Raw genomic sequence first — 57,671 nt, 5'->3', positions numbered from 1 at the left:
GTTCCTCGAATCAGAATTTCAAGAACAAGCTGAGCTTGTATTTAAACAACTTAACCTTAAGTTCACCAAACACACTAATGCTTGGGTTCCATTTATTTTATCATCAATCAAGATGTTAAAATCTGGAGGCAGGTTTGGGATGGTAATTCCATCTGAAATTATTCATGTAATGCATGCTCAGTCATTAAGAACATATTTGGGTGAACAGTGCTCTAAACTCGTAATTATTGATCCTCAAGAAATTTGGTTTGAAGATACATTACAAGGCGCAGTGATACTACTTGCTGAGAAAAAGATAAATCCAGAAGAAATGTCTCAAGGTGTTGGAATCACACGCGTAAAAGGTTTTGAATTCTTAAAACAAGATCCAGAAGAGTTATTTAATTCAACCATTGGAATCAATGGTGAGACAGTTTCAGGGAAGTGGACAAAAGCTCTATTAGAACCTCAAGAGCTAGAGCTAATCGACAGAATTAAAAGCCATCAAAGTGTATTTAAATTTACTGATGTTGCAGATGTTGATGTTGGTATTGTCACGGGTGCGAATAAATTCTTTTTAGTAGAAAAGTCAGTTGTTGATGAGTTTAAACTACATAACTATGCTCATCCAATGTTCGGAAAGAGTCAGCATTGCAAAGGTATAATCTATGATGACACTCAACACAAGGAAAATGAGGAAAATGGTTTACCAACGAATTTCTTATATATCGAAGATCAGTTTGATGAATTACCTAAGAATGTCCAAGATTATATAAAAACAGGTGAAGATGAGGGTTTGCATACAAGGTACAAATGCCGAATTCGCAAGCCGTGGTATAAAGTGCCTTCTGTTTATAGCAGAAGTTTAGGCATGCTAAAAAGGTCACATGATACACCAAGATTGATTTTTAATGAGACAGAAGCTTTTACAACAGATACAGCTTACAGAATAACTTCTCATGATACTGATGCATCTAAATTTGCCTGCTGCTTTTTAAACCCTCTTACCGCGATCTTTGCAGAGTTAGAGGGACGATATTATGGTGGTGGAGTTTTAGAGTTAGTACCTTCTGAAATAGAAAAATTATATATTCCTATTCCTGACAATATTGAATTTGATATTCACAATATTAACGAAAGTATCAAATCTGGTTCTATAGTCGATGTTTTGAGAACTCAAGGACACCATATTCTAGGTTCATTAGGATTTACTACTGACGATTCAGATCAACTCTTGGAGATTTGGCATAAATTGAAGTCTCGAAGACAACGTAAAGACCATTAAAATCAACATTTCAAATTTCTCAGCATTTTTTAATACTTCCTTTTTGAAAGATTAAATTATGCTGAGAAAATGTAATTACAATATTAAATTTTAATCATTTTCCTTGTTGTATATTTCAGCAATTGAAGGAATTTTGTCATCTAGATCACCTAAATCAAATAACTCGATTAGCTTTTCTTTCATTGTTAATTTTAACCTATCAAACTTTCGTTTAAGAGGTATTGCAGCTCTAGCATTTCCAGCATTTTTTTCATACTTACCAAATGTTTGATTTAACTCTTGTTGTAAGTTAGATATATCATCATGTAGTTTTTTCGAATCAGCATTATCAAAGTCGATAGTTACAATAGGCATTCGTTTTAAAACTTTTGTACCTCTAGCAACAAAACCACCTCTGAATATTTCTCCGTAAATTGAAGCGAACCATTCTAAATATTTTGATGATAACAATGCTTGAATATAAAAAATTGAATATTTGCAATTAGAAGGAACATTTACAGGACAATAGCCAGCAGTACCGCCAGAAGATATAAAAGTACTCTTTGTATCAACTGAGTATTTATATCCATTAGATAAAACGCCAACAACTAGTTTCATTGGCACATCACAATTTTCTAAACTTTGACTTCTCCCATACCTATACCACTCATTTGCAGTTGCTGGTTCAGGCTTTATATCCCTTTTATCATTATCTAATTTATCTCTAATAATATTTAAGAAACTAAATAAGTAAGGATAATTGTTCTTAAGTTCGTCATACTCAACAAGAACAACCTTCCCTTCTACTTTACGGTATGGATAGATCACAAATGCATTAGGGATTAGGTTCCGATAGGTATATAAACTATCTGCACCTCTTCCAGTTTGAAAATATGGTCGAGTTAGTTCTTTTTCTACTTGATAACCTACATCTTTATATTCAAAGAAAATGTATTGGTCATTTTCATCTGTAGGTTTATGGATATATACAGTGTTAGCACTCGTCTGAATCCCATTTTCAATGGTCTTTTCACCCAAAACATCTAATAAAGAATCAGTTTTTTCTGTCAAAATATTAAGAATATCTTGTGTATCCTTTTCCAAGATCCAAGTATCCGAGGTTAATGTTTTTGTCTCAACTACACCTAAATTAAAGTCATTTTCAGACCTAACTTTCCAATCATCTAAATCTTTAACTTCAACAAAAGAAAACTCATTTAGTTCTGCTTTTTTAGCAATGAGTAGGCATGTATACGTTGTTTTATTCTTAAATACTTGATTTGCTCCAAATGAAACAATTTCGGACACAAGTTTATTTTTAGATAAATATTCTCTTAATTTTTTACCTGCACCCACTTTCATAAACTTGGATGGAAGAATATAACCAAAGTAACCATTGTCATTGAGTAAGTTAATAGCCCTTTCTACAAACAGAAAGTATTTATCGTATTGCTTATAAGCTGAGCTATATGTCTTGTTATATATAACAAGTTCTTTAGGTGTAATTTGCTTAATACTTTCTGTTGCTAAATATGGAGGATTTCCAACAACAACATCAAACCTTAATTCATTAAAATCAAAAGGGTTTATTTCTTCCAAATGCTCTTTTTTTACTAAGTGACTTTCAATTAAGCTATTACCATAAAAGAGGTTATTCTCTAGTTTAGGTAATGCTGGAATTGAAATTGTGTTGTTATCCTCACCTTCTAAAAGCTTAAGGAGAAGACCAAACTCAGACGCTTTCACAGCATTTAAATCTTTATCAATACCATAAATACAAGAAACTAATATTTCCTGCTTTATTTCATATTTTAATTTAAACGTGCAATGTGTAATCGGTTGAAGTTTTGAACGATCATTTTCAATGTAATAATCTACTAAAATATCTTGAATTATTTGGAAAAGCTCAAGTAAGAAAGCACCTGAACCACAAGCTATATCAGCAAATTTTGATGATAAAATTTCTCTGTCGGTTTTACCTTTACAGTATTCAACAACCGTTTTTCGCAATATATCTTTAATAATATGCGTTGGCGTTGTAACAATATCTCTATCTACATTTTCAGCTTTAGGAATGATCTTAATTTCGCCATCAACATAAGATATTTTTTCACCTAAAAATATCTCATAAATACTTCCTAAAATATCAGACGAAAAAACAGAAAAAGAATAAGTGCTTTCAGGGTAATAAAGCTGCTTGATGATAGTCCAAATATATGAGTTTTTATCACTGATAAATTCATTAATATATTCAAGAGAAAATAAACCTGAATTATACTTTCGATCTGAATCATTTAATTTTGTAATTAATGATGAATAATCTTGCTGCTCAGCAAATGAAAATAAGGTTTCATACTCTTCCAAATCTCGGTCTTCGCACACCCTAAGAAATACGATGCTATTAATATATAATTGAGTTAAATCATTCAATTCTAAGTCAGAAATATCAGGCTTAATTTCTACGAAATTATGAGCCAGATTTAAACGCCAGTCATTTATCTGTTCAAGGAAAAGAGTATCAACACTAAAACGGTTAATTTTATTTTCTATTGAAGCCCATTCTTTATCAAACTCACCGTTATAGACATTTTCACGGCTTAGCAGATGATAGATTTCATCTAGTTTTTCGGCATATTCAGTGTAGTGATAAATCTTTATTCTGGAATGCTGAACAGGATCACTTTCATCAATTTTTGCTGAACAATCATAAATTGCTAAATATTCAAAATTAGATAAAACGGAAATTTTTAGTTTTGCGGTAAAGCCATATCTTCTAACTTGTTTTGCTGGTGACGGATCAGTACTTACATCAACACTAGGCTTTTTAGCTTCTAAGAAAAACTTACGCTCAGAAAACAACCTAAATGTATAATCAGGTTTCTTTGTATTAGCTCCTTTTTTGGCTTTTAGTCCTTCTTCAACAAGTACTTCACGCTCGTTTGTAGGTTTACCATTAGCGTTAGTTATATCCCAACCTAGAATGGTAAATAAAGGGTCTAAAAAATCAGTCCTTAGCTGTGTTTCGTTATATTTAGCAGAGCGATAGACATCTATATCATCCTCGTACTTCTTAACTAGTCCATTTATGTCCATCTTTTTCCTAAAATTTTCTCAAGCATATTGAAATGATATCTGAAGATAGACTATCCTGGATAGTTATTTATTCACTTAAATGACCCACATATTAAAAAACTTCTTTCGCTTTTTAGAGAGTTTTAGTCAGTTTATACGAAGCATTAAAATAGTGCGTTTTCGGAGCTATAACCTTGAAATAATTATTAGCCACGAATGTTCAGAAGCATCAAAATTTAGGCAAAAAAAAAGCCAATCCGTAGATTGACTAATTTATTTTTAAAAAAATGGTACCAGTGGTCGGACTCGACATTTATGTTCAGTTAAGAGCGTTAATTCTTAACCCGTTGAATTTAATCAACTGCTTATACTTTAATATAAGATCGGACTATATCATCACCCTATAAATAGGGGCTGTGCGCTTCGGATCACTTGATCCTACTCCCGTTAAGGATAGTCTCTGCACTTTCCTAAAATAAACGACATTTTAGGCTTAGCTCAGGATTACCATATTTATAAATAAACTTAGGCTTCCCCTGAATTCACACAATTTTTCCCAATACATTACTGTATTTTGCAGCTATGGTATTAACCGACACTTCCGAAGAAAATGGATTTTGACATATAAATCAATAACTTTCATTACTGTATGGACTATATCATCACCCTAAAATATCTAGGGGCTGGACGCTGTTTCACAAAGCTATTAACACTTTGCTAATTCCTGTTATTAAGCTATATCGCTATCGCTCAGGTAGTCTCTGAACCTTCCTACTCTGTAGGCTTGGCTGCTGATTGGCATTATCAAAAAAATGATAAGAAGCTTTCCAGCAATTCATCCAGTTATTCAATGTCAATTACTCGACAAGGGGACGCAAATTCATCCATCGTGTATACCAATTTCACCACACTGGCACATATTTTTTAAAACATTTAAGTGTAAAAATTGCTTCTCACACTTGGCATAGATTTTATACTTATCTACAAAGTTTTTAAAGACTTATGAAGTTTAAATTTCAAAAATCTTCATTCCACTTCATTCCAGATTACTTCAAAGCCTTTACAGGCTTGAAAGCCAATGAAATCAACACTTGAGACACAAAAACATACCAAACAGGTTGCATTTTGAATCCGTCGTGTCTACCAATTCCACCACTCCGGCATTATCAAATAGACTGTACTAAGCGATTTCCCCTTAGTAAGTGAACGGAATTATACCTTCGCTTTTTCTAATGGCAAGCCTTTTGAGCCTCATACTTTATCGAATGCACAAAATTCCGTCTAACGGCTAGATTAGGTGCTTTAGTGCATACCCAGTGCAGCGCAATTCGATAGATCGCTCACAAATTTAACCCTCAATCACCACAAATTTTTCAATTTGGTAGCAATTTTTGATCGAGATCAGCATCTGTCATATTGAATCGCGCTAATTTAGCCATGACATCTTTATAAACATCTGCGAAAGAGGACTTCTCAAATGGCATTTTGGTTAGATTTAATGTTCGGTAACCCCATTGGTTTAATGTCGATGATCGTCATCTTCACTACCATTGGCATAATGTCGTACCTAATGTGGTTGTTTATCTCGAAGTCAAAACCAGAATAGATAGGGCCTGTAGGCTCAGTGTTAATTCACTTTTCTAATGCAAATGGGGGCCTGATGCCCCCACTTTTTTTGCCTATTTTTTGTCAATCAGGCTGCATGTTTACGCGTGGTGACCAATGAGTGGACAAAGTGCGGCCTTGCTTTAATCAGTAACTGCATCTGCTCCTGGTTAGGCTCTCCTGGGGGCAACCTCAATACCTGACGATTAAGATAACTTCTGGCAATCATCGATATTTTATAATCGGCAGTCGGTCCTTGAATAGCATAATGCTTCTTGTTACCAAGGTACTCCAAAATATTTGTTTCCAACAGACTCTTCACCGCTGACTCGTTCTCAGGCAAGGTCAAAATTGTTTCGCCCTGCAGAAAGAATTCACGTAGTAACGCTCGCTCTGTTGGGTCCAGCAACCTCACCTTGCGCTCAATAATCTCAACTGTTCGCTTACTCTTTAAGTAATGAATCGCTTCATCAAGAAAGTAGTTAGCCACCTGCATAAGTAGATAAGCTGCGCCAATAATCAGCCCTAAACCGATAAAGTGAGCATTCTGGGTCACCACGGGCTCTAAATTCAATCCAATGATGAGTGCCTTTGGCGCAAATAACAGTGCCCCGCTGACAATCGTCAGCCAAAGCATCAAATTGAATATTATTTGCTTAGGCGTCACCTGTTTAAACCAAGCTACATTCAACTTTTCCATTTTATACCCTAGTGTCAAAAAACCTGCAGTACTTAGGCAACCTGCAAGTCTAATGCCAATGCGGAAGGCAAGATAATGACTTAACAAACATCAATTTGGGAGAAATATTTTTAATTAGAGTAAGCAGAAAATCAGATCAGGGCTATGCTTTAAATTATGTCAAATCCCTCTGTAGACAAAATGTTGCTGTCTATAAACCCTTTAGGAAAGCGAAGCCAGTAAATGCAGAAGATCACTAGCCAACTGCTTAAAAGTCCGATTGGTCGCAAACTGACTCTATCAATCATACTTTTCAGTTCATTAATTACTTTGCTAACAACGGGTTTCCAGCTCATCAATGACTACCGTAGTGATGTTAATCGAATCTCGCGCCAATTCGAGAGTATCGAGAAAGTTAACTTAGACGTGTTGGCTGCCAGTATTTGGGTTATTGACGAACGTCTGATCAATACCCAAATTGATGGACTTATTCAGCTTCCTGACATTACCTATATCGCAATTAATGATGACAGCGGCCAGGAGTGGCAGGCGGGTATGCCACAACCGGAAAACACCATCGAAAAATCATTTCAACTGACCTATCAGTCAGGCAGTGAAGATATTAATGTCGGTACACTAGTGGTACAAGCCGATCTAAAAGTGGTCTACGAAAAACTGCTCGACCGTGCAATTGTGATCTTACTTTCTAATGCTATCAAAACCTTTATTGTTGCAGGTTTTATTCTCTTCTTAGTCTGGTTTTTGGTCACTAGGCACCTACACAAACTTAGCTCCTATAGCCAAAACATCAATTTGGACGGCGAATTTGAACCCTTAGTCTTTGTCAAAAACAGCCACAAAAATGATGAGTTTTGGTTAGTGGCGGATGCCATTAACCAGATGCAGCAGCAACTGCGAAGCTCTTTCGACGACATCAAGCGTTCTAAACAAGATCTACAAGAAGCCCTTGCTGATAGAGAACGCTTATTGGAACTCGAACGTAGTTATAAAGATGAATTAGCAAGACAGGTCAAAGAACGTACCCAAGAGTTAGAACAGTCACTCTTGGTATTAAAACGCGCCCAAGAAGTGCTCGTGGAGCAAGAAAAAATGGCCGCCTTGGGTGGGTTGGTCTCGGGCGTGGCGCACGAAATTAATACCCCAATTGGTATCTGCCTCACCGCGGCAAGTAGCCAGCTCATTCATATTCAAGAGCTAATCACCCTCATCCATAGTGAAAATGCCACCCTCGAAGAGATAAACAGCATATTAGAAGAGTATCAGGAGAGCTGTGAACTGATCATTAGCAATATTACCCGCGCCAGTAGTTTGATTCAAAAGTTCAAAACCATCGCTGCCGAGCAGAGTTTAGAGGAAAAACGCAGTGTTAATTTAAAGCAGGGCTTAGTCGAGCACCATGAATCAATGAAGTTCCTCTATGGTGAACGATTGGTCGATGTGGATTATCACCTCGATCCCACCTTAACCATTCGGACGAATTTAAGTTTATTCAAACAAATAATTACTAATTTATTATCGAACGCTTATGCTCATGCGTTTAACGATCGGGAAAACGGTAAGCTGCGGATAGATGCTCAAGTGGACAATGACACAGTGACCATTAAAATCCAAGATAATGGCGAAGGGATCAGCGATGAAGCCTCACCCCATATCTTCGAGCCCTTCTACACCACAACTCGCTCTCAAGGCGGAACTGGCCTTGGTTTATCTGCCGCCTTCAATGCTGCAACCCTACTCCAAGGCAAAATACGCTATGAAAAAGAGTGTGAATTGGGCGGCGCCTGCTTTGTTATCTCTTTCCCCGCAGAAGTGCTAGCACCAACACAAGCAGACTTAGGTTTCATGACCAAGTCATCATTCAGTTAACCTCTACTTAGGGTATTACTCAATAATGACCAAACCGCGTTACTCTTATCCAATTCTGCATGGCAAATAATGAGTAATGCTGAGCTAAGCATCCCCCAAACCGTATTAGTCTGACTCTTGGTAGCGCTTCGCTGTTAGCAGCGCAATTTCAATAATTACTTCAGTGGACTTTATCATGGACTCTAAGCAGATAAATTCGTGCTTACCATGAAAGTTATGCCCACCAGTAAACAGGTTTGGGCAAGGTAAGCCCATGTAAGACAGACGACTGCCATCAGTTGCACCGCGAATCGGCTCAATAACTGGCTGTACATTGCGGTTTTGCATCGCCTGTTTAGCAATATCGATAATATGTTGATGACCATGAAACTGATCACGCATATTAAAATAGCTATCGGTTATCTCTACCGACAATTCACCACCTAGCAGATCGGCATTACAGCGCTCTACTCGTTCAGTTAACCAACGTTTTCGCTGCTCAAACAGATCGATATCGAAATCACGGATTATATAGGTCAGTTGCGCTTGCTCTGTCACGCCATGCATATCAATCAGATGGAAAAAACCGTCATAGCCCAGGCTATTCTCTGGTGTATCTCCCAGTGGCATCTTTGCGTGAAAACGTGCAGCCATACTCTGTGCGTTGATCATCACACCAAAAGCGGTGCCAGGATGACAGTTATTACCTTTCGCTGTGACTACCGCCGTTGCGCCATTGAAGTTTTCAAACTCTAAGCTACCAATACCGCCACCATCAACCGTATAAGCCCACTCAGCCCCAAAACCCGCAACATCAAAACCGTCCGCACCTCGGCCAATCTCCTCATCAGGGGTAAAACAGAGACGAATCTCGCCATGCTGCGACGCGGGGTCCTCAAGTAAGCTTGCCAATGCGGTCACAATCTCAGCAATGCCAGCCTTATCATCACCGCCTAACAAACTGGTGCCGTCTGTGGTGATAAGCGTCTGACCAACGTAGTTATTTAGCACAGGAAACTCAGTGACATTCAGCTTTTCACTGGCATTCAGGCGGATATCAGTACCAGCATAATTTTCAATAATCTGAGGGTTAACATGCGCGCCATTAAAATCAGGAGCAGTATCGAGATGAGCAATAAAACCAATAACAGGCACACCAGCAACCGTAGCGGGGACAGTTGCAGTCAGGTATCCGTTTTCAGTTAAGTTGACCTCACTGAAACCCAACTTGATCAACTCTTGCTTCAACTGATCGGCCAGTGCCATTTGCCCAAATGTGCTAGGACATTGTTGTTGCTTGGGATCTGATTGAGTATCGAACTGAATGTAACGTAAAAATCGATTTAAGATGGCCTGTTTCATATCATAATATCCGCAGAAAAAGTCGACCGAGGATAACAAGCTCATCCACATCGACTTTAGACCTACATCAATTTTTTACAATATAAGCGTGATAAATCCCGTCACATTTTATGGCAGAAATAATGCCTACTAGGCTTTAGCAGCCAATTTAGTTAATACTCGACTGGCGGCCACAAAACCAAACGTGCCGGTAACCACGGTCACCGCACCAAAACCAGACGCACAATCCATACGCATACTGCCATCGGCACTCGCCTTGGTACTACACACTGAACCGTCACCTTGCGGATACACTAACTGCTCAGTCGAAAAGACTGCTTCAATACTAAAGCGACGCTGTACATTTTTAGAAAAGTTGTACTCTCGGCGAAGGATATTCCTCACTTTAGCAAGTAAAGGATCTTGATAGGTTTTAGCGAGATCGGTGACCTGGATCTGTGTCGGATCGGTTTGCCCGCCGGCACCGCCAACCGTAACAATAGGCAGTTTCTGACGCTTGCACCATGCAATCAAAGCTGCCTTGGGTTTTACCGCATCGATACAATCAACAACGTAGTCTAAATCACCACCGGCTTTTTTACCGTTAAAGTACTCGCTGAGGTTATCTAGGGTAACGAAGTCTTCCACTTCATTGACTTGGCAATCAGGATTAATTTGACGAATACGTTCAGCCATCACTTCGACTTTCGACTCACCAATCGTCTCTTTAAGTGCATGAATTTGCCTATTAGTATTGGTTACGCAAATATCATCAAGATCGATAAGCGTTATTTTGCCAATTCCGCTACGCGCCAATGCTTCAGCAGCCCAAGTCCCTACACCACCAATACCCACCACGACAACGTGCGACTGAGCAAAACAGTGCAACGCCTTGGTTCCATATAATCGACCAATTCCGGCAAAACGATTTAAATAGGCATCAGATAATGTTGCTTGGCTCAAGGTGTGCTCCCACAGGAATAAACAAACGCGCTGATTTTATCCTAATCCATGACAAAGCGACAATGAAAAACCCTGCGACGAATGTTAATCGATACTGGGAGTTAATTAATAGGCACAACAATAATGTTAAGCCCGTTAATTTTAAGTTTAAGCTAATGTTTTCACTTGTAAAAATATATGATTAATATCACACCGGATAAACTATTTGTGATAGCGATCACAAATGGCGCAACTGAAAAACTGCAAACTTGCGGTCGGAAAATACAGATATAGATCACCCACATTTGCCTCCATTTATGTGGGTCATTTAACAACCTGAACATCATTAGCTAAAAACTAAGGCTTTGACATAAAAGCCGTAATCGCTACAGGAAGATGAAAATGAAAAAAACTGTTCTATCTGCAACTATTATTTCTGCACTGGCTGCGACCTCTTTTACTGCGCTGGCAGACGGTCCCAATTTCTACGGTCGCGCCGATCTTGCCTTCACAAATTCAGACAACGGTATTGCCACTCAAAACCAGAAAGACGGCACAGTGATTGAGAACAACTTCTCATGGTTAGGTGTTAAAGGCACTGAAAAAATCAATGATGGCTTAGAAGTGATCTATCAGATGGAGTTTGGTGTCAGCAACTTTGACAACTCAAACAATACCTTTGCCGCACGTAATACATTCCTTGGTTTAAAGACGGCAGCGGGTACTGCGCTTGTTGGTCGTAATGACACAGTATTTAAAGCCTCTGAAGGCGGTTTTGATCTATTTGGCAACACCAATTCAGATATCGACCTGTTAGCCGCAGGCCAATCTCGTAGCGCTGATGGTATTAGTTACTACTCACCAAAGATTGCCGATCTTATTACCCTGAATGCCACCTATTTAGTTGAAGATAACTACGTGAAATATGATGGCACTGAGCGAGTTGACGCTGGCAATATGTATGCCTTAAGCGCGACAATTGGTGACAAAGCCCTTAAAGCACAAAACTACTATGTTTCTGCTGCATACAACGATAGCATCGACGACGTTAAAGCTTACCGTGGTGTCGCACAAGTCAAGCTAGGCAACGTGATTGTCGGTGGTTTCTATCAAAACAGTGAACACGTTGATAGCAAGTACGCTAACCTAGAAGGCGATACCTACTTCGTTAATGCTGCTTATGTAATGGGTGACCTTAAACTTAAAGCCATGTACGGTAACGACAACTCTGGCTTAGGAAAGTATGTGAGCCGTTATGTTGGCAACGCTGATGGTGCCGGCATGGAAACTGTGTCGAATGTTGACCTACAGCAGTTCAGCGTTGGTGCTGACTACCGTATTAGCAAAAGTACCCTGTTCTATGGCCACTATACTAAGTACGATGGCGACCTTATGTTAGGTGGTTCAAAGCAAGATCTAGGCGATGACATCTTCACCGTGGGCATGCGTTTCGATTTCTAACGCCCACCTCTTTGCCAAAAAAAGCGATCGCTATGGTCGCTTTTTTTCGTTTTGTATTCGAAACAGCCACTAACGCCAATTTTGCACTTCAATCTCCCCCTCGACACTCCACAATGCGATCAATGACACAATTTGACTATATTTCACGGCATTTATTAGCAAGTTGACTACAATTTCAGCACCTACTTATTAAGTTACAGGTTAATTACGCTTTTAGTTTCGACCACCAGGTTCTAAGTAGATGAAAAGCTCCAACTTTACAACAATTGACCATTTTTTACACAAAGCATGCAGATTGTTCACAATTTCGGCCTTAAGTGAATGTGGATGGGCAAAAATTTGATCTACACCACAATCTTACTGCCATAAAACTGTAAACTTCTGGCCACCTTTGTTACAAGAATGGAAGCTTGGAGCAAACTATTAAAACTATGTTAATAACCATTAAAAAATGGAAAAAGAACTAAGTTCTTGGGAGCACAACACATGAAAAAAACTCTAATCTCTGCATCAGTTGCATCTATCATTGCACTAACATCATTCGGCGCGCTAGCCGATGGTCCAAATTTCTATGGTCGTTTAGACTTAACGGTCACTAACTCTGACACTGGCCTCACCACTCGCGAAGGTAAAGAAGGTACAGTATTAGAGAACAACTTTTCTCACTTAGGTGTTAAAGGCTCAGAAAAGATTTCTGACGGAATCGATATTATCTACCAGATGGAATTCCAAGTTGAAAACACTTCAACAAACAGTGATGTTTTCAAGGCGCGTAACACTTACCTAGGTCTTAAGAGCGCAGCTGGTACAATTCTAGTTGGTCGTAACGACACAGTATTCAAGCAAGCTGAAGGTGGTATCGATCTATTCGGTAACTCAAACGCCGATATCGACCGTCTAGTGGGTGCACAAACTCGTAGCGCTGATGGTATCTGGTACTACTCGCCAAAAATTGCTGACCTACTGACCATCAATGCAACTTACCTAATGGAAGATAACCAAGCTTCTGATGACAGCCAATATGCTGTTAGCGCAACGATTGGTGACAAGAAGCTAAAAGCACAAAACTACTATGTAGCTGGTGCTTACAACAAAGCTATCGCTGATATGGATGCTTACCGTGGTGTGGCTCAAGTTAAGCTAGGTGGATTTAAGATTGGCGGCCTGTTCCAAAACTCAGAAAGTATTAGCAAGCCAAACCTTGAAGGTAACTCATACTTCGTTAACGTAGCTTACAACCTAAATGGTGTTAACTTAAAAGCTGAATACGGTAAAGATGAAGCAGGTCTAGGTGTCTATGCTAAGCGCTCAGGCATTCAAACTGCAGATACTACAGATGTAAACATCACTTCTATCGTTGTCGGTGCGGATTACAAGGTGGCTAAATCAACTATGGTTTATGGTCACTACGCAATGTATGACGGCGATTACAAAGCTGCTGGTATCAAAACTGATTTAGAAGATGACAACGTATTCACTGTTGGTGTTCGTTACAACTTCTAATCATCTTGCCTAACGCATAGATGATAAAAAAGGCGACCTCTGGTCGCCTTTTTTGTTTATGCTTTGATTCGTCTATTTGCTAATCGTTAGCCCTTTCTTTTTAAACGGTATACCGACTCGGTCAGCCAAGGCACCTGTTTTTTTACAAATCTTGGATTAACGGCCAACACATCTTCGCAACTCAACCGCTCAACCTCAAAGTACTCACTCATGTGCGCCATGATCCAATCATCTGACACAGCAAATGGCGGACCATTAAGCGTCTCTTGTGGGTAGTCTAAGGTCACTAGCACGCCTAAGCTACTGGGTGGAATAAGTTTAGCAAGTTGCTGAACGTAACTTAAGCGCATCGCCTCTGGCCAGGCAATGAGCGCAGCTCTATCATAAAAGCCACTGATATCTGATAAGTAATCGCTTGGAAGGGTAAAAAAATCGCCTTGATAAAGTGTGACCTGCTCGGTCTGATAACAGGCGTGCTCGCCTTGAAAGGATTTAGTGACGGCAAGTTGATTGTCACTAAAGAACTGCTCTACAGCATCGGCGTTTAACTCGCAGCCAATCACTTCATGCCCTTGTTCGGCTAAGTAACACAGATCTAAGCTTTTACCGCACAGCGGCACAAAAACCTTAGCGCCTGGGTTAAGTTTTAATTGAGGCCAATTCGCAATTAATAATGCATTGACCTCATCAAGATGAAAACCTATTTGCTGTGATGCCCATTTATCATGCCAAAAGCTAGGTTGCATAGTCCACTCCGAAAATTCACTATGCACAGCACTTTAATCGCATCATCAACGAGATGCAAAGCGAACCCCTAAAATACGCTATTTAACCCGAGTTCAGATTATTTTATGTCTATAGCCTTCTGAACGCGCCTTAACCAGACACAATTTTCGCACTCACAATTTCGTCGGGACAGGTGATGAGGCGTCAGGCTAGAATCAATAAAATCAACGGCAATTAACAATTGCTGTTTTAATTCTTCCACTGACTTTTGTTCCACCGCCACCAACTCATCGTTGTGATTCATCCAGACACACTCCATCCCTTGATGGCACTGAATACAATCCATATCGGTACTGTTGAAAAAACCAGCATGAGGACAGAACTTCAACTCCATAGATTGCACAATGCGCTTTCTCGGATATTCCAACAACTCGATCAATAGGGCTTTGTCTGATTCAGTCATAATGCCCTCCTCGCTTTTATTAGTATTTTCTCTTAAATAAGAGGCTTATGTTTATATTAGCTTCAGGTTACCGTTATGTGTATGTAACAGAATTGATGTAGGTCAATATCTACTCCGAAAATATCAGTTAGGAATCACACTGTTGAAAAATCTAGCAATTGGACTCTACTGCCTGTTCTTGCTATAAAAACGTATCTCATAGACAAGATGTTAATCATGCCCAATACCATTGCTCCAAGCCCTTCACTGCAACACTTCTATATCTCTGAAGAGCAGTCTATTTACCTGTTAAAAGCCGACGATGCGCGTAAACATCGCGCCTGGATCCGCCTGTGTAAACAGCAATTGAACAAATTGGGCTACAGCGATATCGAACTGGTCGGCAAAGGCGCTTACGGTTTTGTGTTTGCCGGAGTAGATAAACAACACAATGCCCATGTGTTTAAGTTCTCAAGACTCACCTTGCCCCAACACATACAGGACAGACTGGAAGAGGAAGCCTTTATGCTCTCTCAGGTGATTCACCCCAATGTGCCACCTGTAATTAAGTTTGAACATGTCGGCAAACAGGGCATATTGGTGATGGCACGGGCGCCTGGTGAAGACTTAGATAAACTATGCTTACGACATGGCGCGCTGCCAGTCTCAATGATCATGAGTATCGCTCGCCAACTCGCCCATATCGTGCAGTATCTACATCACGGCCGCCCATTGGTACACGGTGATATTAAGCCCTCCAATTTAGTCTACGACATCCATAGCAATCACCTATCTCTGATCGATTGGGGCTCTGCAGTCTTTGCCCAGCGAGACGGTCAGGGCAAGCCTGTTAACGGTAATGTGATGGATCTAATGTCGAGCGACCAACAACACACTAATGCACGCATGGGGGATGTCTACTTTATTGGTGACGACCAGCTCAATGGCGCCCTCTCTAGCCCCCGTTTTGATGAACAAGGCGTGGCGGCAACCCTCTACGCATTAGCTTCAGGCCAAGCCAGCCGATTTGGCAGTAGAGTGATCCCAGCCACCAGCATAGGCTTGCCAATTGAGCTAGCCAGAACCTTAGATGGTATGCTCAGCGATGACCCCGATACTCGCAATCGTGCTGGCGATTATTTTCTAAAAAGTATGTCCCACAGCCATAGACTGCACCTTCCTGACATAGCCAAGCCACCGATTCAGCCAGAGATACCAGTATGGGAGTTAACCCGTGGTAAAGATGTCGAAACGGTCACCTACAGCTCACGTAAGTCATTTCTCAAGGAACATAATGGCGACGACCCCATTGAAAAAATGGACGATCTTCAACTAGAGAAATATTACCGTAACTTTATGGCAGGCATGGGCGATACCGAAAAAGGGTTTATCGCCGCCGTGGGGCGCGTGGGTCAATATTCAATAGTTGGCGGGCTTGCCATCCATTGGCAGGAGTCGGGCGTGTATATCGACTCTAACCTTGCGACCTATAACAGCGAGGAAAAAGCCGCACTCATTTTGGCCGTGAACAATATGGTGACGTTAGCGCGAGGCATCAAACGCATCGGTGTCTTTAAAGCCTGTTTCTTTAACGCTCGTGACACCTTACATCTCGAGCGTAACGATACCACAGAGCCATTTACCCCTAGCGCCGATCAGCAGTTGCCTTTTGAAGTGGGCGATGTGCCATCACTCGAAGATAAATCACGGCTACATTCCTATTTCGAAGATGGTCGAGATCCCGATGAAAACTTAGAGCTGCCCAAGGAGATCATGACGGAACTAGGTTGGATCAACCAAATCCACCATACTGGCTGCATTATCTTTGAGGTATTACCTAATCACATGAAAATTCATAGCTACTTAAGGCTACTCAACCCGAGGAAACAAGCGGCATTTCGTGCCAGTCTCGACCGAATTTTAAGTCATGTGGGAAAAATACAAGGAAAGGGCGTCTCAGGGTTTATGAAACTCCCTTATAAGAATACGCGTCGCTTTAATCACTTAGATAGACTTGAAGACAACTTCTACCCTAAAAACCCCAAAGCGATGAGTTAAATGACTATGCCTTGGGATCTTGCTTATCATCTAACTGATGTGACTCATCGCGCTTATCGGACGGGTCGGCCTTGTGTTCATAGTCACCGTCGAAGGTATTACCTTGGTCACGATCAAAAGGTGAACGGCCACCAGCATTACCATTTGGCCCAAAGGGACCAGGACCGAAGCCCGCCTGAAAACCGCCTTGGCTGCTAACCTTAAGCTGCATCCTTTTATACAGGTAACCCGCAACCGGAATCCGTGTAAAAGGTGTCAACAACAATAGGCCAATAAAGTCGGTAACAAAACCAGGTATGAGCAACATTAACCCTGCCACCGCTAGCATCATTCCCTCAACAATCTCTTGTCCAGGCGCTTCACCGCGAGCCAATTTTTGCTGCACTTGCATCAAGGTACTGATCCCTTGACTACGGACCAATGACACCCCGACAACGGCGGTAAATATCACTAAACCTACGGTGGTCCAACTGCCTAATGACTCACCAACACGGATCAGTACATTCAACTCAATTACTGGCACCAGTACAAAGACGATTAACAGAATGAAAAACACACTGACCTCACATAATGACGTTATTTCTTAATTTATTGAAAACTAAATGGGGGCTATCGGGTCTACTTTCAAGTCCAGCATCGAAAACCCAGCGACTTTATGCCGCGCTCAATCTTGGATAAGCTCACTATTTTAGCAAGTGCTTAATGCAAATCGCCATCAAAAGACGTAAAGTATGGCCAATAAAGTTAACCCGATAGATCATTAATCTTAGTCTATGCGTATTGACTTAAAATAGTTTAAAAACACTTAATTGAGACCCAAGCATACCAATGTTAGATACCTACCTACTGGTGATGACCAGCTGCCCCGATGACGCGACGGCTCGCACCATTGCCCATGACGTGGTCGACGCAAAACTGGCTGCCTGTGCACAAATATCAGCGCCAATGACATCCGTCTATCGCTGGCAGGGTAAAGTCTGTCAAGAGAGTGAAGTCTCTCTTTCATTTAAGTGTCATAAAAGCCTCTACTCGCAATTAGCAGATAAGATCATCGCCCTGCATCCTTATGATGTACCCGAATTGATTGCCACTGAAATTGTGCAAGGTTCGCCCGCTTATTTAGATTGGATAAAAGAAACCACACAACTATGAAAAAATTCCTGTTCCTTATTCTCTCTTCTGTACTCCTGTTAGCGCCAACGGTGCAAGCAGAGGGTATTTTCAGCAGCAATAAATTTGACTTCCTAAAGAATGAACCTAAGTTAATGCCGGTAGACGAAGCGTTCGTCTTCGACTTTAAGCAAGAGGGCGAGCGAGTCAAAGTCAGCTGGGTAATAGCCGAAGGCTATTACATGTATCGCGACAAACTAAAGTTTGAAGCCGATGGCGCCATATTAGGTGAAATTCAATTGCCACGCGGCAAAGCGCATACCGATGACTATTTTGGAGAGCAAGAGGTCTACTACTCCTACGTTGAAATTCCGGTTGCCATCAAAGAAGCCTCGGCAGAGGGCACACTTAACGTGACGTTTATGGGCTGCGCCGAAGGTAAGCTATGCTTCCCACCAACCAAACGCAGTGCCATTCTCAGTGAAATCGCGCCCAACGACGGCTTGCTCCCAGCAGCGACCAGCAGTGACATAGCAACAACGGCGCAAAGCAGCGCGCCGATCACTCAGCAAGATAGCCTAAGCGCAATGCTATCGGGTGACAGCCTGCTATGGACCTTAGTGATCTTTTTCGGCTTAGGCATTGGTTTAGCACTAACGCCCTGCGTGTTCCCTATGTATCCTATTTTGTCAGGCATTATTGTTGGCCAAGGAGAAAAGCTCTCAACCGCTAAAGCCTTTAGTCTATCTATGGTGTATGTCCAAGGTATGGCTATCACCTACTCACTACTGGGTTTAGTGGTGGCGTCAGCTGGGATGAAATACCAAGCGGCTTTGCAACACCCTGCTGTACTCATCGTATTAGCTATCTTATTCTTCGTTCTCAGCCTATCGATGTTTGGTTTATATGATCTCAAACTGCCCTCCAGCTGGCAGGAGAAAATGAACCGCTTCTCAAACAATCAAAAAGGCGGCAATGTAGCAGGCGTATTTTTAATGGGCGTGATTTCAGGGCTTGTGGCTTCACCATGCACCACGGCGCCATTATCTGGTGCCTTAGTCTACGTGGCACAAACTGGAGATTTAGTACAAGGTTTCCTTGCACTCTACGTACTAAGTATGGGCATGGGCTTGCCACTACTTGTCATTGGTTCCTCGGGCGGTAAGCTACTTCCAAGAGCTGGTGCATGGATGGATGTGATAAAGACCTTCTTCGGCTTCTTGCTCATCGCCGTTTCGATTGTGATGATTGGCCGCATCTGGCCGGGTTTAGTGTCTGATCTTATGTGGGCACTGTGGGGCGTCACACTAGCTGGTTACCTGATGCACCAAAACAAACAGACCGAGTTTAACTGGAAACAAACCGTTCGCTCAGTCAGTTTGCTATTACTGCTGCTGGCAAGTTTCTCTTATGGTTTCCAAGCCATGATGAGTAGCTTAGGCTTTCAATCCCATGGTGCCATGAATACAGAGCAAGGGGTCACGCACAAAAAGATTAAATCGTTAGCAGACCTAGAAAATGAAATCGCCGCGGCCACAGCCCAGGGCAAACCCGTGATGTTAGATCTGTATGCCGACTGGTGTGTAGCCTGTAAAGAGTTTGAAAACATCACCTTTAAAGATAGCGCTGTGCAGCAACGATTGTCTCAGATGGTATTCTTGCAAGCTGACGTCACCAAAAATGATGCGGTTGATGTCGCGTTACTTGAGCACTATGACGTACTCGGCCTACCCACACTGTTGATGTTTGACAGTCAGGGACAATCGCGTGACGAATTACGTGTTACTGGCTTTATGAAACCAGAGGCCTTTGCTAACCATTTAGATCTCTTACTGGCAAAGTAACCTAGCGTTATTCATAACAAGCCTCCGCAAGGGGGCTTTTTTATGGCGATGCCTCACCTACACACTGATAATTTATCTCCATGATCGATACAAATTTCATTTATAGTTAACAGAAATCTTATACAATAAGAGGTATTTAGTTCTCCCTGCCATAAAAAGGATTGTCATGGAACCCGCTATACTCATTATCACCTTAGCCTGTGGCATGCTAGTCAGTCGTGTTGGATTGCCACCCTTAATTGGCTATCTGGTAGCTGGGTTTGTCCTGTTCTTATTTGGTATCGATGAATCAAGCTTACCTCTGCTTGAGCAGCTGGCCAATCTCGGTGTAACGCTGTTGTTATTTGCTATTGGTTTAAAGCTCGATATTCGTAGCTTATTTAAGGCCGAAGTCTTAGCAGGCTCCAGCCTACACTTGATGGCATCGATGCTATTTTTTATTCCTCTGCTTAAAATCTTAGGTTTACTGGGCCTAGAGCAACTCACGGGACTAGGATTACACCAACTGGGTTTATTAGCCTTTGCCTTGAGCTTTTCCAGTACTATCTTTGCCGTAAAAATCCTTGAAGATAAGGGTGACATGCAGTCATTGTATGGTCGTGTGGCCATCGGTATTTTGATTATGCAGGATATCTTCGCCGTCGCCTTCCTGACCATATCAAAAGGAGATATCCCATCGATTTGGGCCTTAGGACTGTTATTACTGCCTTTTGCTAAACCTATTATTTATAAAGCCTTTGACCGAGTCGGCCACGGCGAACTCTTGGTGCTCTTTGGCCTGGTGATGGCGTTAGTATTAGGTGCTGGACTGTTTGAGCTTGTGGGGCTAAAACCTGACCTAGGCGCCCTGATCATCGGTATCTTACTGGCTGGCCACGCCAAATCCTCTGAGCTAGCTAAGTCGCTGTTCTATTTTAAAGAACTATTCCTCGTCGCCTTCTTTTTAACCATTGGCCTTAATGGTTTACCAAGCTTTTCAGACATCGGGCTTGCATCCTTGTTGGTGATTATTGTGCCGATCAAAGTGGTGCTATTTCTCTACCTACTCACCTACTTTAAACTGCGCTCACGCACCTCGCTATTGAGTTCTATTACCTTAGGTAATTACAGCGAGTTTGGCCTAATTGTGGCAGCAGTAGCAACAAGCAAAGGCTGGCTGCCACCACAATGGATGATCATTCTAGCCGTGGCCTTAAGTTTAAGCTTCCTCGTTGCGGCACCGTTTAACACCGCATCGAATCGGTTGTACCAAAAGTTTCAGTCTCGGCTGCAAAAGCTTGAACGTCATCCACTGCATCCTGAAGATAGACCTATTCGCGTTGGTAACCCTCGCTTCTTAATATTAGGCATGGGACGGATCGGTAGCGGTGCTTATGACGAACTCGCCAATAAGTTTGATGGTGAAATTCTCGGTATTGAGCACAAACAAGAATTGGTCGATTTCCATAAAGATGCAGGCCGTAACGTGGTTAAAGGGGATGCCTCTGACACTGACTTTTGGGAGAAGCTCGACAAGGCTCCTAACCTAGAATTGGTGCTATTAGCGATGCCACACCATATCGGTAATCAGTTCGCCGTAGAACAGTTAAAGCGGCTCGACTATAAAGGAAAGCTCAGCGCTATAGTGCAATACAGCGAAGATGCCCTCTCGTTAAAAGATTCGGGGGTCCACAGTGTATTTAACCTCTATGAGGCTGCGGGGGCGGGTTTTGTTGATCATGTAATTCAAGAGCTTGAATCAGGTCAGCAGCATGAGGCTGATATTGCTGTCGAGACACAGAACACGTAATTAACTCGACTTTATGTAGTTATCCAACAAAAACTTAAATTGTATACATTATCCTAACAATCTTGTATTGTACTTGCCATCCTGCGTTTAGATGGGAAGTACAATACAATGCAAACAACACATCTACCCACAAAAGTCACTCGTTTATCGTCCCTTAAGGGGTTGATTAATGCCCTTACAGAGCGAAGCTACCTTGCGTTTTGCGCCATATTGGCCAGCGTTTATCCGCCTGTTTCTGCCTTAGCCAATGGCTATGACATCTGGCTCTATCCGTTAGAAGTTAACTCTAATGCCACCCAGCCTTGGGCATTAGGCCAAAAGGTAGCCATCACTAACCGTACCGGTTATGACAATCAACCCAGTTTCAGTGCCGATAGTCAGTCGTTACTATTTACCTCTGATCGCGGCAGCCAACATAATGATATCTATCGCTATCATATTGGAAACGCCAACCTAGAGCAGCTCACCCACACGCCTACAGAAAGCGAGTACTCACCACAAGCCAGTCGCAATGGAATTCGCTATGTTGTGGAACAAGGTGTTCCCCATCAAAGTGTGTGGCAACAAACCGAGCACCCTGATGGATGGTCACCGCGTGAGCGTGGCATTCAGTCGATGATCCCTTCTGGCTACTATGCCACGCACGAGCAACTAGGCACCCTCATCTGGGCACGTTATGCCTACAGTCTCTACTTTGAGCCACTAGGTGCTAGCGCCGATGAACGCCATTTTGTCGTCGCTGGTGCAGGGCGTAGCATCCACGTGATGCCGCAACAAAACGCGTTTAGCTATCTACATAAACAGCCTGATGGCGATCGGGTAATTAAACGTTTCGAGCCAATTAGCAACACTCACCAAGCACTTATCTCTGTGAAACAGGGCAGCGAAGATTATGGCTGGAGCAGTGACGGTTGGATTTTTAACATTGAGCAACAAACACTAAGGGCGTGGAAGTACCAATCACAGCCCAACAATAATCGATGGCAGATGGTGACAGAGCTTGTGGCCCCTACGCCATACCATCACTCGCCTTCACGTGTCGCTATCAGTCCCGATAGCCGTTATATCGCCATCGTCTGGCAACGCAAGGAGCACTAAATGACGACCTTTCTTCGTGCAGCCACTTGGCTTACCTTAATCACCCTATCTTTACCTTGCGCATTATTGGCTGCAGCAGAGCGCTGGCAAGACCATCAGGTTTTTGAGGTGAATAAATTAGCCCCCCATGCCAGCTTCTTTGGTTATGAAAGCCAAGCGTTAGCAGTCATCGATGAGCCAACAGCCAGTGATAATTACCTAGACCTCAATGGTCGCTGGGATTTTTACTTTGCTGATAACCCCTCCTCCCCACCAAAAGATTTTGCCCTTGCAACCATAGATGCAACCCAATGGCAGTCGATTCAGGTGCCTGGCAACTGGGAAACCCAAGGTTTCGGTAATGCCATCTATCTTGATGAGCGCTACCCATTTGAAACTAAGTGGCCAAATGCCCCCACAGAACATAACCCTACCGGGTTCTATCGAAAGCTCATCGAGTTACCCGCCAGCTGGCAGGACAAGCAGGTTTTCTTTCATATTGGGGCGGCACGCTCCTCACTCACCCTGTATATCAATGGACAAGAGGTTGGTTACAGCCAAGGGGCGAAAACTCCTGCTGAATTTGATATTAGCGCCTACCTCAAGCCAGGAAAGAACCTGCTGGCCATGCAGATCATTCGTTGGAGTGATGCCAGTTATCTAGAAAGCCAAGATATGCTGCGCATGAGTGGTATTGAACGCGATGTATATCTTTATGCCACCCCCAAGCAGCGCATCGAAGATATTGCATTCACCCAACAACTTAACGCATCGCTCGATAGCGCCAGTTTCGACATCAGTTTGAATACCGTCAATCATGAGGCTAACACCACTTACCCAGCACAGCTGCATTATCAATTGACCGCGCCAAATGGCACCCTAGTCGCCAAAGATCAGCAAGCGGTGTCGTTGTCGGATAGGCAACAGCTACAATTTGTTGGACGCCTTGATGCGCCAAAGCTTTGGAGCGCCGAGACGCCGCATCTGTATCAACTGTTGGTCACGCTTACAGATCAATCAGGCAACCCCTTGCAAGTGACGAGTCAGCAGATAGGGTTTCGCCATGTAGAAATAGAAGCGGGTCAGCTCAAAGTCAATGGTCGCGCTATTACCATTCGCGGTGTCGATCGCCACGAAACTGACCCAGATACCGGCCACGTGGTGAGTCGGAAGCGAATGCTACAAGATATTCGTTTGATGAAACAAAACAATATCAACGCCGTGCGCTCGAGCCACTACCCGAATGATCCCTATTGGCTCAAACTCACTGATCGATATGGCTTATATGTGGTCGACGAAGCCAATATTGAGTCGCATCCATTGGCCATTGATGAAAAAACCCAACTGGGTAATACCATGAGCTGGTTGCCAGCACATCAGGCACGTATTAGCCGCATGGTTGAGCGCGATAAGAACCATGCTTCAGTGATTATCTGGTCACTGGGTAACGAAGCTGGAGAGGGGAAACTTTTTGCAACACTTTACGACTGGATAAAGCAGCGTGACCCAAGTCGCCCAGTGCAGTATGAACCTGCGGGTCAACACGCCTATACCGATATCGTTGCGCCCATGTACCCATCCATTGAGCGTATCGAAACCTACGCCAAGACCCATAGCGACCGCCCGCTGATCATGATTGAATATGCTCATGCCATGGGCAACTCAGTAGGAAATCTTCAAGATTACTGGGATGTCATTGAACGCTACCCACAGCTTCAAGGCGGCTTTATCTGGGATTGGGTCGATCAATCGCTGGCATTTACTAACGCCAACGGCGAGCGTTATTGGGCCTATGGTAAGGATTATGATCCTGACATGCCAACTGACGGTAATTTTTTAAATAATGGCTTAGTCGATCCCGACCGTAATCCTCACCCACACTTGAGTGAAGTGAAAAAAGTCTATCAACCGCTGCGCTTCAAAGAGGTGGTGATCAATAGTGATTGGATTAACTTTACCCTTGAAAACCGCTATGACTTTATCGATACCCAAGGTCTAGTGTTAAAATGGACTGTCGAGCAAGATGGTCGTCAATTTAGCAGTGGTATCATGCAGATGCCAACGATAAAAGCAGGTCTATCTAAACCGCTAAAACTGCCATTAAATCGCACTAAATTTAACCGTCACTATGAATACCAATTGCGACTAGAGGTATTAGTCGATAAACCTCAACCTTTACTGCCTAGCTTTCATCGCATCGCATTTGGCCAGTACCCGTTACAGCAAGCCAGCAATCAACCCCATGCCTTAGCAGAGGCGATAATCCAGCAAGACAAATTCTGGCAGTTAGGCAATGAGCAAACCCAGTATCTCATCTCTAAAAGCAGTGGCTGGCTTACCGATATCACCCAAGATGGCCAGTCGCAACTCAGCGCGCCTTTGATGGTTAATTTTTGGCGAGCACCAACGGACAACGATTTAGGCAACCAAATGCCCCAATGGGCTGGCGCATGGCAAGATGCCGCAAAAGAGCTAAAGCTACAGTCAATTAAACGCCTAGATCGTTACACCATTGAAGTGCTGCAACAACATCCTTCACTGGAATTTACCCTCAGTACTCGCTACCAAGTCAGTACAGACGGACAGTTGCTGGTACAAAGTCAATTTAGCCCGGGGAGCATTGAACTTGCCGACCTGCCCCGCTTTGGTTTTCAAACACAACTCCCCTTTAGCCAGCGTTATATGCATTACTTCGGCCGTGGACCAGAGGAAACTTATGCCGATAGAAAATCAGGTAACCCTGTGAGTTGGTTTGTATTACCCATCGAAAAAGCCTTTCATCGCTACTCTCGCCCCCAAGAAACAGGTCAACGTACCGATGTCCGCTATGTCGCCATCACCGACGCAAACGGCAAAGGCTTGCTGGCCAAAGCAGCCAATACAAAAACGCTACAAACCAGCCTGTGGCCGTTCGCTCAAGCCGATATTGACTTTAGACAAGGCGACGCTTCCGGCTCAGCCTCAGGTCTTGTGCCCGTTACAGCCAATCATGGCGCTGAAATACCGACTCGAGAATTTGTCACGTGGAATATCGACCATAAGCAGATGGGTGTTGGCGGCGATACATCATGGGGTCGGCAGGTTCATCAACCTTACCGCATTAAAGCCGAACCTATGCAGTTCAACTTCAGTATTGAGCCCTTAGCACCGAGCAGTGATATTCAACAGCAAGCAAGAACAAAAGCTTAGGAACTGGCAAGTCACCGCGCCTAAAGTCAGTTATTGATAAAGCGCTAGGTGAAGAGACGAATAACAACAAAGGATAGACATGGAACAGCTAATTCAGATTGCGATATTTTTTGGGCTAACGGCACTCGTCGGCATAGTCACCTATATTAAGTGCCGCAAGGTTACACGAGATAACAGTGACAGCCGTGACTACTTTCTCGCAGGTGGTGGGCTGAGCTGGATTGTGGTGGCAGGCTCATTGATGATGACTAACATCAGTGCCGAACAGATAGTGGGAATGAACGGCGCGCAAACCTTGCTGATTGCATGGTGGGAAATTGCCGCAGCAATCGGACTCATCATCCTAGCGAAGTGGCTGATCCCTATCTATTACCAATATAACTGCACTACAACCACTGAGCTGCTGGAGCGAAAATACAATGACAAAGGGATCCGTGCGATGGTCTCTGTACTGTTTATGCTCGGCTATGCCTTCATTCTTCTACCCGTTGTACTTTATACCGGCTCACTATTTATGAAGTCGATGTTTAACCTCAGTATTTCAGTGACCATGCTGTCTTTAATCTTCGCGATTGTTGGCGCAATATATGCGATTTTTGGCGGTTTACGCGCCATTGCGATCTCTGACAGCCTTAACGGTATTGGCTTGATCTTAATGGGGGTTGTAGTCTCCTACCTCGCAATGCATGCTATCGACTTTGATCTCTCTGGCATCCCACTCGAACGCTTAACCTTAGTGGGCGACAATGATTCAGATATCCCTTGGCATACCCTACTTACAGGCATGATCTTTATCCAAATTTTTTATTGGGGGACTAACATGGTGATCACCCAGCGAGCGCTGGCGGCAAAATCAGTCAAAGAGGCCCAAAAAGGCTTATACGCGGCCGTAGTGATGAAGCTGATCATTCCACTCATTGTGGTACTTCCAGGCATTGTAGCCTTTAAACTGTATGGCGATGTGGGCGATGTCGCTTACGGTAAATTAGTCGGCGATATTCTTCCTAGCTGGATGTCAGGAGCGTTTGCGGCGGTCCTCGCTGGCGCGGTGCTGAGCTCGTTCAACTCTTGCCTCAATTCAGCCGCAGCACTTTATACTTGCGATATCCATCAAAACTACATCAATGCCAATGCCGATGTACGAAAAATCGGTACGCGAGTGGCGCTCATTTTCACATTAATTTCAGTCGCTTTGGTACCCGTTTTTGCACAATCAGAGAGTATTATTGCCTTATTGCAACAGCTGAATGGGCTTTACTCTATGCCGGTGCTGGCAGCCTTTATTTGTGCCTTGGTCTTCAAAAATGTCAATGCAAAAGCGATAAAATGCGGGCTAGTGTTTGGCGTGCTCCTTTATGCCATATTCACTTTTGTTTGGAGCCCACTGCACTTTATTCATTTAATGGCACTAACCTTGGCCGCTACCATCATAGTCACATTGGGATTAAGCCAGTTTGTCTTTGGTCAGCAATCCAGTCACCATCAACCGATCCCGGCGGCAGAGTAATTGATGAGCGAATTTGATCCCACAGAGCACCCGCAACGACGCTTTAATCCACTCAATGGTCAATGGGTATTGGTGTCGCCTCATCGGGCGAAACGCCCATGGCAGGGGCAGCTTGAAACCCCAAAGTTGCCCGCAAACGTTAGCCATGATCCTGAATGCTATCTTTGTCCTGGCAATCTGCGTATCAACGGCGAACGTAATCCGGACTACACACAGCCCTTTGTGTTTACCAACGACTTTGCGGCATTGGCCGACAACACCCCAGAGTACAAGAATGATGATCCACTCTTTGGTATGCATTCGGTATCTGGCACTAGCCGAGTGATCTGTTTCTCTGCCGATCACAGTAAAACCTTGCCTATGCTCAGTGAAGCGGAATTAACCCAAGTGATAAAGGTGCAAGCTGAACAAGTTCAGCAGCTAAGCAAGCAGTACCCTTGGGTTCAAGTCTTTGAAAACAAAGGTCAAGCCATGGGCTGCTCAAACCCTCATCCCCATGGTCAAATCTGGGCCGTCAGTGAACTCCCCAACGAAGCCCAAGCAGAGAGCCTCAACCAACTGGATTACCTCAACAAGTATCGGCGCTCCTTGCTACTTGATTATGTGGAGCGTGAACTTAACGCGGGTCAGCGGTTGGTTATAAGTAACGATGACTGGGCGGTGGTTGTCCCTTGGTGGGCGACCTGGCCATTTGAAACCCTTATTTTACCAAGGTTTGGTGTCGGCCATCTGCACCAACTCACTGCATCACAACAGCTCAGTTTAGCCGTGATAATCAAATCTCTGATGACCCGTTACGACAACCTGTTTCAGACCAGCTTCCCTTATTCAATGGGATGGCACGGCACCCCCTTTGATGGTCAAGACCACCCTGAATGGCAACTGCATGCACATATCTATCCGCCGTTACTGCGCAGTGCCAGTGTGCGTAAGTTTATGGTGGGCTACGAGATGTTAGCTGAATCGCAGCGCGACTTAACACCAGAACAGGCTGCTGAGCGTCTACGACAGCAGAGTGAGCAGCATTTCCAACACCCTAATAGTTAAAAACTCAGTTACATAGCGCACAGAGTCGTGCTATAAAATTGACAAGGAACGAATCACGGCGTCAAACGCCGTAGAAAATACTGTGGTCACTCGTGAACACAGAGTGTGATAACTTTTTCTGAGAAGCTAGAAAGCATGTCGAATCCCGCACAGCGCGCCAACAAACTATTTGTGCAGACCTTTGGTACTACTGCCGATGATCTTTATCTCGCGCCAGGACGTGTCAACCTGATTGGTGAACACACAGATTATAATGATGGCTTTGTATTACCTGCTGCAATTAATTTTCACACCATTATCGCGGTAAAACGCCGTGATGATGATACCTATAGAGCGGTATCGGATGCGTTCCCTGGTAAAATACACAGCTGGCAATTTGGTCAAGAGGGCCAGATGAGCCCAGATGATGGCTGGATAAACTACCTTAAGGGATTTACTGCCGCCATGGCGGCTTCAGGACTGCCAGCCAAAGGGTTAGACCTTGCCGTTGTCGGTAACGTCCCGCTTGGTGCAGGCCTCTCTTCATCGGCAGCGTTAGAACTTGCTTTTGGCACTGCTGTAAATGATTGCAGTCAGTTACGCCTGTCACCATTAGCGGTGGCACAAATGGCGCAACGCGGCGAAAATCAATATGTGGGCTGCGCCTGCGGCATTATGGATCAGATGATCAGTGCCCTAGGTGAACAAGATCATGCGTTGCTCATCGACTGCGAAGATCTCGACAGTGAACCTGTGCCTATTCCTGAAAGCTTAAGCCTTATCATCGTCAACTCCAATGTGCAACGTGGACTTGTCGACTCAGAGTACAATCTACGTCGTGAGCAGTGCGAAGCGGTCGCTAACCATTTTGGCGTCGAGAGTCTGCGCCATGTTGAGCTCCATGCACTTGAAGCTGCCAAGTCGCAGCTCCCAGAGGTTAACTATCGCCGCGCACGACACGTGCTAACCGAAAACCGTCGCACTCAAAATGCCGCCCATGCCTTACAAGCAGGTAATATCAGCAAACTCAGTGAACTGATGGCACAATCTCACGCCTCGATGCGAGATGACTTTGAGATCACCGTCCCTGAAATTGATTCCTTGGTTGAGATTATCGCTACAGTTGTGGGGCAACAAGGTGGAGTAAGAATGACGGGGGGTGGTTTTGGTGGCTGTGTGGTGGCACTCGTCGACCATGAGCTCACCGACGCAGTGGTTGAAGCGATTGAAAGCCAATATCATGCCAAAACCGGTATTGAGCCCACCGTCTACTTGTGTTCTGCAAGCGATGGCGCCACGCGCTTAGATGAAGAGTTGTACTAAAGGCTGCTAAGTAAAATGATTTTTGTTAGCGCTTTTGGCCTCTGGCTGAGTCATGGTCAACAATAGCCCAGCTTCCTTTAACTTACTGACTCGACATATAAACGGGGCTGTAAACACTGCGCTAATGCAACAATCCATAGAATACGTATTCACCATCTCTTATCAGACAAAATAGATAAACTGGGCCTAAATAGCTCAGTTTGTTATCAACAAGGACAGTGTATGGTTCGCTTTCGCCCGTTAGATGCTTGGATAGACCCTAGAGGAGGCTCAATTGAGCGTATTAATATCGATAACGGCATCATTGCCATAGAGGTATTGAGCCTTGGCGGTATTATCCGCTCACTGTGGACACCCGATAGAGAAGGCGAGCGAAGCAATATCGTATTAGGTTGCGATAGCGTTAGTGATTACTTAACCCAGCAAGCCCATCTTGGTGCTATTGCGGGCAGATATGCCAATCGCATTGCTGGCGCTAAACTCTCCCACCAAGGCTCTGACATTATTCTTGATAATAATCATCAAGATAATTGCCTTCACGGTGGCAAAGAGGGTTTTAATCGCAAGCAATGGCATATTGGCCAACTCAGCGATGGGGTGCGCCTCTCATTATTGAGTGCCGATGGAGATATGGGGTTTCCCGGTAACTGCACTGTGCAGCTCGACTACCGACTGGTTGCTAATAACCTGTACGTTGAAATCTTAGCTGTCAGTGATAGGGCCTGCCCAATAAGCCTTACTCAGCACAGTTATTTTAATTTGCAAGGCAGCAGCGGCATCACTAACCATAATCATCTACTCAGCAGCCCTAGCCGTCACTACTTGCAGTGTAATGAGCAAGGTATTCCAACAGAGATAGCCAAAGTCGATGGTACCATCTTAGACTTACGCCAAGGGCAAACCATGGCAGAGATTCAACAAGGATTGGCCCATACTGCCACCAAGGGTATAGATCATTGCTATTTAACGGGTAATACCGATAGCAAAGAGCTCACTTACTTTGGCGCGCTGAGTGACGCCACATCTGGCAGGAAGATGAGTCTCTACACTAACCAACCGAGTGTGCAAATTTACGGAGCCAATTTTTTGCACGGTACCATAGGTAAGCATGGTGACAAATTAGCATCTTATCAGGGGGTTTGCCTTGAACCTCAGCAACTTCCCGATGGCCCTAATCAGCCCCATTTACCGGGGAAAAGTTGGTTCGAAGCAGGTGAGGTATATCATCACATCAGTCGCTATCAGTTTGATACCTTCTAGGGACTTGGGCTGGGGGAAATATTGAAACACATAATACCGAGCAGTCTAGCAAGAGGGTGGCAATATTGCGGCCTACTCAACAAGGGGTTTAGGTAGGGGGTCTAGCGCACTAGACCCTCATACCTAAACAGCTGATCACAAGGCTTTATGAGCGGTCATCGTCATCAGACCAATCATCAAAACCATCATCGAGACTATCGACTTCTAGCTCTGCAGTCTCATCGTCATCAGCATCAACCTCCGGCTCGGGCTTCGCTTTTTTAGGTGCAGGAGTAGGCTTAGCATGAATGGCTTCTACCCAACCTGCATGTTGCTGCATAAAGCTGTCTCGCGTCACCAACCAGTTAGCTTCAAACTCAGCCTTGGCAGTCTTAATCTCTTCATCATTGAGGTCGTGTAAATTGACCTTAACGATATCTTCAGCATACTCAATCACCGCATCTCTGAGCGTATTATAAAAATAGACTCGTCCAGCAGAGGCTTCAGGAAAATCCTTGTCATGGATAAGGATTGTATTACCTCGAACAGTGCGAAGTTCACCATACCAAACAGGTTCTTTAGACGTGTTATACATATATGCTAATACCCTTAAATCAACACATACCAACTGAAAATTAGTAAGCCAACAAATGTCCGCTTAGTCGTTGTCATTGCGGGAAAATACTTACCCCCAATAACCCTCACATTCTTAATAATTAGCGACAGAAATCAATAGCCAAATGGATCTAATTTATTCGACTGCTAGCAATTTGTGCACTGTCCCCTTACTAGTAACGAATTTAGCCGAACAAATCAGTTATTCAAGTTTTTTTTGCGTTGACCAACTTCATTTTTCCAAACGTTTCTGCTGGCTAATGAAATCGCCATGTACAGTAAACTCGCACTAGCCCATTGAAGGTAGCTTTAAGACTAACTTGCCTCGATGCTCTCCAGACTCCAACAACTTATGTGCCTCGACCACATCATCAAAATTAAACTCCGCAAAAATGTGGGGCGTTAATGAAGTTGCGTTGCCAGTAAATAATGGCCACACCTTGTCTAATAATGCCTGAGCAATACCTGCTTTAGCTTGCACCGATTGCGGCCGTAGCGTCGCCCCCGTCCAAGTAATACGTTTGCTCATTAAGCGAAATACATCAACATTAGCGGTCACACCACGTTGCAAGGCAATGGTCACCATTCTCCCCTCTTCAGCTAATGCCTTAAGGTTGAGATTAATCAGATCGCCAGCCGCCATGTCGAGTACTACATCGACACCGCCGTCCGATGCCGACAAGATCTGTGAGAGTAAATCATCATCATGATAATTAAAGGCAAAGTCAGCACCTAAAGATCGGCAATATTCACACTTATCAGCACTACCAGAGGTGGTAATGACCGTCAGCCCAAACTGCTTTGCTAATGCAATAGCGGCTGAGCCAATACCGCCTGAGCCACCATGGATAAGCAACGTTTCACCAGCCTTTATCGCTCCCCGTATAAACAGGTGACCCCACACGGTAAAGAATGTCTCTGGTAACGCGGCTGCTTGTGCCAGTGTCAATCCCACAGGGATAGGCAAACAGTGGCTCGCATAGGTAGCAACCAGTTGACTATAGCCGCCTCCAGGCACTAACGCGCACACCCTATCGCCAACTTGCCACTGTGTCACTTGCTTTCCAATGGCCACAACTCTTCCCGATACCTCTAACCCCAACACATCGCTGGCTCCTCTTGGTGGTGGATAAAGCCCTTTACGCTGAGCAATATCGGGACCATTTACCCCTGCATAAGCCACCTCAATCAACACTTGTTCGTCGAGTAACGATGGCACAACACCGTCAGTGAGATAAAGCGACTCCGGCCCACCTGGTGAATCAAATCTTGCCTGCAAATTTTGTGTTTGATTTGCACTACTCATCGCGTTCCCCTCAATGTGACTGACCAAGTATTAACTATTTGCGCAAGTTAACCCGTTATTTTGCTCACTACAACCGCTATTTCAGCTCAAAATACCTTGCGCAGTGGCGCAGTCTAACTTTGCTTTTTCTCCTTAAATCCTAATGAGTATCAGATTCTAACGATGAGACTTCTCAGGCTAAGCGTTATCACTAAAAATCCAACGATCTAGCTAATAAAAATTCAACAGCTCCTCATCAACATTCTTTAGTTACTCAGCACAAAGCAAAAATCATAAATTATTTTTGCGATAGAAATTGTTATTTCATCGGCTCGGCAGAGGCTTTAAAACTCTTTATAAAGCAACCGACTATTCATTACTATTGCGCAAAAAACACCATAAATCAGCGCAAACCAATGGCGCAAAAAAACAACTCGGATATTGTATATTATATATTTATAGATATATTGTTAATTAGTTGTAACAGCTCTAGGGTTTAAAATGTGGTCTCTTCGACGCACTTTGACATCACGTCAATCGATGTTTTCGGCGAATAGTTAAACCTGATCTGTATAGAGATAACAAGACCTGCTCAGCAGGCTAGCCACTTTGTTGCAGACAACAAAGTCATTTAAATTATGGAGATCTCATGAAACTAAAACTATTGGTCGTTGCATTAGGATTGGCTACCGCTACTGGTATTCAAGCCCAAACAGAGGTTTTACCCGCCTTGCAAACGTTTACCCCTCAGGTAGACACCAACTCACCTTGGCTAACATCAACAACGCCTATGGGCGCTCCAGGAATGGTTGGTCCAAATGGTCCTGCCGCCGATGAAGACTGCAGCAGCTTTATTGGCCTTAGCGGTGGTTCACTCGTAACAGCGGTCGCTAGCGCCAATCCGCAATGTGTGAGTCCGCTCTATAACCTAAAAGGCGCGGACGCAACCGCACTCTTTAGCGAAGCAAATATGCGCTCAATCGCAACAGCAATTCGCGATCGAGGCACCCGCTACAGCGGTACCGATACCGATGGAATTGAATCACTTATCTATTTCCAACGTGCAGCCCTATACGTGCAATTTTACAGCCCAGAAGATGTACCAGCTTATTCAAGTGCTGTCACCAGTGACATCAAAGCTGCGTTAACAAACCTGTTCAACAACAATAATATTTGGACTGCCAGCGAGGCTAACGCAGGCGTGCTTAAAGAAGCATTGATCTTGGTTGATTCAGCCTATCTAGGCGCCGACTTTAATCACATCACTAAAAAAGTACTCACTGAATATAACGCTGATTGGCAAGCCAGTAGGGGCATGAATGCAGCTGCAAATGCCATCTTCACCACGCTGTTCCGCGCACAGTGGGATGATAAGATGAAGGCGTTATTTGCAACCGATCAAACCATTCTTGATGCCTTAAATAATTTTCAACTCAATCACCGGGATTTATTGGGTACCGATGCTGAGTACGTCCTCATCAACGCAGTCAATGAGATGTCTCGCCTATACTATGTGCCTGAAATGAAAAGCCGAGTAACAACCTTGGTTAAGTCAGTTCTCGACAACAGCAGTAAAAATGATACGTCAAAAGTCCTCTGGATGGCCGCAGCATCAATGGCCGACTACTACGACCGCGCTAACTGTAACTATTACGATATCTGCGGCTTTAAGACTCAGCTGGAGGCCGACACCCTAAGCTTTAATTGGCAATGTTCTGATACCCTAAAAATGCGTGCACAAAGCATGTACCAAGATCAGGCTAAATGGGCGTGTGATGTACTAGGGGGGCAGGAAACCTATTTTCACTCAAAGCTAGCCACCAACAATAGCCCAGTCGCCAATGACAACAACAGCGCCTTAGAGCTTATTGTTTTTAACAGCTCAAGTGACTACCAATCTTACGCGGGGACCTTCTTTGGTATTGCCACCAATAACGGCGGTATGTATTTAGAGGGCTCGCCCGCTGGTATTAAGAACCAAGCACGTTTCATCGCCTATGAAGCCCAGTGGCGACAACCCGATTTCCATATCTGGAACCTGCAGCATGAATATGTGCATTATCTTGACGGACGCTACAACTTAGCGGGTGACTTTAGTCGAGGTATCTCCGCAGATACCATTTGGTGGATTGAAGGTTTAGCCGAATATATCTCCTATCGCGATGCCAATACTCGTGCTATCGAAATGGGTGAAACCACCGAATTTGCGTTATCAGAGATCTTCAAAAATAACTACGAATCAGGCCAAGACCGTATCTACCGTTGGGGCTACCTTGCGGTTAGGTTCATGTTTGAGAATCATAAGTCCGATGTCGACCAGATATTGGCTTATCTACGCAACGACCAATACGAAGCCTATCAAACCTTTATGGATAACATAGGTACTCGCTATGATAATGAGTGGCGCGGTTGGCTCACTAGCGGCTTAAGCACGGCAGACAATGGCATCGTCGATCATGGGCCATCAGACAGCGAAGCACTGGCCAGTGGCAGTGAAGGAAACTGGGCGGGACCTAGCTCAACCATCAGCACCGACTACAGTCCTTGCAGCGTAAGCAACGAAGCCTACCGCTACACTCCTGATGCAAGCCTTGCTCTTGATACCCCAATGGAGTGTATTGATTCACAAAATGGCCGAGCTAGTTTTGCCATTGCCAATGTCGATCGCAGCAATCAAGATGTGTGGATTAAAGTTGGCGGCGGTTGGGGTGATGCGGATATCTATTACAGCAGCACTGGGTGGGCAAATGGTGAGAACAATGAAGGTTATGGTATAGGCAATGGTAACCATGAGGTGATCAAGGTCAGTCTCAATCCTGACGAGTATTGGCACTATATTACCCTGTCTGGTGACTTTGGCGGTGTCGATCTGCTCGTCAGTACCACAGAGGTCTCGGCCGATCCCGATCCCGCCCAAGGTGGCGATAATGGCGGCGGAGATAACGGAGGGGGCACAGATCCTATAGCAGATTGTGGCGTATCGACGCTCAGCTATGGCCAAGTCTATTTCGGTCAAGATGAGTGCATCGCTGGCGGTCGCAGTAGCTTCTATTTCTATGTCGAAGAAGATAATACTGCTATCACTGTCACAACAGCTGGCGGTAGTGGCGATGCCAACTTGTATTATCACGCCGATACTTGGCCTGATAACAGTAATGCACAAGCACGCTCGAGCTCTGGAGGAAATAATGAATCGGTTCAAATAGTCGCCAATCGTGGCTGGCGCTACGTCTCGGTAGATTCAGACACCGAGTACAGTGGCGTCACATTATCGGTGACGTTATCGAATGACCATACCAGCCCAGTGGAACCGCCTGTTACGTCGATTGAAAATGCGTGTCTGACCCTGGGTTCACAGGGCGGTGGACGCCTAATCTCAAACCAAGCTATCTGTACTTCCCATGGGGTGAACTACTTCTCAATGTGGATTGACGAAGGTACAAGCCAGTTAGTGGTTAATACCGACCACGGAAGCGGTGATGTCAGCCTTTATGGTGGCCGCAGTTGGCCAAGTGCTACCAGCTATGAGCAAGCGTCAACCAATAGCAAGAGTAATGCTGAGTCGTTTACCGTGAATAATCCAAGTTCTGGCTGGTATTACATCACCATGATTGGCGATGCCACCAGCTCAGGTGTCGCCTTAGAAGCTCGATTGAAATAACCCAACTTGGCCCTAAGCATCCGCTTAGGGCCTTTATCGCTTTTATAGGAGTTGTCATGAAGTCAATTTACTCCCTCACCCTATTACTACTCTTCCTACCGACTGCCAATGCAGACAATCGCAGTCATCAGCTTGCCGCAGAGCAGGTACTACAGGCCACCTATGCTGAACAAGTAGTACCGCAAGCTTTACAACAACTTAAAGCCAGTTACAGCCATATGGTTAAAGACTTACCTTTACATCCATCTCAGGCTCCACTGGAAACGCGGTATCGTCAGCGAGCCTTTTTATTGGCTCAGCAGCAACTCTCTTGGCAGCAACTTAAACCACAATTTATCCAGCTTTACACCGATACCTATACCGAGTCAGAACTGAAAGATATCGCACAGTTTTACCGCACTGAAACAGGGAAAAAATACTTAAAAAATATGCCCTCAACCTTAAGGCAAACCAGCGTTATTGTGCATAAATATATGCAGACCATTCAGCAAGAATTTACCACTATCGTCAATGAACTCGCGGAGCAAGCAGACCTTAAAACACCGCCATCACACGCTCACTAAAAGTTATAAAAAAGAGCGACCCCAGGGCCGCCCAAATGACAAGAGTTATCTCAAGCAGGATTAAGGATGTGATAGCTCAGTGAAAGTCTCTCACTGAGCTACTCAACCACTTATACTGATTGGCTTAAGCCCATTGTTTAGAATGTGGCTACAATCACATCGGAACACAAGCTACTTTCAGTTTCACAAACCTGATAGGTTACTGAGGCTGGCGCATTGGCAAAGCGATCGCGATAGTTACCGTCATTATTTGTCGTTGCAATAGCGGTGCCATCGCGATAAATAACCACAGAGCTTCCTGTCGCACCGCTCCAGTTCAAGTCTACTAAAGCACTGCCACGACGGGAAAGTTTAGCGCGAGTCACACCAGCAGAGATACTGTGTTCAAACACTTCAACCTGCATATCGGTGACATCACTGTTACCTTCAGCATCGGTCACAGTCATTGAAACCGTATAAGCACCAGCTGTAGCGTAAGCATAAGTTGGGCTCATCTCTGACGACGTTGAGCCATCACCGAAGTCCCAGCTATAGCTAACAATGTCTTCGTTCATATCACTACTCAAATTAGTGAACGCAACAGATAAGCCATCAACTACATAGCTAAAGTCAGCTACTGGTGCAGCAGGTGCGGCATCACCAACACCCGAAATAACCATACCCCAGTTATTTAACGTCCCAGTATCGGCCCCCACGTTATCACTAACAGATAACGTCCAAGTACCTGTTGCCATCTCACCATTGAACGCCGACAGATCCCAGCTCTTAACGATATCGTCAGCACTACCACCTTCGCGATTATGCAAGGCGACTTGCGTTCCAGCTGGAGAAGTCAGTGTGACCACTAAATCACCGATCCAAGTGTGAGAGATATCGACATCTGCGTTTACACCGAAGACTTGTACATCATCAGCTACAACGATTGTGCTAGTAATGCCTGTCGCATCATTATCAGGAATCGCAACCGATGATTCGTTGCCATAGGTGAAGTCTTGAATACCTTGAGGTAAAACAGTCAACGAGACAGATTTACTCTTTAATGTTGCACCATCATCACCGGTAACGGTAATGATATAATCTCCCCACAAAGCAGCGCCATCAGTCGCAACGTCTACTGTAAAGCTATCACCCGCCATCGCGCTGTTGGCCGATAAACTCACACCAGCAAGCGCTGGACTAACATCGACACTGAGTGCAACGGTTGCATCCCAACCAGCCACACTGCCGACACTAAAGTCATAACTTGTGGTGCTTCCAGCTTCAATCGTTTGCGCCATAGGTGTCACACTAAAACGATAACCGGGTTCTGGATCGGCCATATCTAATGCATTTGCAACATTGAGTCGTGTGCCTGCAACGGTTTTACCCGTCAAATCAGCATTAGAATCACCAGAATCCATCAATAGCTGCTTCATCTCAACTGGCGACAGATCAGGATTGATAGACCAAACCAGTGCGGCAGCACCAGTCATGTGAGGCGTTGCCATAGATGTACCTGAATAGGTCGCATAGTTGTTGCCAGGAGTGGTTGACAATATTGCAGAACCCGGCGCGCCCATATCAACACTCGTCAGCCCCCACTGTGAAAACCCAGACATATTGTCATTGCGATCTGTACTTGCGATGGACATGACAACGTCGGAGTCATAGCTAGAGGGATAATGTGGATTTGCATCATTGTCTACGGCATCATTACCCGCCGCCGCAAAGAACAAAATGCCCGCCTCACCAGCAGATTCGATTGAATCTTTAAGTGCTTGACTGAACCCGCCACCGCCCCAAGAGTTGTTGGTCGCTTTAATGTCTACGTTATGGTTTACCTTCAAATCAGTCATGTAATCGATACATGCGATAGCACCTTCGGTAGAACCCGAACCACCAGCATCGAGGAACTGACAACCAACGATCGTCACGTCCCAGTTAACACCAACAACACCTACACCATTGTTGCCTTTAGCACCGATAGTTCCTGACACGTGAGTACCATGGCCGTTGCCATCCATTGGGTCGCCACTATTATTCACCGCACTGAACCCGTGAATATCATCCACAACACCGTTGCCATCATCATCAATGCCATTTGCCGGGATCTCATTAGGGTTTGTCCAAATATTCCCTTGTAGATCTGGATGGTTATAATCAACACCTGTATCAATTACACCAATTACAACAGAACTATCACCAGTGGTCACATCCCATGCTTCTACCGCATCAATATCCGCATCAGCGGTTCCGCCATCTTGCCCTGTATTATTCATGCCCCACAATGAAACGAAATCTGGATCATCAGGTGTACCTGCAGCCTTAATCACATAGTTGGGCTCTGCATATTTAACCGCAGGGTGACGGCTAATCACTTTAATCGCTTGCTCAATATCTGAGCCTGCGCGCAGCGACAATCTTGCTAATTTGCCGTGAAGAAGGTTAGAGAAGCGATCGTCAACACCATCTGCATTCATATCGCGTATTGAGCCTCGCACTAATCGCTGCGCTGACGCTCGCTCACTTTTAGTCGCGTTATCTTTATAAACGACAATAAGAGAGTCTTTAACAAACTCATGCTGTGTTGGTCCTTTTGCCTGAACCGGCGTCGATGAGACCGCAATAATACCGGCAATAGCTGAGGCAAGAGGTGTCAGTTTCTTAAACATAAATAGGTTTCCTGTTAGTCCTTTAAATTTCCCTAAACCGGTACTCCATACACCAGCAACACCATAAGATCACCACTCTTTCTAGCTTCTAGCGATAAAATGGCAAAGTGAACACCCGGCAATTGTTAACCAAAGAATTGTTGCCACAGAGCCTGCAGTTTGGAAAGTCCGCAACATACCTTTAACACTTAATTACTAGTATCATCGGGCTAGCTCACTGAATAGAATCCAAGATTAATTACAAATAAAGCCAATAGATTCAATGAAAAGTACTGATATCCCCGCCATCCCAACAATCTTTTCAAATCCCAAATAAATAGACTTTTTTCTGATTGCTACAAAAAGAGACCGCTGTAACTTAAGTGACCTAACTGATGAATATCGAACTGTGTCATTGGTTCATCAGGCCGCAGTAACTTACAGGGCTAAGCGTAATACGTATCCCTCCAGTTAAGTTACTCAGCAACGAAGGAGCGTTAGGTGTCAGTTTTTAAAACAATTGGAGTCATGATTGCGTTAGCCATCTTTTCTGCCCCCAACGGGGCGGCAGACTTATTTGATGGAGCGAATGAACTACCCATAACACTACAAACACTTCTGGAAAGTTCTGGCCGAGAAAATGTCGTCAACTTGGTTCAACTTGGTGTTCTAAATCATGCGGACCTGAGTCAGTCAGGTACTGGAAATGGAACAAACTTGGTTCAAATAGGTAACGATAATTACGCTGAGGTTATTCAGTATGGTCAAGATAATGAAGTAGAACTTTTACAAGCTGGAGCTAATAACTTTGCCGATGTCACTCAAATTGGCAACGATAACTTAGTACAGATTAACCAACTTGGAAGTGCCAGTTTTTCAATTGAACAGATTGCAGACGGTGCCGCAATCACCATAACTCAGTATTAAACAAGGAGCGTCTAAATGAGATCGCAAACGACCAAAACACTTATCGCACTAGCAATAACGGCAAGCTTAGGAGCTAGTGGTAACGCATTGGCCGATGTCGCTAACAGCACAACCATTACTCAAACCATCGAGACGGCCAACAATGTTATTGGCCAGGAAGCTAGAGTGTCTCAAACTGGCTCTATCAATGTAGCTGAAGTGAACCAAATCGGTGATGACCAAACAGCAACAGTGATGCAAGAGGGCGTATGGCATGAAGCTTACGTTGATTCAAACGGTCAAGCTAACAACGTTGAAATTGATCAGGCTGATGACTGGCACGTGAGTAACACCAATATCAACGGTGATGGCAACGAAGTCACCGTCGCACAATATGACTTTTTTAACCAAAGCACGATTGATATTACAGGCAATGCCAACAGCGCCGATGTAATGCAAGATGGTGCGCAAAATGAAGCTGTGGTTGAACTTCTTGGTGCTGAAAATAGTGCAATGATCACCCAAGAAGGCAATGATAACTTTGGTGTTTTCCGCGTTGAAGGCAACAACAATGATGGTGACATTACCCAAATGGGAGATAACAACGTCGCTGGTTTAGTCTCACTTGATATCACGCCAAACGTTGGCAACAACAACGATGTTGAAGTTTACCAAGAAGGTAATGGCAACTTAGGGGCTGTTAAAGGGGTGGCTGGTGACAATAATAACTTTGTTGTTACGCAAGTGGGTGATACGAATACTGGCTTTGTTTATGCGCTAGCTGGCTCTGAAAATGAAATCGAGCTCGCTCAAGCCGGTGACAACAACACTGCCTACCTTGCATTCACGGCAGGAGATGACAACGATGTTGAAATTACCCAACAGGGCAATAACAACACGATTGGAGATACGCTAACAGCTGAAATACAAGGCAATGATAATACCCTTGATATTGAGCAGGAAGGTGATTTAAATGGTGCTGAATTTCAAGTTCTTGGCAACGAAAACGATATAGATTTAGACCAGGAAGGTAACTCTAATTTCGCAACATTTGGCGTTTACGGTGATGATAATGACATCGACTTAAGCTCTGATGGCGATATGAATTCGACTATCGCGTTTAGCACTGGTAATGACAACGACATCGAGATTGCTCAAGAGGGTGATGAAAATTTTGGGTATGTTGAGATTATTGGTGATGACAACGAAGTAGATGTCGAACAGGATGGAAATGAAAATGAATCACTCGTCACTGTTGTTGGCTTTGATAATACCGATGTAGAGACTACACAGGTAGGCGATTTAAACCTTATTGACCTGATCATCCTTGGTGATGAAAACAGTGCAATGATAACCCAAACAGGTAATGGTAACTGGGTAGGTGGCGAAACCGAATCTGCATTTATGGTTGAAGGTGTTGATAACAGCCTGACCATTGCTCAAACCGGTAATGACAACTTAGTTATGGGTTCTCAAACAGGTTCAGGCAACACTATCTCTGTAACGCAAACTGGTGACTTCAATACGGCCACAGTAATGCAAAACTAATCGATACAATACGATATGAGAAAAGGGAGCATTGGCTCCCTTTTTTAATTCACTCACTTATGAACTCAGCTCAAACTGGCTTTGATAAGTCTGTGCCCACCTCAACAGCTCCACTCGATTGCGTGATTGTGTCTTCCTGAAAATTGATGAGATATGGGCTTTCACAGTGTGCTCACTAATACATAGTTGATGAGCAATTTCTTTATTCCTTGCACCACTTGACACCAATTGAATGATTACACGCTCTCGTCCAGTTAGCATCTGCAACATAGCAACGGTATCTTGATCAACCTCATTTTGATTGTCTAATCGTTTCACTAAATAATTAAAAGCATCACTTAACAGTGCCCGCTCATACCACAGCTCATTAGCCACCATCTTACGTAACCCAGTCAGAAGTAAATCCATCCCCTGATCAGCATACAAAAGACCTTTGACCCCTAACAACAGCGCAGCTTTTGGCTCTAAAGTATTTCGTTCTACCTGATACAGCGCAACGGGCGCCTGTGCAAGTAACCTTGAGGCGACGACTGGGATTCCTTTGCTATCCAATGCGGCTCCTTTTTGTGCAATCAAAAACATGCGATTGCACTCTTTTGTCATAAGCAGGTCAGATGGTTTTTTAACCACAACCGTTTTTAGCCCTATCGAATCGGCCAATATAGCCAAATGACAAGGGGCAGCGACTTGATGAATAAACACCAATTCATCGATATGACTCATTGAATTCTCTCCCTGAATTTAAATGCCCTTACCTAGGCTAAGTATCATTTCATTCACTGTTACGTGAGCGCGTGCTTAATAAAATATTATAAATTCCGCGAAAACAGATTTAACATTAGTACAACAAGTCAGGTGTAAATATCTATAACAACCGAAATTATCAGACTAAAGTTCTGCAAAATAAGGGGGAATAAGGCAATAATTCAATATTATATAAAATATAAAAGGAGGCAAGGCTAGAAAAGTCAATTAGCTAGCCTTAAAAATATAGATAACCTCAATTTAGGATGAAACTGATGCAGCTAGCTTTTTATCAGACGTTATCGGGTTCCAATATCCCATTCTGATACCTTTATCAACAAGTTCAGACACAGCTAACTCTATCGCTTGTAACACACAAAACTGAACCGGTTCATTTGTTGTAAAACCCACTTCCGCTTCAGCAAGTCGATTTAGGCTGGTGAAACGAATCAATCCTGCTCGCATCTCCTGAGAAAATACGCGCTTGGTGGTGGACACTGACATCATGACCTTACCCGTATGCACATCTACCGCTCTCAAATAGATCGTCACTTGATCTTCACGATACATCTCAGAGGCTCCGATGCCATAATACTCAACACCCGCGCCACCAGTGCTGATGTTAGTTTCATAGCTAATGATCCCTCCCTCTAACAATAACCTTGCATTAGTCAGTTGCGGAACCTCATCATTCTTTGCTGTATTCGGTTGTTTTTTAGTTATTTTTCGCTCTGTCAGTAAGTTTTGCAACCCTTCCCTTTCTACGGGGGTAAACCATTTAGAATCCAACAAGGTTTGCACTAACATAGATGTCGCACCTTGGGTAACGGCCGTAGAAAAAGAGCTAACATTTTGCTGAGGCTTATATTGTCCTGTTTGGTCTCTAAACGAATAGACAGCTACAGGTATTGGATACTTAGGACCAGGCTTTGCCATCAGTGACTGCATTGTGTCGCTAATTGGATTAAGTTGAGCCGCGCTAATATTCAGCTCTGGTTTGGGGAGCAAACTGCAAGCAGACAAAAACAAGAGTAATGCCAAAGGGATTATCTTTTTCATCACTTACCCTCCGTATGTCGGCATTTCAATAACAGTCACTTCACCAGTCAATAGGTTGGTAATTGTTAACATTACACCACCACCTATCGAGGCTACTTCGATTCTAAAATCCCCAGTATCATAAGTACCGTCAGAAATTTCACCACTAGCCACACCACGAGTAATAGTGTTCATGATATTACGTTCCAGCGACTCCTTAAAACGGGTAACAAAGTCTTTTTCGTTGTCGCCTGCCGTATGATTATTTTGTGCGTTAGCTTTATTAAGCAAATAAGATCCATTCAAAGGCGAACCGCCAAAACTCGGGTTAATCGGTGTATAAACCAACTCAGTCGCCTGAGTAGAACTCGCCAAAAGCCATGCCGCAATAAGTAACATCCTGTTTTTCATTTTTACTTTCCTAATATCCATCTGTTCCGTCAGCTAGCTCGCCAGTAATCGCATTTGCTCGAACCTGAGCGAGATGATCAATCGTGAGCAAAATAGCCTGCTCAGCCCTCTCCTTTATTGGGCTGGCTCTTCGTCCAAAATGTGTTTTATAAATAGTTACACCATTGACATCTATAGTCAGTAAGGTCCCCGCTTGGGGGAAAACGGTTTCATATAAGGTCACATTAAAACCTTGGGTAAAAGGCAGATCACGCCAGTAGCTAGAATAGTAAAAGCCAAAATCTTTACCGAATCGAGTTAACGTCCTATCAATCACTAACCCACTGATATCGATATCTTTATCTTCAGCACTCAATGGCGGTACAAAAAAGTAACTAACGATAAGTAAAGCCACACCCTTCCACCACATAAAATTGCACCACTTATAATCAATGACTTGTTAATACCGTTTATAGCCGAAAAATAGGTGATAACAGACAAGTCCTTAGCCACATATTTCAGTGAAACTAAGCTATCAGCAATTGCACCTATTTGGCAGTTAAGAACCTAAGTGAATCTTGGCGCGAAGTAAGTATAGAAAAAAGGAGTAATACTTTTGGGTAGGTCAAAGTTGTTTATAACAATCTGTTTGGAATTGTATTCGCAAAACAAAAAGGCCTGCTGTTAAGCAGGCCTTTCGTGATCTCAATAAACCGTCTGCTAGAACGGGATATCATCATCCCAACCATCATCCAAATCTGGAGTGAAATTTTGTTGTGGCTGAGGAGCAGGACGCTGTTGCGGTGCTTGCTGCGGTGCAGCTTGCGGCTTAGGCGCATAAGCGGGAGCTGCTTGCTGTTGTGGTGCGTAACCCCCTTGCTGAGGTGCTGTTTGCTGCGGAGCTCCGTAACCTTGCTGTGTTGCAGCAGGTTGTGGCGCCGTAGGTTGAGCTGCTGGCTGCTGTCTGGCAGCTGGGGCACTTTGCTGCTGTGGTGTATATTGGTTTTGCTGCGGGGCATAACCACCAGCACTTTGACCCGTACCACCTTGTTGCTGTCCACCTTGACCACGGCTATCTAGCATCTGCATTTCACTAGCGTTAATCTCAGTCTTGTAGCGATCTTGACCAGTTTGCTGATCTTGCCACTTACTGGTTTGCAGTTTGCCTTCAAGATAAACTTTTGAGCCTTTCTTTAAGTACTCACCAGCCACTTCGGCAAGGCGACGATACATTACAATGTTGTGCCACTCTGTACGCTCTTGCATTTGACCTTGTTGGTCTTTCCAAGACTCACTGGTCGCCACTGTAAAGTTGGCTACGGCATTGCCATTTGGCATGTAGCGTACTTCAGGGTCTTTCCCTAAGTTACCGACCAAAATTACCTTATTGACACCACGACTGGCCATTGAAATCTCCTGCGATATTCTTACAAATCTAAATACAAATTCTGTCTTAGGCGAGCACTAAACTCAAGGCCCAAACAGTTAATTGACAGAGCCTAACACAGCTCGCGCTTCTCTCAAATCGAAATGCTCATCTACTTTTAAATAAGCCACCTTCTCTTCAAGTACCACAATGGCCTCCGCCACCCCTGTTAACTTAGAGAGTGCTGTAGCCATGGCGCGCGCCTGCTCTCTCCCTTCAACCGCAGCCTCTAAAGTGTAGCTCTTTAACAGCACTGGATTTTTCATACCAAGCGTTAACAGTAACCAGACAAACATCAAACCTAAAGCCACTGCAAACACACCCACAGCACCTAATAATTGGTACGCTCCACCACCGAGCAAACCACCACAAAAAGCCCCTAAAAATTGACTCGTAGAATAAACGCCCATCGCAGAGCCTTTGTCACCTACCGGGCAAAACTTAGCAATAAGACTGGGTAGCGATGCCTCAAGGTAATTAAAGCCAGTAAAAAACAGCACCACAGCAATGCTCAGCATGATTAAGTTATCGGCATACACTGCCATCGTGGCGAGTGCAGCCATCATAATCAGCAGCGCCACTTGGAATGTGGCCTTGGTATTTTTCTTTTTCACGCCGATGATTATCAATGGCACCATTAAGAAAAACGCCCCCATAAATGCGGGGAAATAGAGCATCCAATGTTTCTCTTTAACCAGTCCGGCATCGACTAAATCCAGTGGCAGCGCAACAAACACTGCCGTGAGGACTAAGTGAAGAATAAAGATACCGGCGTCGAGACGAAACAGTTGTGGATCGCGAATCATCGCTTTCAACTTGGCTGGCGCGGCAACAGTATCGCCTTTAGGCGCCTGAGAAATCGGGGTGGGTACCAGTAATTGCACAATCAACATGCCCAGTAACGCCAGCCCTGCAGTCATGGCAAATAAGCCAGACAAACCAAGATGCTGCGCGACAATAGGACCCACAAGCAACGACAAGGCAAAGGAGAAACCGATACACATACCAATGATTGCCATCACTTTAGTACGCTGCTCATCACGGGTTAAATCAGCGGCTAATGCCAATACGGCTGCAGCAATGGCTCCCATGCCCTGCAGCGCACGTCCAGCCACCACGCCATAAATAGAGTCGGCCGTTGCGGCCACAATGCTACCAAAGGCAAACATCAGCAGACCCAAAAGGATAATAGGCTTGCGACCATACTTATCAGACAAAATCCCCATCGGAATCTGTAATACGGCTTGCGTCAGTCCATATGCACCAATCGCAATCCCCACCCATAATGGCGAGAATCCCTCTAAGTGTTGCCCATAAAGCGCAAACACGGGCATGATCATAAACAAGCCCATCATGCGCAAACCGAATACACTGGCTAACGAAAACGCGACTTTTTTCTCAGTCTTAGACAGTCCATTATTGGCCATTTTTCGCCCTGATCATAATTCATAAATAAGTCGCGCATGTTATCACGAAGATTCGATTCAGCTCAAAAAGAAAAAGCTAAAGATGCGATAACAATGCGAGATTAGCGATATCTTCCAGTGAGTAGCCAGATGTCAGTAGTCAACACGTTACGCGTCGCTTTTCTATGACCTACTTCAATTTTTATGCGATAATCAGTCTCTTTTTTCATTGGTGGCTGTTGAGCTTTACTGTTTCATTCTGCACCGATTTGGTGGCTTGTTAAACAAATCAAAAAGTGCAATAACGTTAGACAGTAGATAAGCCTGCGACATAAACAGACCCTAGACTATCAGAGAGACAGATGGACAAGATTGAAGTTCGTGGGGCGCGCACCCACAACCTAAAAAACATCAACCTGACAATCCCAAGAGACAAGCTGATTGTTATCACTGGTCTGTCAGGTTCAGGCAAATCCTCACTCGCGTTCGATACCCTGTATGCAGAGGGTCAGCGCCGTTATGTTGAATCTCTCTCGGCCTATGCGCGTCAGTTTTTGAGCTTAATGGAAAAGCCTGATGTGGATCACATTGAGGGTCTAAGCCCGGCTATTTCAATTGAGCAAAAGTCTACCTCACATAATCCCCGCTCAACCGTGGGTACGATTACAGAAATTTACGACTACTTGAGGCTGTTGTTTGCCCGTGTCGGTGAACCCCGATGCCCGACCCACAATCTGCCGCTGGCTGCGCAAACGATTAGCCAGATGGTCGACAAAGTGCTGGAGATGCCAGAAGGCAGCCGATTAATGCTGTTAGCACCAGTGATCAACGACCGTAAAGGTGAGCATGTCAAACTGCTAGACAGCCTCTCGGCTCAAGGCTTTATTCGCGCTCGTATCGATGGCGAGGTTTGCGACCTATCAGATCCGCCAACCCTTGAGCTGCATGTAAAACACACCATCGAAGTTGTGGTCGACCGTTTTAAAGTCCGTGACGATATTCAGCAGCGCTTGGCAGAATCTTTCGAAACCGCGTTAGAACTCTCCGGCGGTATTGCCACCGTTGCATCGATGGATGGAGACACCGAGGAACTGCTGTTTTCAGCTAACTTTGCCTGCCCTCATTGTGGGTATTCGATGGCAGAGCTTGAGCCGCGCATCTTCTCTTTTAACAATCCAGCAGGTGCTTGTCCCACCTGTGATGGTCTAGGCGTACAGCAATTTTTTGATGCCGACAGGGTGATCACCAACACTGAGTTGTCGTTAGCTGGCGGTGCAATACGCGGTTGGGACCGACGTAACTTTTACTACTTCCAGATGCTCAGCTCATTGGCAGAACATTATAAATTTGATGTGGAAGCCCCCTACGAACAACTTAGTGATAAAGTGCGTAAAATTGTACTTCACGGCTCAGGCAAGGAGAGCATCGCCTTTAAGTACATCAACGATCGCGGCGATGTCGTGGTGCGTAACCATCCCTTTGAAGGGATATTGAACAATATGGACAGACGCTATCGGGAAACAGAATCTAACTCTGTGCGCGAAGAGCTAGCCAAATATATTAATACCCAATCGTGCAATAGTTGTGGCGGCTCACGCCTGCGGGAAGAAGCGCGCAATGTCTTTATCGACGATCTCACGTTGCCAATGCTCACCGAATGGTCAATTGGCGAAGCGATGACCCACTTTGAGCAGCTGTCCCTAACAGGACAACGTGCACAGATCGCTGAAAAGATCTTAAAAGAGGTGCGCGATCGTCTTGGTTTCTTAGTCAATGTAGGTCTTAACTATTTGAGCCTTTCTCGCTCTGCCGATACCTTATCAGGCGGTGAAGCACAGCGTATTCGCTTGGCAAGTCAGATTGGTGCTGGGCTTGTGGGGGTGATGTATGTCCTTGACGAACCCTCTATTGGTCTGCATCAACGAGATAACGAGCGATTACTGCAAACGCTTATCCACCTGCGGGATCTCGGTAATACAGTCATCGTGGTTGAACATGATGAAGATGCGATCCGTATGGCTGATCACATTATCGATATCGGCCCTGGGGCTGGTGTGCATGGTGGCGAGGTGATCTGCGATGGTACGCTTAACGACATCATCAGCTGTAAAGACTCGATAACGGGTCAATACATTTCCGGCACCAAGCAGATCCATATTAGCGAAACTCGGGCCGAGTTCGATCCTAAACAGGTCATTGAACTCTATGGCGCCACGGGCAATAACCTAAAAAATGTCGATTTGACCATTCCAGTCGGTCTATTTACGTGCGTTACCGGTGTGTCTGGTTCAGGTAAGTCAACGTTAATCAACGACACCTTTTACAAGATAGCCCACCGCTTACTTAACGGTGCAACGGTCGATGAACCCGCGCCTTATAAACGGATAGAGGGAATGGAACACTGCGATAAGGTGGTCGATATCGATCAAAGCCCTATTGGCCGCACACCACGCTCAAACCCAGCGACTTATACGGGTATCTTTACCCCAATCCGCGAGTTGTTCGCCGCGACTCAAGAGTCGAGAACCCGAGGCTATAAGCCAGGAAGATTCTCTTTCAACGTCAAAGGCGGGCGCTGTGAGGCATGCCAGGGCGATGGCTTAATCAAAGTAGAGATGCATTTCCTACCCGATGTGTATGTGCCTTGCGATAGCTGTAAAAGTAAGCGCTATAACCGCGAAACATTAGAGGTGCGCTACAAAGGCAAAAACATCCATGAAGTGCTAGATATGACTGTGGAGGAGGCGCGCGAATTTTTCGACGCCGTGCCTGCCATTGCGCGTAAACTGCAAACCCTGATGGAAGTCGGCCTTTCCTATATCGGCCTAGGCCAGAGTGCCACCACGCTTTCAGGCGGTGAAGCACAGCGGGTCAAATTAGCCAAAGAGCTGTCTAAACGCGATACAGGCAAGACACTGTATATCTTAGATGAGCCAACAACCGGCTTACACTTTGCCGATATTCAACTCTTGCTTGATGTGCTCCATCGCTTAAAGGCTCATGGCAACACTATCGTGGTCATTGAGCACAACTTAGATGTGATCAAAACTGCCGACTGGATTGTTGACCTTGGGCCTGAAGGTGGCTCAGGTGGCGGCACCATCTTGGTTACGGGCACACCAGAACACGTTGCAGAACATCCCGACTCGCATACGGCACGCTTCTTAAAACCATTATTAACAGACACCTAAACTCAATAAGCCCGCCCTTTTACGTAAGGTGCGGGCTTTTTCTCGCTTTATCGCACAACTCACGCTAGGTTATCCATTAAGTCCCCTTAACCATTATCGCCATGACATTGACCCGTTTTCACTCATTGGTATGTCGAATAAGACTTCCTATCCACGTCTTTACAGTGGCACTGCTCATACTGCTTAATGGCTGCACTAGCAACGGACCAAGCTGCAAGCGCCTATTTGAACTCACTTGGAGTCAGCACTCACCACTACAGCAAGATGTAACACTCTTAAGTTCAGCAAAATTTGAAGGCAGAAAAACCGGTACCCAAGGGGCCGAATTGACACGGCAATTTCTAATCTCGCGCATGCAATCTATCGGCCTACAACCATGGAACAATACCTATCAGCACCCATTTGAATATGATTATCAATTTGATACACGCCAAGGGGTAAATATTATTGGCGTACTCAACGCAACACAAACCACACAGGATTGGCGAGTAGTTGTGGCTCACTATGACCATTTAGGTAAAAAGGGGTCGCGGCTCTACCCTGGTGCCGATGACAATGCCTCAGGGATTGCTGCGATGCTCGCCATGGCCGCCCACGCGAGTACACAACCGCGCCCCGTCAATATCCTATTTGTCGCCACAGATGCCGAAGAGCCCGGCCTGTTTGGTGGCAAAGCATTGGTGGACCAATTAAAACTTGAACAAAGTAACCCTAATAGTACGCAAATAGAGTTAACGGTTAACCTTGATATGGTGGGTCACCCAGGCAGACCATATTCTATCTATGTAGAGGGGCGCAGAAACTTTACTCAGTTTGACGCCATACAACAACGGCTCGAACAAACAGTTGGCCTATGTGTGCGGGCCAATCATCCACCAGAAGCTGGACGCACGACTCAAAGAGTTGACTGGCTAAGAGCATCAGATCACTATCCCTTCCATCAAGCTCAAATCCCCTGGCTCTATTTTGGCGTCCCTCCCCATGCCGACTATCACCAACCAACTGATAGTGCAAATAAGTTAGATTACAATTTTCTAGCGGCTGTCGCTGAATCCGCTTATGAACTGCTAATAATTGATAGTTATCTTCTAAAGAAATAACTTAATTGACTAGATTCTCTGTGTTTTTTGAAATACTTAACACTATGTTTAATAATGATTTTAACTCATAAACAGAAGCCTTTAATGCCAAATACTAGTTATTGGTATGGTAAAATATATAACATCTTGCTATAATAATCGGCTTACTGATTCGTTTTCGGTGCGGGAAGTCGACACGGGGTTGATTTTCTGTCTTATAAAATCTTTAGGTGCAGTCTCTGCACTTTGTTACACCACAAGGCTACAACCCATGTCATCCAGTGAAAAAACTTTCCGCGAACTCGGCCTTGCCGAGCCTTTGTTGCGTGCTCTTGACGAGCTTGGTTATGAAAAACCAACGCCAATTCAATCTGCTAGTATCGACCCTCTTATGGCCGGTAAAGACATTTTGGGTCAAGCGCAAACAGGTACCGGTAAAACCGGTGCTTTTGCACTACCACTTTTAAATGCTATCGACCCTACCTCAAATACGCCACAAATCTTGGTATTGGCTCCGACTCGTGAACTTGCTGTTCAGGTTGCAGAAGCATTTGGTAGCTACTCTAAATTCATGAAAGGAATGCATGTACTGCCAATTTACGGCGGCCAGAGCATGCATCAACAACTTAACGCGTTGCGTCGTGGACCACAGATCATTGTTGGTACACCTGGCCGAGTTATGGACCACATGCGTCGTGGCACTCTTAAATTAGAGTCGCTAAAAGCAATGGTACTTGATGAAGCTGATGAGATGCTAAAAATGGGCTTCATCGATGATATCGAATGGATCCTTGAACACACGCCTAAGCAACGCCAACTCGCATTATTCTCAGCCACTATGCCTGAGCAAATTAAGCGTGTTGCTAACAAATATTTGTCTGAGCCTGTACACGTTAAAATCGCTGCAACGACTACCACAGTTGAAACCATTGAACAGCGTTTTGTACAAGTATCGCAACACAACAAACTTGAAGCACTTGTACGTGTGCTAGAAGTTGAGAAGACCGAAGGTATTATCATCTTCGTTCGTACTCGTAACAGTTGTGTTGAGCTAGCTGAAAAATTAGAAGCTCGCGGTTACGCTTCATCACCATTGCATGGTGATATGAATCAACAAGCTCGTGAACGTGCGGTTGATCAACTTAAGCGTGGCAAGCTAGATATTATCATTGCAACAGACGTTGCCGCTCGTGGTCTTGACGTTGAGCGTATTGGACACGTAGTTAACTACGATATTCCATACGATACAGAAGCTTACGTTCACCGTATTGGTCGTACTGGTCGTGCTGGCCGTACTGGTATGGCGATACTCTTCGTGACACATAGAGAGATGCGTATGCTACGCACTATCGAACGTGCAACCAATAGCCGCATCTCACCAATGGACGTACCAAGCCCAGAGACTGTGACTGAACGTCGTCTTTCTCGCTTAGGTGAGCAAATTGGCGAAGTGATTGCTAAAGACTCTTTAGACTTCATGAAAGGTGCAGTTGCACAACTATGCCAAGAATTAGAAGTCGATACCGACGTGCTTGCAGCGGCCTTATTGCAGCAAGTTCAGAAAGATCGTCCGCTACAATTACCTGCGATTAACGAACGTCAACGCGATAGCCGCGATGACCGTAGCAGCCGTGAACGTGGTGATCGTGCTCCGCGCGAACGTAACCGTCGTGATTCTCGCCCGACACCTACTAACCTAGGTAAGGCCGATACACTTAAAGATCATCCAGACGTTAAGATGTGTCGTTATGTCATCGATGTGGGTCGTGATCACGGTGTTGGTGTAGGTAACATTGTTGGTGCCGTCGCAAACGAAGCGAATATTGACAGCCGTTATATCGGTCAAATTCAATTATTTGATTCAATGACTGCGATTGATCTTCCTGATGGAATGCCAAAAGATGTGCTTCAGCACCTTAAGAAAGTACGTGTATGTGGCAAGCCGTTAAACATCCGTGAAGCCGGTACAGAATTACCAGCAAGCAGTGGTGACGATAGCCGTCCACCACGTCGTCGCAAGCCATCTGGCGATCGTCGTCCAGCGGGTGACAGAAAGCCACACCGTAAAGGTGGCGCGCCAAAAGATAATGGCTAATTAGCCTATCGATTTTAAAAGGGAGCCTTTAGGCTCCCTTTTTGTTTCCAGCCCCCAGATCACACATAACCTACAACTCCCTTCAACGACCACAACACCCATAAAACTGCAAACAAACAAAATAGATACAGTCACTTAAACAATGAAGGTTTAATCTGTGCTGGCTCACATAATGCCATTTTTATAGGTTACCTTTTCACGTTACTGAATAAACTCAGCCGCGAGCCAGATAAGTGTAGGTGTTGTAATAACACATACCAGCTTTCACCGTGGAGTCGCTCTGTGTTGCAATTGAATCAAGAAGTTTGCATGAAAGTGGATGATATCTTCGTTCAGTACTACCTCTTCAATATGTCTAGTCCTGTGATGATCACTTTCCCACCTGGATGCCAGTATTTAACTCAGGAAAACATCGATGCGGGTAAAAGTGCATGGAGCTTTGATTTTTTCACCAAACAACAGATCAATGTCATCGCCTGTAACCACATTGGTGCTGATAACTATTTCGACTCCCCCCTGTTTGCTGAATTCATTAATACGCTTGCAATACATCTAGCACAGTTCCCTAAACGTTTAGGCTACGGTATCAGCCGTGGCGGTTATGCAGCATCTTTGTATGCCGACACACTAGGCCTTGATGGCGCACTCCTGTTAATGCCTCTTAGCACTTATAATCCAACGTTGGCGCCATGGGATATTAAAGTCATTTCGGCAAATAAGCAGCATCCTGCGACTACAGAGCGAAAAGATGCAGCAAACTGCTCAACACCGCTGACCATTATTTACGATCCGCTATCACCCGCCGATAGAAAACACGCAGAGCGTTATGGGGAATCAGTTGAGAGAATTAGGTTACCCGGTGTTGGCCATAGAATATCAAGAACGCTGCAAGCATTAGGTATACTCAAATCAATCGTACTCATGTATCAACACGGCGAGATAGATAAGCACTATTTCTATACAGAGGTACGAAGAAGGCGACAGACAAGCTTTTACTTTAAAGGGCTATCGGTCAACCCAACAAAAAAACTCACGCTGAAGCGCTTAGGCATTATCTATTACCATCAACTTCGCTTCAAGCTCATGCATATTGAGCAACAGCCACAAAAAATAGCGTGTCGATGGCGAGATAGTTTACGCAAGCGCTGCCCAACAATAGTAATCAGCTACAAGTGGCTTTCTCCGTTATCAAATAATCACCTAATGCTGGCTAGTGGCGCGTTTGTATTTTGCTAAGTGTGATGTTCACTCAAGCAATTCATTCGCAACATACTCAGCAATAGCCAAGCTTGCTGTCAATCCTGGTGACTCAATGCCAAATAAGTTCACTAAGCCTGGAATATGGTGCGTCCCAGGTAATTGAATATTAAAGTCTGCAAATCCACTACTTGGCCCCTGTAATTTAGGCCGAATACCCGCATAGGCTGGCTGTAACCGTTCCAATTCAACCTTAGGGAAATAGTTGATTATCGCTTGATAGAACGTCTCTCTTAAGGCTTCTGGAACCGTATAATCGGCACTATGATGCTGGGAAATATAAAGCGTATCTGGTCCAAACTTTAATTGCCCAGCCATATCAAGCGTTGCATGCACACCAAGGCCTGTGGTGTTAAGCTCAGGCATAGGATAAACCAGATGCGAAAAGGGATGACGACCCCTGTATGAGAAGTAGTGTCCTTTGCACCAATGCAATTGCGGAATATCTTTACGGTTGAGCCCCTCTATTCGCTGTGCGATATCCACACAGTGAAGTCCAGCGCTGTTAATAAGGTAACGTGTTTTAAGGCGCATGGTTTCACCACTATTTTCTAGTCGTAAAATAAAGCCATCATGCACTCTCTCGGCTCCAACAAACTCCGTGAGCCCAACAAAGTTACCGCCTTGGCGTTCAGTTTTTGCCATCAGGCTTAACATATAGTTATGGCTATCAATAATACCTGTAGAGGCAGAATAGAGAGCTTCACTCGCACGAATATGAGGAGCAAGCGCAGCAGCTTGAACCTTAGTCAGCAATGCTAAGTTGGTAACACCGTTATCCTTGGCCTGCCTAGCAAGTTTATGCAATGCCAACGTCTGCGCTGCCCCATTAGCGATAATCAGTTTTCCCGCTCGACGACAGGGTACCTGCCACTCTCGACAGTGTTGGTACAAAAGGTGCTGACCCTGAACACATAACTTGGCTTTTAAGCTATCGCTAGGATAATAGAGTCCAGCATGGATCACTTCACTATTGCGACTGCTTATTTCACCGCCAATATTTGTGTGGCGATCAACGACCAGTAAATTGGGGTAGCACTGACTTAACTTAGCTGCGATAGCTAAACCTATAACCCCAGCCCCAACTACAACAACGTCAACTTGTTCCATCGAATATAAAATCCAGTTAAGTAATTTACAACAGATGCCATAGGGCAGATTTCGATATTAATACGTAAAACTGCGAGTAGTCAGTTCTCCTATTGTGTCGCTTTTATGACCATTGGCACCAAAGCTATAGTGAGCATTCAGAGTGCAAATTAACCTAATATTAACCATTCATAACAAAAACTTAACAACAGAGAATAGCACTAAAGTGCTATGGAGTTAATTAAATGTAACTGTTAGTAATAGATATTAACATTATCCAAGGATTCGGTTTATGAAGGGCACCATCGCACGACTGTTATTATTCATTACGCTCATGCTTAACTCTCAGGTAAGTTACAGTATCAATTTAGAAGCTTGCGATACCCTTTTGTGTAAAGAGTACTTTGAGGCCTACACGATATTGACCAAGCGCGGACATTCAGATGCAATGGCAACCTTAGGCGAACTTTATTACGTCGGTTATGGTACTGAAAAAGATCTGGATAAGGCATTTAAGTGGTTTCGACGTGCAGCAAAATTCGGTAATACTACCGCCCAGTATAAAGCTGGAGTCATGTATCTACAGCAATCTGACTATCAAGATATCGACAAAGGCCTTAGTCTGCTTGAAAAAAGTACTAAAGTATCCTTTTCGCCAAGTGCATTCCTATTAGGCAAACTTTACTTACAGAGTCATTTGATCAAACAAGATCTCGAACTCGCCGATAAGTGGCTATCAAATGCCTACCAACTTAATAATATTGAGGCAATGAAGTTTGCTAAAGCCCTACGCCTAAACCCGCAATCACATAATTTAGCCCTACCAACACTGTTTGCACTGGTCGATGACGAAGCGCCAGTCTCTAAGGAATACGCCAGCCCTGTCGGTGAAATGGAGGTGATCATTGTTACTGCACCCGATTACACCGCCTATTTCGATGATGAAATTGCACGATTAAATCGTACTCGTCCAGATACTGAGTCAGGCACTGGCTCAAATATCGCTGGCAGAACCTGTTCTGATCTCTGGGCCTGCTCTAGTGAAGGAGATGGCGAACGAATAAGAGATTTCATGCTCTCTGGCTGGGGCGGCGCAATTTAAATCCTAGATAAACAACCCACATCAACTAGTTGTACGCAGGGCCTTAACCAAGGCTCTGCGGGTTGAATTTACTCAATAAAAAAGGATCAACCATGATACGGAAAATCAAACAACTCACGCTATTTACAGCACTGTTACTTGCACTGCCATCCAGCTATGCAACAGGCTTAGAAGCTTGTAATACGGCTGAATGTAAAGACTATTTTGACGCCTATAAAATCTTAACCAAACGTGGTCACTCTGATGCGATGGCAACCTTAGGTGAGCTATATTATTCCGGCTACGGCACAGAGAAAGATATCAAGCAAGCATTGAAATGGTTTCGACGTGCAGCAAAATTTGGTAATACCACAGCTCAATACAAAGCGGGAGTAATGTACCTGCAAAACACCGATTATCAAGATATCGATAAAGGGATCACCCTGCTGAAAAAGAGTACTAAAGTCGATTTTTCCCCAAGTGCGTTAGTCTTAGGCAAAGTCTACCTAGACGGACATTTGGTAGAACAAGATCAGCAAGAAGCTGATAACTGGTTAGCCAAAGCGTACGAGCTAAATAACAGCGAAGCTAAAGCACTAGCTAAACAGCTTAAAGAAGCAGAGTA

The 57,671-nt window shown here is 44.4% G+C and carries 42 protein-coding genes (1 of these 42 running past the window's edge); 25 read left to right on the top strand and 17 right to left on the bottom strand.

The window, feature by feature from the left end; all coding sequences use genetic code 11:
* Positions 1–1,264, top strand: the 3' portion of a protein-coding gene (locus BEL05_RS08920; RefSeq protein WP_069670947.1) for an N-6 DNA methylase. It extends 368 nt beyond the left edge of the window; 1,264 of the gene's 1,632 nt are visible here — the last part of the coding sequence; its start codon lies beyond the left edge, outside the window; the stop codon is at positions 1,262–1,264.
* Positions 1,265–1,354: 90 nt separating this feature from the next.
* On the opposite strand, the gene BEL05_RS08915 is transcribed toward BEL05_RS08920, so the two are convergent.
* Positions 1,355–4,336, bottom strand: a complete 2,982-nt coding sequence (locus tag BEL05_RS08915; RefSeq protein WP_069670946.1) for an Eco57I restriction-modification methylase domain-containing protein — start codon at positions 4,334–4,336, stop codon at positions 1,355–1,357.
* A 1,456-nt stretch (positions 4,337–5,792) separates the two neighbouring features.
* On the opposite strand from BEL05_RS08915, the gene BEL05_RS20745 reads away from it, so the two are divergent.
* Positions 5,793–5,921, top strand: a complete 129-nt coding sequence (locus BEL05_RS20745; protein ID WP_081730679.1) for a DUF3149 domain-containing protein — start codon at positions 5,793–5,795, stop codon at positions 5,919–5,921.
* An 87-nt stretch (positions 5,922–6,008) separates the two neighbouring features.
* Here BEL05_RS20745 and BEL05_RS08910 read toward each other — a convergent pair whose 3' ends face one another.
* Entirely contained in the window at positions 6,009–6,620 is a 612-nt protein-coding gene (locus BEL05_RS08910) for a superinfection exclusion B family protein (protein WP_028763813.1), read from the bottom strand.
* Positions 6,621–6,842: 222 nt separating this feature from the next.
* Here BEL05_RS08910 and BEL05_RS08905 point away from each other — a divergent pair, with 222 nt between their 5' ends.
* Positions 6,843–8,486 carry a sensor histidine kinase gene (locus tag BEL05_RS08905; RefSeq protein ID WP_069670945.1) on the top strand — a complete coding sequence of 548 codons (1,644 nt, stop codon included), beginning with the start codon at positions 6,843–6,845 and terminating at the stop codon, positions 8,484–8,486.
* A 105-nt stretch (positions 8,487–8,591) separates the two neighbouring features.
* On the opposite strand, the gene pepT is transcribed toward BEL05_RS08905, so the two are convergent.
* Entirely contained in the window at positions 8,592–9,827 is a 1,236-nt protein-coding gene (gene pepT / locus BEL05_RS08900) for a peptidase T (RefSeq protein WP_069670944.1), read from the bottom strand.
* A gap of 129 nt (positions 9,828–9,956) precedes the next feature.
* Positions 9,957–10,769, bottom strand: coding sequence for a tRNA cyclic N6-threonylcarbamoyladenosine(37) synthase TcdA (gene tcdA / locus BEL05_RS08895; protein WP_069670943.1), 813 nt, complete (start codon positions 10,767–10,769; stop codon positions 9,957–9,959).
* A 381-nt stretch (positions 10,770–11,150) separates the two neighbouring features.
* Between tcdA and BEL05_RS08890 the strand changes: the two genes are divergently transcribed.
* Complete coding sequence (locus BEL05_RS08890; RefSeq protein ID WP_028763817.1) at positions 11,151–12,209, top strand: porin; 1,059 nt, start codon at positions 11,151–11,153, stop codon at positions 12,207–12,209.
* Between the two features lie 486 nt (positions 12,210–12,695).
* Positions 12,696–13,712, top strand: a complete 1,017-nt coding sequence (locus tag BEL05_RS08885; protein WP_069670942.1) for a porin — start codon at positions 12,696–12,698, stop codon at positions 13,710–13,712.
* Between the two features lie 86 nt (positions 13,713–13,798).
* Here the strand turns inward: BEL05_RS08885 and BEL05_RS08880 are convergent, their stop codons facing one another.
* A complete protein-coding gene (locus BEL05_RS08880) occupies positions 13,799–14,458 on the bottom strand; it encodes a thiopurine S-methyltransferase (RefSeq protein WP_069670941.1) in 660 nt (219 codons plus the stop codon).
* 98 nt (positions 14,459–14,556) lie between these two features.
* The gene (locus BEL05_RS08875) at positions 14,557–14,901 is read right to left on the bottom strand and encodes a hypothetical protein (protein ID WP_028763820.1); all 345 of its coding nucleotides are present in this window, start codon (positions 14,899–14,901) and stop codon (positions 14,557–14,559) included.
* Between the two features lie 216 nt (positions 14,902–15,117).
* Between BEL05_RS08875 and BEL05_RS08870 the strand changes: the two genes are divergently transcribed.
* Positions 15,118–16,938 (top strand): protein kinase domain-containing protein, encoded by a 1,821-nt coding sequence (locus tag BEL05_RS08870; RefSeq protein ID WP_069670940.1) that lies wholly within the window; start codon positions 15,118–15,120, stop codon positions 16,936–16,938.
* A gap of 4 nt (positions 16,939–16,942) precedes the next feature.
* Here BEL05_RS08870 and BEL05_RS08865 read toward each other — a convergent pair whose 3' ends face one another.
* On the bottom strand, positions 16,943–17,494 hold the full coding sequence (locus tag BEL05_RS08865; protein WP_028763822.1) for an FxsA family protein: 552 nt from the start codon (positions 17,492–17,494) through the stop codon (positions 16,943–16,945).
* A gap of 272 nt (positions 17,495–17,766) precedes the next feature.
* Between BEL05_RS08865 and cutA the strand changes: the two genes are divergently transcribed.
* The 9 genes from cutA (at position 17,767) to BEL05_RS08820 (ending at position 31,063) form a co-directional block, all read left to right on the top strand.
* Positions 17,767–18,090 carry a divalent-cation tolerance protein CutA gene (cutA, locus tag BEL05_RS08860; RefSeq protein ID WP_069670939.1) on the top strand — a complete coding sequence of 108 codons (324 nt, stop codon included), beginning with the start codon at positions 17,767–17,769 and terminating at the stop codon, positions 18,088–18,090.
* Positions 18,087–19,892, top strand: a complete 1,806-nt coding sequence (locus BEL05_RS08855) for a protein-disulfide reductase DsbD (RefSeq protein WP_069670938.1) — start codon at positions 18,087–18,089, stop codon at positions 19,890–19,892. Before cutA ends, BEL05_RS08855 begins: the two co-directional genes overlap by 4 nt.
* Before the next feature lie 166 nt (positions 19,893–20,058).
* Positions 20,059–21,681, top strand: coding sequence for a cation:proton antiporter domain-containing protein (locus tag BEL05_RS08850; RefSeq protein WP_028763825.1), 1,623 nt, complete (start codon positions 20,059–20,061; stop codon positions 21,679–21,681).
* Between the two features lie 108 nt (positions 21,682–21,789).
* On the top strand, positions 21,790–22,779 hold the full coding sequence (locus BEL05_RS08845; RefSeq protein ID WP_083250329.1) for a TolB family protein: 990 nt from the start codon (positions 21,790–21,792) through the stop codon (positions 22,777–22,779).
* Positions 22,780–25,947, top strand: a complete 3,168-nt coding sequence (locus tag BEL05_RS08840) for a glycoside hydrolase family 2 TIM barrel-domain containing protein (protein ID WP_069670937.1) — start codon at positions 22,780–22,782, stop codon at positions 25,945–25,947. It abuts the gene before it with no gap.
* Positions 25,948–26,026: 79 nt separating this feature from the next.
* A complete protein-coding gene (locus tag BEL05_RS08835; RefSeq protein ID WP_069670936.1) occupies positions 26,027–27,454 on the top strand; it encodes a solute:sodium symporter family transporter in 1,428 nt (475 codons plus the stop codon).
* A gap of 3 nt (positions 27,455–27,457) precedes the next feature.
* Positions 27,458–28,501 carry a UDP-glucose--hexose-1-phosphate uridylyltransferase gene (locus BEL05_RS08830; RefSeq protein ID WP_028763829.1) on the top strand — a complete coding sequence of 348 codons (1,044 nt, stop codon included), beginning with the start codon at positions 27,458–27,460 and terminating at the stop codon, positions 28,499–28,501.
* Positions 28,502–28,636: 135 nt separating this feature from the next.
* On the top strand, positions 28,637–29,803 hold the full coding sequence (galK, locus tag BEL05_RS08825) for a galactokinase (protein ID WP_069670935.1): 1,167 nt from the start codon (positions 28,637–28,639) through the stop codon (positions 29,801–29,803).
* A gap of 222 nt (positions 29,804–30,025) precedes the next feature.
* Complete coding sequence (locus BEL05_RS08820; protein WP_069670934.1) at positions 30,026–31,063, top strand: aldose epimerase family protein; 1,038 nt, start codon at positions 30,026–30,028, stop codon at positions 31,061–31,063.
* Between the two features lie 145 nt (positions 31,064–31,208).
* Here the strand turns inward: BEL05_RS08820 and BEL05_RS08815 are convergent, their stop codons facing one another.
* Both BEL05_RS08815 and BEL05_RS08810 read right to left on the bottom strand, forming a co-directional pair.
* A complete protein-coding gene (locus BEL05_RS08815) occupies positions 31,209–31,637 on the bottom strand; it encodes a hypothetical protein (RefSeq protein WP_028763832.1) in 429 nt (142 codons plus the stop codon).
* Positions 31,638–31,946: 309 nt separating this feature from the next.
* On the bottom strand, positions 31,947–32,963 hold the full coding sequence (locus BEL05_RS08810; protein WP_069670933.1) for an NAD(P)H-quinone oxidoreductase: 1,017 nt from the start codon (positions 32,961–32,963) through the stop codon (positions 31,947–31,949).
* 628 nt (positions 32,964–33,591) lie between these two features.
* Between BEL05_RS08810 and BEL05_RS08805 the strand changes: the two genes are divergently transcribed.
* Positions 33,592–36,603, top strand: coding sequence for a M9 family metallopeptidase (locus BEL05_RS08805; protein WP_069670932.1), 3,012 nt, complete (start codon positions 33,592–33,594; stop codon positions 36,601–36,603).
* 56 nt (positions 36,604–36,659) lie between these two features.
* The gene (locus BEL05_RS08800) at positions 36,660–37,166 is read left to right on the top strand and encodes a DUF2059 domain-containing protein (RefSeq protein WP_069670931.1); all 507 of its coding nucleotides are present in this window, start codon (positions 36,660–36,662) and stop codon (positions 37,164–37,166) included.
* Positions 37,167–37,303: 137 nt separating this feature from the next.
* On the opposite strand, the gene BEL05_RS08795 is transcribed toward BEL05_RS08800, so the two are convergent.
* On the bottom strand, positions 37,304–39,817 hold the full coding sequence (locus tag BEL05_RS08795; RefSeq protein WP_069670930.1) for a S8 family serine peptidase: 2,514 nt from the start codon (positions 39,815–39,817) through the stop codon (positions 37,304–37,306).
* Between the two features lie 507 nt (positions 39,818–40,324).
* On the opposite strand from BEL05_RS08795, the gene BEL05_RS08790 reads away from it, so the two are divergent.
* Positions 40,325–40,723: a curlin gene (locus tag BEL05_RS08790; RefSeq protein ID WP_069671033.1), complete on the top strand. Its 399-nt coding sequence runs from the start codon at positions 40,325–40,327 to the stop codon at positions 40,721–40,723.
* Positions 40,724–40,738: 15 nt separating this feature from the next.
* Positions 40,739–42,250, top strand: a complete 1,512-nt coding sequence (locus tag BEL05_RS08785) for a curlin (RefSeq protein ID WP_069670929.1) — start codon at positions 40,739–40,741, stop codon at positions 42,248–42,250.
* A 57-nt stretch (positions 42,251–42,307) separates the two neighbouring features.
* On the opposite strand, the gene BEL05_RS08780 is transcribed toward BEL05_RS08785, so the two are convergent.
* The 6 genes from BEL05_RS08780 to BEL05_RS08755 form a co-directional block, all read right to left on the bottom strand.
* Positions 42,308–42,973 carry a helix-turn-helix transcriptional regulator gene (locus BEL05_RS08780; protein WP_069670928.1) on the bottom strand — a complete coding sequence of 222 codons (666 nt, stop codon included), beginning with the start codon at positions 42,971–42,973 and terminating at the stop codon, positions 42,308–42,310.
* Positions 42,974–43,255: 282 nt separating this feature from the next.
* Positions 43,256–44,053: a CsgG/HfaB family protein gene (locus tag BEL05_RS08775; protein WP_069670927.1), complete on the bottom strand. Its 798-nt coding sequence runs from the start codon at positions 44,051–44,053 to the stop codon at positions 43,256–43,258.
* A 3-nt stretch (positions 44,054–44,056) separates the two neighbouring features.
* Positions 44,057–44,443 (bottom strand): curli assembly protein CsgF, encoded by a 387-nt coding sequence (locus BEL05_RS08770; protein WP_069670926.1) that lies wholly within the window; start codon positions 44,441–44,443, stop codon positions 44,057–44,059.
* 10 nt (positions 44,444–44,453) lie between these two features.
* Positions 44,454–44,852, bottom strand: a complete 399-nt coding sequence (locus BEL05_RS08765) for a curli production assembly/transport protein CsgE (protein WP_069670925.1) — start codon at positions 44,850–44,852, stop codon at positions 44,454–44,456.
* Between the two features lie 290 nt (positions 44,853–45,142).
* On the bottom strand, positions 45,143–45,829 hold the full coding sequence (locus BEL05_RS08760; protein ID WP_028763836.1) for a single-stranded DNA-binding protein: 687 nt from the start codon (positions 45,827–45,829) through the stop codon (positions 45,143–45,145).
* A gap of 78 nt (positions 45,830–45,907) precedes the next feature.
* Complete coding sequence (locus tag BEL05_RS08755; protein WP_069670924.1) at positions 45,908–47,275, bottom strand: MFS transporter; 1,368 nt, start codon at positions 47,273–47,275, stop codon at positions 45,908–45,910.
* 341 nt (positions 47,276–47,616) lie between these two features.
* Here BEL05_RS08755 and uvrA point away from each other — a divergent pair, with 341 nt between their 5' ends.
* From uvrA to BEL05_RS08735, 4 genes are all read left to right on the top strand, one after another.
* Positions 47,617–50,445 carry an excinuclease ABC subunit UvrA gene (gene uvrA, locus BEL05_RS08750; protein WP_069670923.1) on the top strand — a complete coding sequence of 943 codons (2,829 nt, stop codon included), beginning with the start codon at positions 47,617–47,619 and terminating at the stop codon, positions 50,443–50,445.
* Positions 50,446–50,546: 101 nt separating this feature from the next.
* Positions 50,547–51,545, top strand: a complete 999-nt coding sequence (locus BEL05_RS08745) for a M20/M25/M40 family metallo-hydrolase (protein WP_069670922.1) — start codon at positions 50,547–50,549, stop codon at positions 51,543–51,545.
* A 250-nt stretch (positions 51,546–51,795) separates the two neighbouring features.
* A complete protein-coding gene (locus tag BEL05_RS08740) occupies positions 51,796–53,619 on the top strand; it encodes a DEAD/DEAH box helicase (RefSeq protein WP_028763840.1) in 1,824 nt (607 codons plus the stop codon).
* Between the two features lie 282 nt (positions 53,620–53,901).
* The gene (locus tag BEL05_RS08735; RefSeq protein ID WP_037428457.1) at positions 53,902–54,855 is read left to right on the top strand and encodes an alpha/beta fold hydrolase; all 954 of its coding nucleotides are present in this window, start codon (positions 53,902–53,904) and stop codon (positions 54,853–54,855) included.
* Positions 54,856–54,864: 9 nt separating this feature from the next.
* On the opposite strand, the gene BEL05_RS08730 is transcribed toward BEL05_RS08735, so the two are convergent.
* The gene (locus tag BEL05_RS08730) at positions 54,865–55,986 is read right to left on the bottom strand and encodes an NAD(P)/FAD-dependent oxidoreductase (protein ID WP_069670921.1); all 1,122 of its coding nucleotides are present in this window, start codon (positions 55,984–55,986) and stop codon (positions 54,865–54,867) included.
* Positions 55,987–56,257: 271 nt separating this feature from the next.
* Between BEL05_RS08730 and BEL05_RS08725 the strand changes: the two genes are divergently transcribed.
* Positions 56,258–57,067, top strand: a complete 810-nt coding sequence (locus BEL05_RS08725; protein WP_069670920.1) for a tetratricopeptide repeat protein — start codon at positions 56,258–56,260, stop codon at positions 57,065–57,067.
* A 92-nt stretch (positions 57,068–57,159) separates the two neighbouring features.
* A partial coding sequence (locus BEL05_RS08720; RefSeq protein ID WP_139151855.1) for a tetratricopeptide repeat protein occupies positions 57,160–57,671 on the top strand: 512 nt, incomplete at its 3' end.

The organism is Shewanella colwelliana (assembly GCF_001735525.1).
GTDB lineage: Bacteria > Pseudomonadota > Gammaproteobacteria > Enterobacterales > Shewanellaceae > Shewanella > Shewanella colwelliana.
This window is presented reverse-complemented; position numbering and strand designations above follow the sequence as displayed.

Excerpts from the sequence above, each read along its gene's own strand:
- BEL05_RS08820 (WP_069670934.1), top strand. The coding sequence starts at position 30,026 with ATGGTTCGCTTTCGCCCGTTAGATGCTTGGATAGACCCTAGAGGAGGC.
- BEL05_RS08880 (WP_069670941.1), bottom strand. The coding sequence starts at position 14,458 with ATGCAACCTAGCTTTTGGCATGATAAATGGGCATCACAGCAAATAGGT.
- BEL05_RS08780 (WP_069670928.1), bottom strand. The coding sequence starts at position 42,973 with ATGAGTCATATCGATGAATTGGTGTTTATTCATCAAGTCGCTGCCCCT.
- BEL05_RS08885 (WP_069670942.1), top strand. The coding sequence starts at position 12,696 with ATGAAAAAAACTCTAATCTCTGCATCAGTTGCATCTATCATTGCACTA.
- BEL05_RS08745 (WP_069670922.1), top strand. The coding sequence starts at position 50,547 with ATGACATTGACCCGTTTTCACTCATTGGTATGTCGAATAAGACTTCCT.
- pepT (WP_069670944.1), bottom strand. The coding sequence starts at position 9,827 with ATGAAACAGGCCATCTTAAATCGATTTTTACGTTACATTCAGTTCGAT.
- BEL05_RS08810 (WP_069670933.1), bottom strand. The coding sequence starts at position 32,963 with ATGAGTAGTGCAAATCAAACACAAAATTTGCAGGCAAGATTTGATTCA.
- BEL05_RS08790 (WP_069671033.1), top strand. The coding sequence starts at position 40,325 with ATGATTGCGTTAGCCATCTTTTCTGCCCCCAACGGGGCGGCAGACTTA.
- BEL05_RS08725 (WP_069670920.1), top strand. The coding sequence starts at position 56,258 with ATGAAGGGCACCATCGCACGACTGTTATTATTCATTACGCTCATGCTT.
- cutA (WP_069670939.1), top strand. The coding sequence starts at position 17,767 with ATGTTAGATACCTACCTACTGGTGATGACCAGCTGCCCCGATGACGCG.
- BEL05_RS08765 (WP_069670925.1), bottom strand. The coding sequence starts at position 44,852 with ATGTGGTGGAAGGGTGTGGCTTTACTTATCGTTAGTTACTTTTTTGTA.
- BEL05_RS08795 (WP_069670930.1), bottom strand. The coding sequence starts at position 39,817 with ATGTTTAAGAAACTGACACCTCTTGCCTCAGCTATTGCCGGTATTATT.
- BEL05_RS08835 (WP_069670936.1), top strand. The coding sequence starts at position 26,027 with ATGGAACAGCTAATTCAGATTGCGATATTTTTTGGGCTAACGGCACTC.
- BEL05_RS08890 (WP_028763817.1), top strand. The coding sequence starts at position 11,151 with ATGAAAAAAACTGTTCTATCTGCAACTATTATTTCTGCACTGGCTGCG.
- BEL05_RS08785 (WP_069670929.1), top strand. The coding sequence starts at position 40,739 with ATGAGATCGCAAACGACCAAAACACTTATCGCACTAGCAATAACGGCA.
- BEL05_RS08730 (WP_069670921.1), bottom strand. The coding sequence starts at position 55,986 with ATGGAACAAGTTGACGTTGTTGTAGTTGGGGCTGGGGTTATAGGTTTA.
- BEL05_RS08840 (WP_069670937.1), top strand. The coding sequence starts at position 22,780 with ATGACGACCTTTCTTCGTGCAGCCACTTGGCTTACCTTAATCACCCTA.
- BEL05_RS08775 (WP_069670927.1), bottom strand. The coding sequence starts at position 44,053 with ATGAAAAAGATAATCCCTTTGGCATTACTCTTGTTTTTGTCTGCTTGC.
- BEL05_RS08870 (WP_069670940.1), top strand. The coding sequence starts at position 15,118 with ATGCCCAATACCATTGCTCCAAGCCCTTCACTGCAACACTTCTATATC.
- BEL05_RS08800 (WP_069670931.1), top strand. The coding sequence starts at position 36,660 with ATGAAGTCAATTTACTCCCTCACCCTATTACTACTCTTCCTACCGACT.
- BEL05_RS08815 (WP_028763832.1), bottom strand. The coding sequence starts at position 31,637 with ATGTATAACACGTCTAAAGAACCTGTTTGGTATGGTGAACTTCGCACT.
- BEL05_RS08875 (WP_028763820.1), bottom strand. The coding sequence starts at position 14,901 with ATGACTGAATCAGACAAAGCCCTATTGATCGAGTTGTTGGAATATCCG.
- BEL05_RS08760 (WP_028763836.1), bottom strand. The coding sequence starts at position 45,829 with ATGGCCAGTCGTGGTGTCAATAAGGTAATTTTGGTCGGTAACTTAGGG.
- BEL05_RS08910 (WP_028763813.1), bottom strand. The coding sequence starts at position 6,620 with ATGGAAAAGTTGAATGTAGCTTGGTTTAAACAGGTGACGCCTAAGCAA.
- BEL05_RS08770 (WP_069670926.1), bottom strand. The coding sequence starts at position 44,443 with ATGAAAAACAGGATGTTACTTATTGCGGCATGGCTTTTGGCGAGTTCT.
- BEL05_RS08845 (WP_083250329.1), top strand. The coding sequence starts at position 21,790 with ATGCAAACAACACATCTACCCACAAAAGTCACTCGTTTATCGTCCCTT.
- BEL05_RS08905 (WP_069670945.1), top strand. The coding sequence starts at position 6,843 with ATGCAGAAGATCACTAGCCAACTGCTTAAAAGTCCGATTGGTCGCAAA.
- BEL05_RS20745 (WP_081730679.1), top strand. The coding sequence starts at position 5,793 with ATGGCATTTTGGTTAGATTTAATGTTCGGTAACCCCATTGGTTTAATG.
- uvrA (WP_069670923.1), top strand. The coding sequence starts at position 47,617 with ATGGACAAGATTGAAGTTCGTGGGGCGCGCACCCACAACCTAAAAAAC.
- BEL05_RS08850 (WP_028763825.1), top strand. The coding sequence starts at position 20,059 with ATGGAACCCGCTATACTCATTATCACCTTAGCCTGTGGCATGCTAGTC.
- BEL05_RS08740 (WP_028763840.1), top strand. The coding sequence starts at position 51,796 with ATGTCATCCAGTGAAAAAACTTTCCGCGAACTCGGCCTTGCCGAGCCT.
- BEL05_RS08830 (WP_028763829.1), top strand. The coding sequence starts at position 27,458 with ATGAGCGAATTTGATCCCACAGAGCACCCGCAACGACGCTTTAATCCA.
- galK (WP_069670935.1), top strand. The coding sequence starts at position 28,637 with ATGTCGAATCCCGCACAGCGCGCCAACAAACTATTTGTGCAGACCTTT.
- BEL05_RS08755 (WP_069670924.1), bottom strand. The coding sequence starts at position 47,275 with ATGGCCAATAATGGACTGTCTAAGACTGAGAAAAAAGTCGCGTTTTCG.
- BEL05_RS08855 (WP_069670938.1), top strand. The coding sequence starts at position 18,087 with ATGAAAAAATTCCTGTTCCTTATTCTCTCTTCTGTACTCCTGTTAGCG.
- BEL05_RS08915 (WP_069670946.1), bottom strand. The coding sequence starts at position 4,336 with ATGGACATAAATGGACTAGTTAAGAAGTACGAGGATGATATAGATGTC.
- BEL05_RS08805 (WP_069670932.1), top strand. The coding sequence starts at position 33,592 with ATGAAACTAAAACTATTGGTCGTTGCATTAGGATTGGCTACCGCTACT.